This is a genomic window from Pseudomonas sp. B424, assembly GCF_055408345.1.
This window is the reverse complement of the sequence record NZ_JBUZTL010000004.1, coordinates 1-57671: the sequence shown is the minus strand read 5'-3', so window position 1 is coordinate 57671 and position 57671 is coordinate 1. Positions and strand designations below refer to the sequence as shown.

At 55.9% G+C, this 57671-nt stretch carries 51 protein-coding genes and 1 pseudogene (1 of these 52 running past the window's edge); 35 read left to right on the top strand and 17 right to left on the bottom strand.

The window, feature by feature from the left end:
• The 9 genes from ACZRMS_RS06830 to ACZRMS_RS06790 form a co-directional block, all read left to right on the top strand.
• On the top strand, window positions 1–79 hold the final stretch of the coding sequence (locus ACZRMS_RS06830) for a phage major tail tube protein (protein ID WP_095032254.1). The gene continues 425 nt to the left of window position 1, outside the view; only the last 79 of its 504 coding nucleotides appear in the window; its start codon lies beyond the left edge, outside the window; its stop codon occupies window positions 77–79.
• Window positions 80–90: 11 nt separating this feature from the next.
• On the top strand, window positions 91–399 hold the full coding sequence (locus ACZRMS_RS06825; RefSeq protein ID WP_146383607.1) for a phage tail assembly protein: 309 nt from the start codon (window positions 91–93) through the stop codon (window positions 397–399).
• A 147-nt stretch (window positions 400–546) separates the two neighbouring features.
• Window positions 547–3255 carry a phage tail tape measure protein gene (locus tag ACZRMS_RS06820; RefSeq protein ID WP_463994675.1) on the top strand — a complete coding sequence of 903 codons (2709 nt, stop codon included), beginning with the start codon at window positions 547–549 and terminating at the stop codon, window positions 3253–3255.
• A 13-nt stretch (window positions 3256–3268) separates the two neighbouring features.
• On the top strand, window positions 3269–4114 hold the full coding sequence (locus tag ACZRMS_RS06815; protein WP_463994674.1) for a phage tail protein: 846 nt from the start codon (window positions 3269–3271) through the stop codon (window positions 4112–4114).
• The gene (locus tag ACZRMS_RS06810; RefSeq protein ID WP_463994673.1) at window positions 4089–4295 is read left to right on the top strand and encodes a tail protein X; all 207 of its coding nucleotides are present in this window, start codon (window positions 4089–4091) and stop codon (window positions 4293–4295) included. The genes ACZRMS_RS06815 and ACZRMS_RS06810 overlap by 26 nt, the downstream gene beginning before the upstream one ends.
• A 71-nt stretch (window positions 4296–4366) precedes the next feature.
• A complete protein-coding gene (locus ACZRMS_RS06805) occupies window positions 4367–5029 on the top strand; it encodes a hypothetical protein (protein WP_463994672.1) in 663 nt (220 codons plus the stop codon).
• A 66-nt stretch (window positions 5030–5095) separates the two neighbouring features.
• Window positions 5096–6139, top strand: coding sequence for a phage late control D family protein (locus tag ACZRMS_RS06800; protein WP_463994671.1), 1044 nt, complete (start codon window positions 5096–5098; stop codon window positions 6137–6139).
• Window positions 6140–6197: 58 nt separating this feature from the next.
• On the top strand, window positions 6198–6731 hold the full coding sequence (locus tag ACZRMS_RS06795) for a glycoside hydrolase family 19 protein (RefSeq protein ID WP_463994670.1): 534 nt from the start codon (window positions 6198–6200) through the stop codon (window positions 6729–6731).
• The gene (locus ACZRMS_RS06790) at window positions 6728–7249 is read left to right on the top strand and encodes a lysis system spanin subunit (protein WP_463994669.1); all 522 of its coding nucleotides are present in this window, start codon (window positions 6728–6730) and stop codon (window positions 7247–7249) included. Before ACZRMS_RS06795 ends, ACZRMS_RS06790 begins: the two co-directional genes overlap by 4 nt.
• On the opposite strand, the gene ACZRMS_RS06785 is transcribed toward ACZRMS_RS06790, so the two are convergent.
• The 4 genes from ACZRMS_RS06785 to ACZRMS_RS06770 form a co-directional block, all read right to left on the bottom strand.
• Window positions 7219–7854, bottom strand: coding sequence for a hypothetical protein (locus ACZRMS_RS06785; protein WP_463994668.1), 636 nt, complete (start codon window positions 7852–7854; stop codon window positions 7219–7221). The two genes, ACZRMS_RS06790 and ACZRMS_RS06785, sit on opposite strands and share 31 nt — an antisense overlap.
• Before the next feature lie 230 nt (window positions 7855–8084).
• Window positions 8085–8777, bottom strand: a complete 693-nt coding sequence (locus ACZRMS_RS06780) for an SOS response-associated peptidase family protein (RefSeq protein ID WP_463994895.1) — start codon at window positions 8775–8777, stop codon at window positions 8085–8087.
• Between the two features lie 294 nt (window positions 8778–9071).
• Window positions 9072–13112, bottom strand: a complete 4041-nt coding sequence (locus ACZRMS_RS06775; RefSeq protein ID WP_463994667.1) for an NACHT domain-containing protein — start codon at window positions 13110–13112, stop codon at window positions 9072–9074.
• Window positions 13113–13390: 278 nt separating this feature from the next.
• Window positions 13391–14095: a DUF5677 domain-containing protein gene (locus ACZRMS_RS06770; RefSeq protein WP_463994666.1), complete on the bottom strand. Its 705-nt coding sequence runs from the start codon at window positions 14093–14095 to the stop codon at window positions 13391–13393.
• 1211 nt (window positions 14096–15306) lie between these two features.
• Here ACZRMS_RS06770 and ACZRMS_RS06765 point away from each other — a divergent pair.
• From ACZRMS_RS06765 to ACZRMS_RS06740, 6 genes are all read left to right on the top strand, one after another.
• Window positions 15307–15927 carry a tyrosine-type recombinase/integrase gene (locus tag ACZRMS_RS06765; RefSeq protein WP_463994665.1) on the top strand — a complete coding sequence of 207 codons (621 nt, stop codon included), beginning with the start codon at window positions 15307–15309 and terminating at the stop codon, window positions 15925–15927.
• A gap of 362 nt (window positions 15928–16289) precedes the next feature.
• Window positions 16290–17780: an AAA family ATPase gene (locus ACZRMS_RS06760; RefSeq protein ID WP_463994664.1), complete on the top strand. Its 1491-nt coding sequence runs from the start codon at window positions 16290–16292 to the stop codon at window positions 17778–17780.
• Window position 17781: 1 nt separating this feature from the next.
• Entirely contained in the window at window positions 17782–18708 is a 927-nt protein-coding gene (locus ACZRMS_RS06755; protein ID WP_463994663.1) for an HNH endonuclease, read from the top strand.
• 346 nt (window positions 18709–19054) lie between these two features.
• Window positions 19055–19651 (top strand): hypothetical protein, encoded by a 597-nt coding sequence (locus ACZRMS_RS06750; protein ID WP_463994662.1) that lies wholly within the window; start codon window positions 19055–19057, stop codon window positions 19649–19651.
• 350 nt (window positions 19652–20001) lie between these two features.
• On the top strand, window positions 20002–20811 hold the full coding sequence (locus ACZRMS_RS06745) for an NYN domain-containing protein (RefSeq protein WP_159259626.1): 810 nt from the start codon (window positions 20002–20004) through the stop codon (window positions 20809–20811).
• Between the two features lie 626 nt (window positions 20812–21437).
• Window positions 21438–21794 carry an MmcQ/YjbR family DNA-binding protein gene (locus ACZRMS_RS06740; protein ID WP_463994661.1) on the top strand — a complete coding sequence of 119 codons (357 nt, stop codon included), beginning with the start codon at window positions 21438–21440 and terminating at the stop codon, window positions 21792–21794.
• Between the two features lie 240 nt (window positions 21795–22034).
• Here ACZRMS_RS06740 and ACZRMS_RS06735 read toward each other — a convergent pair whose 3' ends face one another.
• The gene (locus ACZRMS_RS06735) at window positions 22035–22475 is read right to left on the bottom strand and encodes a helix-turn-helix domain-containing protein (RefSeq protein ID WP_463994660.1); all 441 of its coding nucleotides are present in this window, start codon (window positions 22473–22475) and stop codon (window positions 22035–22037) included.
• Window positions 22476–22554: 79 nt separating this feature from the next.
• On the opposite strand from ACZRMS_RS06735, the gene ACZRMS_RS06730 reads away from it, so the two are divergent.
• Entirely contained in the window at window positions 22555–23070 is a 516-nt protein-coding gene (locus ACZRMS_RS06730) for a DUF2938 domain-containing protein (protein ID WP_463994659.1), read from the top strand.
• Between the two features lie 392 nt (window positions 23071–23462).
• Window positions 23463–23528 (top strand): annotated as a pseudogene (locus ACZRMS_RS06725) (hypothetical protein); the annotation flags it as partial.
• Window positions 23529–23554: 26 nt separating this feature from the next.
• On the opposite strand, the gene ACZRMS_RS06720 reads toward ACZRMS_RS06725, so the two are convergent.
• Window positions 23555–23890 (bottom strand): hypothetical protein, encoded by a 336-nt coding sequence (locus ACZRMS_RS06720; RefSeq protein ID WP_463994658.1) that lies wholly within the window; start codon window positions 23888–23890, stop codon window positions 23555–23557.
• A 350-nt stretch (window positions 23891–24240) separates the two neighbouring features.
• On the opposite strand from ACZRMS_RS06720, the gene ACZRMS_RS06715 reads away from it, so the two are divergent.
• From ACZRMS_RS06715 to ACZRMS_RS06705, 3 genes are all read left to right on the top strand, one after another.
• Window positions 24241–24747: a sigma-70 family RNA polymerase sigma factor gene (locus ACZRMS_RS06715; protein WP_463994657.1), complete on the top strand. Its 507-nt coding sequence runs from the start codon at window positions 24241–24243 to the stop codon at window positions 24745–24747.
• The gene (locus ACZRMS_RS06710) at window positions 24744–25709 is read left to right on the top strand and encodes a FecR domain-containing protein (RefSeq protein WP_463994656.1); all 966 of its coding nucleotides are present in this window, start codon (window positions 24744–24746) and stop codon (window positions 25707–25709) included. The genes ACZRMS_RS06715 and ACZRMS_RS06710 overlap by 4 nt, the downstream gene beginning before the upstream one ends.
• 97 nt (window positions 25710–25806) lie before the next feature.
• Complete coding sequence (locus ACZRMS_RS06705) at window positions 25807–28644, top strand: TonB-dependent receptor (protein ID WP_463994655.1); 2838 nt, start codon at window positions 25807–25809, stop codon at window positions 28642–28644.
• Here the strand turns inward: ACZRMS_RS06705 and ACZRMS_RS06700 are convergent.
• Entirely contained in the window at window positions 28641–29546 is a 906-nt protein-coding gene (locus ACZRMS_RS06700) for a LysR substrate-binding domain-containing protein (RefSeq protein WP_463994654.1), read from the bottom strand. The two genes, ACZRMS_RS06705 and ACZRMS_RS06700, sit on opposite strands and share 4 nt — an antisense overlap.
• 192 nt (window positions 29547–29738) lie before the next feature.
• Between ACZRMS_RS06700 and ACZRMS_RS06695 the strand changes: the two genes are divergently transcribed.
• Together ACZRMS_RS06695 and ACZRMS_RS06690 are read left to right on the top strand one after the other, a co-directional pair.
• Window positions 29739–30584, top strand: coding sequence for an SDR family NAD(P)-dependent oxidoreductase (locus ACZRMS_RS06695; RefSeq protein ID WP_463994653.1), 846 nt, complete (start codon window positions 29739–29741; stop codon window positions 30582–30584).
• A gap of 1 nt (window position 30585) precedes the next feature.
• Window positions 30586–31470 carry an SMP-30/gluconolactonase/LRE family protein gene (locus ACZRMS_RS06690; protein WP_463994652.1) on the top strand — a complete coding sequence of 295 codons (885 nt, stop codon included), beginning with the start codon at window positions 30586–30588 and terminating at the stop codon, window positions 31468–31470.
• A gap of 120 nt (window positions 31471–31590) precedes the next feature.
• Here ACZRMS_RS06690 and ACZRMS_RS06685 read toward each other — a convergent pair whose 3' ends face one another.
• Window positions 31591–32676 carry a type I restriction endonuclease gene (locus tag ACZRMS_RS06685; protein ID WP_463994651.1) on the bottom strand — a complete coding sequence of 362 codons (1086 nt, stop codon included), beginning with the start codon at window positions 32674–32676 and terminating at the stop codon, window positions 31591–31593.
• A 232-nt stretch (window positions 32677–32908) separates the two neighbouring features.
• A complete protein-coding gene (locus ACZRMS_RS06680; protein ID WP_463994650.1) occupies window positions 32909–33811 on the bottom strand; it encodes a LysR family transcriptional regulator in 903 nt (300 codons plus the stop codon).
• A 148-nt stretch (window positions 33812–33959) separates the two neighbouring features.
• On the opposite strand from ACZRMS_RS06680, the gene ACZRMS_RS06675 reads away from it, so the two are divergent.
• The gene (locus ACZRMS_RS06675; protein ID WP_463994649.1) at window positions 33960–34733 is read left to right on the top strand and encodes an SDR family NAD(P)-dependent oxidoreductase; all 774 of its coding nucleotides are present in this window, start codon (window positions 33960–33962) and stop codon (window positions 34731–34733) included.
• Window positions 34734–34754: 21 nt separating this feature from the next.
• On the opposite strand, the gene ACZRMS_RS06670 is transcribed toward ACZRMS_RS06675, so the two are convergent.
• From ACZRMS_RS06670 to ACZRMS_RS06645, 6 genes are all read right to left on the bottom strand, one after another.
• A complete protein-coding gene (locus ACZRMS_RS06670) occupies window positions 34755–35531 on the bottom strand; it encodes a TorF family putative porin (protein ID WP_463994648.1) in 777 nt (258 codons plus the stop codon).
• Between the two features lie 77 nt (window positions 35532–35608).
• Entirely contained in the window at window positions 35609–37351 is a 1743-nt protein-coding gene (locus tag ACZRMS_RS06665) for an amidohydrolase (RefSeq protein WP_463994647.1), read from the bottom strand.
• Between the two features lie 181 nt (window positions 37352–37532).
• The gene (locus ACZRMS_RS06660) at window positions 37533–38831 is read right to left on the bottom strand and encodes an NAD(P)/FAD-dependent oxidoreductase (RefSeq protein WP_463994646.1); all 1299 of its coding nucleotides are present in this window, start codon (window positions 38829–38831) and stop codon (window positions 37533–37535) included.
• 50 nt (window positions 38832–38881) lie between these two features.
• Window positions 38882–39949, bottom strand: a complete 1068-nt coding sequence (locus ACZRMS_RS06655) for a polyamine ABC transporter substrate-binding protein (protein ID WP_463994894.1) — start codon at window positions 39947–39949, stop codon at window positions 38882–38884.
• Between the two features lie 64 nt (window positions 39950–40013).
• Window positions 40014–41372 carry a glutamine synthetase family protein gene (locus ACZRMS_RS06650; RefSeq protein ID WP_463994645.1) on the bottom strand — a complete coding sequence of 453 codons (1359 nt, stop codon included), beginning with the start codon at window positions 41370–41372 and terminating at the stop codon, window positions 40014–40016.
• A gap of 149 nt (window positions 41373–41521) precedes the next feature.
• On the bottom strand, window positions 41522–42409 hold the full coding sequence (locus ACZRMS_RS06645) for a helix-turn-helix domain-containing protein (RefSeq protein WP_463994644.1): 888 nt from the start codon (window positions 42407–42409) through the stop codon (window positions 41522–41524).
• Window positions 42410–42788: 379 nt separating this feature from the next.
• Here ACZRMS_RS06645 and ACZRMS_RS06640 point away from each other — a divergent pair, with 379 nt between their 5' ends.
• Window positions 42789–43169, top strand: coding sequence for a RidA family protein (locus tag ACZRMS_RS06640; RefSeq protein WP_463994643.1), 381 nt, complete (start codon window positions 42789–42791; stop codon window positions 43167–43169).
• A gap of 762 nt (window positions 43170–43931) precedes the next feature.
• On the opposite strand, the gene ACZRMS_RS06635 is transcribed toward ACZRMS_RS06640, so the two are convergent.
• Entirely contained in the window at window positions 43932–45641 is a 1710-nt protein-coding gene (locus tag ACZRMS_RS06635) for an amidase (RefSeq protein WP_463994642.1), read from the bottom strand.
• 419 nt (window positions 45642–46060) lie between these two features.
• Entirely contained in the window at window positions 46061–46930 is an 870-nt protein-coding gene (locus tag ACZRMS_RS06630) for a LysR family transcriptional regulator (protein ID WP_463994641.1), read from the bottom strand.
• A gap of 153 nt (window positions 46931–47083) precedes the next feature.
• Here ACZRMS_RS06630 and ACZRMS_RS06625 point away from each other — a divergent pair, with 153 nt between their 5' ends.
• From ACZRMS_RS06625 to ACZRMS_RS06575, 11 genes are all read left to right on the top strand, one after another.
• Complete coding sequence (locus tag ACZRMS_RS06625) at window positions 47084–48121, top strand: amino acid ABC transporter substrate-binding protein (RefSeq protein ID WP_463994640.1); 1038 nt, start codon at window positions 47084–47086, stop codon at window positions 48119–48121.
• A 13-nt stretch (window positions 48122–48134) separates the two neighbouring features.
• Window positions 48135–49289 carry an amino acid ABC transporter permease gene (locus ACZRMS_RS06620; protein WP_463994639.1) on the top strand — a complete coding sequence of 385 codons (1155 nt, stop codon included), beginning with the start codon at window positions 48135–48137 and terminating at the stop codon, window positions 49287–49289.
• 2 nt (window positions 49290–49291) lie between these two features.
• On the top strand, window positions 49292–50389 hold the full coding sequence (locus ACZRMS_RS06615; RefSeq protein ID WP_463994638.1) for an amino acid ABC transporter permease: 1098 nt from the start codon (window positions 49292–49294) through the stop codon (window positions 50387–50389).
• Window positions 50386–51162 (top strand): amino acid ABC transporter ATP-binding protein, encoded by a 777-nt coding sequence (locus ACZRMS_RS06610; RefSeq protein WP_463994637.1) that lies wholly within the window; start codon window positions 50386–50388, stop codon window positions 51160–51162. The genes ACZRMS_RS06615 and ACZRMS_RS06610 overlap by 4 nt, the downstream gene beginning before the upstream one ends.
• Window positions 51159–52118 carry an isoaspartyl peptidase/L-asparaginase family protein gene (locus ACZRMS_RS06605; RefSeq protein WP_463994636.1) on the top strand — a complete coding sequence of 320 codons (960 nt, stop codon included), beginning with the start codon at window positions 51159–51161 and terminating at the stop codon, window positions 52116–52118. The genes ACZRMS_RS06610 and ACZRMS_RS06605 overlap by 4 nt, the downstream gene beginning before the upstream one ends.
• 65 nt (window positions 52119–52183) lie before the next feature.
• Window positions 52184–52489, top strand: a complete 306-nt coding sequence (locus ACZRMS_RS06600) for an NIPSNAP family protein (protein WP_463994635.1) — start codon at window positions 52184–52186, stop codon at window positions 52487–52489.
• A gap of 461 nt (window positions 52490–52950) precedes the next feature.
• Window positions 52951–54405, top strand: a complete 1455-nt coding sequence (locus ACZRMS_RS06595; RefSeq protein WP_463994634.1) for a hypothetical protein — start codon at window positions 52951–52953, stop codon at window positions 54403–54405.
• A gap of 116 nt (window positions 54406–54521) precedes the next feature.
• The gene (locus tag ACZRMS_RS06590; protein WP_463994633.1) at window positions 54522–55250 is read left to right on the top strand and encodes a class II glutamine amidotransferase; all 729 of its coding nucleotides are present in this window, start codon (window positions 54522–54524) and stop codon (window positions 55248–55250) included.
• A complete protein-coding gene (locus ACZRMS_RS06585) occupies window positions 55234–56034 on the top strand; it encodes a 2OG-Fe(II)-dependent halogenase WelO5 family protein (RefSeq protein ID WP_463994632.1) in 801 nt (266 codons plus the stop codon). Before ACZRMS_RS06590 ends, ACZRMS_RS06585 begins: the two co-directional genes overlap by 17 nt.
• A 63-nt stretch (window positions 56035–56097) precedes the next feature.
• Complete coding sequence (locus ACZRMS_RS06580; RefSeq protein WP_463994631.1) at window positions 56098–57003, top strand: EamA family transporter; 906 nt, start codon at window positions 56098–56100, stop codon at window positions 57001–57003.
• Window positions 57004–57111: 108 nt separating this feature from the next.
• Window positions 57112–57671 (top strand): asparaginase domain-containing protein (locus ACZRMS_RS06575; RefSeq protein ID WP_463994630.1); only part of this gene is annotated, 560 nt, incomplete at its 3' end.

Sequence of the window (57671 nt, the reverse complement as noted above, 5' to 3'; positions counted from 1 at the left end):
AATCGACATGGTCAATTGCGTGCGCGTGATTGATGGCGTCGACCAAATGGCAGATGTACGCAGCGCCCTGGGCCTCTAAGGAAAACTCGCATGACCACCACCACTGAAAAGAAAGTACCGAGCTGGCTCAAACTGAGCGACGAAGGCGTCACCGTGACCCTGCGTTATCCGACCGAGCTGAACAATGTCAAAACCGACACCCTGGTAATGCGCGCGCCCACGGTACGCGATGTACGCGCAGCCGGTGCAGTCTCTGGCGGCGATGCCGAAAAGCGCGAATTGCAGTTGTTTTCCAGCCTGACCGAAGTCGCCCCCAACGAGCTGGAAGGGCTCAAGGTGGTGGACTACAACCGCGTGCAGGAAGGCTATTTTCGTCTGGTCGACGAAAGCGAACTGTAACCCCGTCACCCTGAAACAATTGGCCAAGCGCCTGGCGTCGGAAACGAGCTTTTCCGCCGCTGAGATCATGGCCATGCCGTTCTCGGAAATGATCTGGTGGCTCACGGATTGAGCCACCTGCCGCGCATCACAGGGTAGGGCAAACAGATGGCAAACAAACTCGCACTCGGGTTGGTGATCGGCGGGGCGGTCAGCTCCACCGTGGGCTCGGCCTTCAAAGAGGTGGAAGGGCGGATCAAGAAACTGGAGGCCGCCGGGGCCAAGGCCCGGGTCATGCAACGCCAGATCGGCGACACCATCCGGTTGCGCAACGAATGGAAAAAAGCCCACGACACCGGTGCCGCCGGCGCTTCAACACTTCTGAACAAACTCAATGCCAACCTCGACAGCTTGCGCAAGCAAGGGGTCGAGGTCGGACGGCTCGACAAGGCCTATCAGGCGCTGGGGCGCACCGCGCAGCAAGCGGACCTGAAAGCCAAGGGTCACACGCAAATCAACCAAGGCCGGGCCACGGTCAAAAGCAGCATTGGCAAGGCCGCTGTCGGCGTGGCCGCAATGGCCGTCCCGACCAAAGTCAGCGCCGATTACAACGCAATCATCCGTGACATCGCGATCAAAGCCGGCGTAGCCAATGCCCCGCAAGAACAACAGATGTCGCGCACCATCATCACCACCTCGCGTGACACCGGGTTGGCCCGCAACGAAGTGGCCAACGTGGTTAACGAACTGGTGGGTGCCGGCATGGACCTGGCCAAGGCGCTGGAATACGCACCCGTAGCGGCCAAGTTCGTGGTGGGCCAAGGCTCGGGCAGTGCTGAAACGGCGAAGATGATCAACGCCCTGGGGCAAAACGCCAAGATCACTGACGCCAAGGAAATGCAGCAGGCACTGGAAGCCATCGCCTTTCAAGGGCAGGCGGGCAGTTTTGAAGCCAGCGACATGGCGCGCTGGTTTCCTGAACTGCTGGCCAACATGGGCAAACTGGGCATCACCGGCATGGACGCCGTGACTCAACTGGGCGCCATGCTCCAGGTGCAAATGAAAACGGCGGGCGGCGCCGACGAAGCGGCCAACAACATCAAAAACTGGATGGACAAAATCGGATCGTCGCAGACCGTTGATGCCTACAGCAAAGCCGGGATCGACTATGAAGGCTCGATGCGTACCGGCCTGCAAGAAGGCATGTCCACGCTAGAGTCGAGCATGGCCCTGGCCAAGAAATACATCGAGCAGACCGATCCAAAGCGCGCCGCCAAAATGGCCGAAGCTACCGCGCAAATCAGCAAGGAAGCCAACCCTGAAAAAGCTAAGGCCATGATGGCCTCGCTGGAACAGGCATTGCGCACCGGCGACATCTTTGCCGACATGCAGGTTAAAGCCGCGCTCACCGCTTACATGCAGAACAAGGAACTGTATGGCAAGCTCAAACGCGAGTCGCGTGATGCCAGCGGCATCCTCGACAAAAACCTCAGCGAGCGCCGCGAATCGTCTTCGCAGAAATGGGCGGAGATGGCCCAGTCGATGGACGATGCCATGCGCTCGGTGGGTGACGCCATCCGGCCGATCACTGACGGCGTGGCCGAAGGGCTGACCTCGGTGGCCAAAGGCATTACCGCACTCAGCGACCGCACCCCGGGCTTGGCGATGGGGCTGACCGTGTTGGCCGGTGGTGCCCTGACCCTGCAAGGGTTGTGGGGCTCACTGAAAATCGGCAAGGGCTTGTTCAACCTGGCCCGGGGCGCGATGGGTGGCCGTGATGGGAAAGGCGTGCAAAAGGTTTTTGTCACCAACGCTGGCGACGGCGATGACAAGGAGGAGGGCAAAGGCTCCAAGGTTCTGGCCCTCGCCGAAATTGGCCTCAAAGCTTTCGCTGGCAAAAAGGACGGTGACGACAACGCCGCCGAAGGGGACGAAGCAGACAGCGAAAGCAAAGGCTTCAACCCCATCGAAACCGGCCTCAAAGTGCTGGATGTGCTCCGCGAAGCCAAAAACGACGAAGACGGCGGTGATGACTCCGGGCCGCAAAAAGTCTTTGTCGTGAACGCGGCGGCGATGGGTGGCGGGGGAGGTGGTGCCGGTGGCCAAGGGCGCCGTCGACGCGGCAGCAACCGCAACACTCGTCGACGCGGTGGTGGTCCGCCACGCCCACCTCGGCCGCCGGTACCACCCGTGCCACCTGTACCTCCGAGCCGCCTCGGCCGTGTGATGGGCTTTGCCAGCAAAGTGGGCAAGGTCGGGAAGATGATCCCGGGAGCCTCGCTGCTCGAGGGCGGTATGCGTGCGCTCGACACGTTCCAAAATGCCGATACTCAGGAGGCGAAGGCGGAAGGGTACGGTGCTGCAGCGGGTAACGTCGCTGGAGCATTGGCCGGTGCGGCGGCGGGCGCTGCGATTGGTTCCGTGGTCCCGGTCTTGGGTACGGCCATCGGCGGCGTGATCGGCGGGATACTCGGCAGCATGGGCGGTGAGTCCATCGGGGCCAAACTGGGCAAATCGTGGTTCGGCTCAGATGATGAAAAACCGGTGTCGTTACTGGCACAACCGGCGGGCCGTCAGAGCGTGATACCGGGCTTGCCCGGCGCTGTGCGCATGGGCGACGTTGCGCGATCGCTCGCCATTGCAACACCACAGGGGCCCCTGGCCATAGCGCCCACGGTGAAGTCGGTGCTCAAAGTCGAGCCGCCAAAGATCGATCAGAAAATTGATGTCAACGCAGCCCTGTCAATCACGGTGCAAGGCGACGTCAAAGACCCGGCCGCGTTGGCTCGGGAACTACAGCCGCACCTGCAACGGCAGATCGAGCAAATCAACCAGCAAATGTCGAACCGTAACCTCTACGACGAACCGCACCTCTGATTAAGGAGCCAACATGGCCTACATGGAGCAACTGCAGTCCGGGTTGAAGTACCTGGTTGCTGCCGGAGAAACTGGCCGACGTAGCCTCGACGGAATGCTCGGGCCGGTGAATGGCGCAATCAACGAAATCACCGGCGCCGCCTCTGAGCTGGAGGACTTGCCCTTTATCGGCCCGGCAGTCGGGGCCAAGGTGCAGCGGCTAATGCGCGGAGTCAGCGCCGCCCAAGCCAAAGCCGGAGCCGTGGTGGCCACCTACAACAAAGCCACCCGGGCAGCCTCAAAAATCGATGAACGCCTCGGCGTCCTCAAGGAGCAGACCGGAAAAGCCGCAACCGCCCTCAACAAAATTGCCGGCAATGTCAGCCCTTCGCTGGCCAACATCATCCCGACCGGCGCCTTTGGTGCAGATGCCACCCCGGCTGCCGAAGCGGTAAAACCGTTTCCACACCTGCTGATCATGCAATCGCTGAAACCGGGATCAACCCCGTTCTACTTCAACCTGGACACCGCCGCGTTTGACGAACTCAAACGCTCCAGCGAATACCGCTGGGCCTCGCAAGAGCGCCTCAGCCGTCGACCGGCCCAACAGGCAATCGGCATGGGTGAAGAACGCATCACCCTCAGCGGCTCGATCTTTGGAGGCTTCAAAGGCGGCATCAAACAACTCGACACCCTGCGCAGCATCGGCGCCCAGCTCCAGCCGCTGGGCCTGACCACCGGCTACGGCGAGGTGCTGGGCAACTGGTGCTTGAAAAACATCGAAGAAGAACAAAGCGCGCTGCTGCAAGGTGGCATCCCGCGTAAACAGGGCTTTACCTTGGAGTTTGTGCGCTATGGCGACGACCTGCAGAACCGCTAGCGGTGACGTGCTCGACACCCTCTGTCAGAACTACTACGGCCACCTCAACGGTACGATCGAAGCTGTGCTCGATGCCAACCAAGGGCTGGCCGATGAGGCGCAGCCGTTTCGGGCTGGGGTGGTTATTCACCTGCCGGATTTGCCGGTACCGAGTGATGAGGTATTGATGCTGTGGAATTGAGAAGACATCTATATTACTCACTTGCTAGCATATGGCCATTAGCGCTGACTCAATGAAAAGGAAGGTATTCAATGTCGCATAAAATAGCCAAGTGTTTTGCAGCCACCGTAGCCTTGTTCGTAGGCACGCAAAATGCGTTGGCCGACGATAACTTATTCAAAGGATATGCTTACAATTCACCTCTTGAGAGCTACAGCGTTGCTAAAGGCTACTACGATTGCTCGGAAGAGATAGGTGGCACGGCGAGGTGTATTGATGATGTGGACTTTATAGGCAATAAATTCACAGCAGCATTAATTTTTTCAGGAGGAAAACTGAGAATGGTTTCCTTGATGAGTGAATTTGACCAAGAGTTATATGCGAAAGCAATCACTACACTTTCTAAGACGTTTACTTTTGTCTCAATGATGGATGATAAAACGCTCCTCGATGTCATTGATTTGGCTGCGACTGCTAAAAGCAAGGATGAATACCGGTCAAAATTTACTAACTTCGAAAGTGTTGGGCTGAGCACGGGTAACTTGACGTATACGTTTCTGGAAGGCACCGAGGTTAAAACTAATCTTAGGAATGCTGCCAGCATGTTGGCAGCAGCTCCAGATAATGTACGCAGTGCTGATTTGATGCTTGCTGGCCAAGGTGCTGAGTCTGGTTTACTGATTCGCTTCAGCTTTCCAAAATTAGAAGCAAATAAAATACTGGAAGCATCAAAAGAACCTGCAGAGGCATTCTAAACCCTTACTGTTTTGGTCTACAAAGCCCCGCCGATGCGGGGCTTTGTAGTTTTTGGAGCAAGCATTTTGAGACCCACCTTTCGCATCGTCGCCGACGGTGCCGACATCACCGAACTGATTAATGACCGCCTGCTGTTACTGCGCACCACGGACAAACCCGGGATGGAGTCTGACGACTTTGAGTTGCGCATCGACGACCGCGACAGCGCCGTATCACTGCCAAGTCGCGGGGCCAGCATTGAGGTGTTTCTCGGCTACAGCGACACCGCTTTAACCCGCCTCGGGCGTTACACCGTAGACGAAGTCGAGCTCTCAGGTCCTCCGGACACACTGGTGATCCAGGGCAAGGCCAGCGACATGCGCGGTAGTGGCAAATCCACCCGCAGCGGCAGTTGGGAGAGCATCAGCCTGGCCAGCATCGTCAGCGACGTGGCCGCGCGTAACGGCTGGTCGCCAGTGTGCCCGGTGAACACCACGGTCCCCCGGGCAGACCAGCTCAGCGAGTCGGACTTTAACTTCATCACCCGGCTGGCCAAGCAATACGACTGCACCGCCAAAGTGGCGGATGGCAAGTTGCTGGTTCTGCAGCGCCAGGCGGGGCAGAGCGCAAGTGGCAAGGTACTGGGTGCAATCACCTTGACCCGTAGTGATGTCAGCCGCTGGCAATACCGCCTCGCGGATCGCAGCACCCACAAGGCGGTCAGCACCAAGCATCAAGACAAGAAAACCGGCAAGTTGGCCATCATCACCCTGAACAACGACGACGCCCCGGAAGGTCTACCGCCAGTACATACAGACCGTCATATATACCCGAACAAATCCGCTGCTGAACAAGCGGCCCAGGCCCGGCTGTCCGCTTTCAACCGCTCCACCGCTGCGGTGCGTCTGGAAATGCCCGGCCGCACCGACCTGTTTGCCGAACGCATGATCAACACCCTGGGTTTCAAACCCGGGCTTGATGGCGAGTACCTGGTGGACTCGGTCGAGCAGGTCTTCACCCAGAGCGGCTGGACCACCACCGTCGAATGCAACGGCGGGCAACAGGGCAAAGCCAAGGCCAAAGGCAAGAAAACCAAGGCAAAGGCAGCCCTGCAAGTTATTGAGCTGTAACCCCCAACACACCTTTATCCAACCTGCCTTGTGTGGGTTTATTCGTTAGGGCAAACCCATGTCGATTACACGGCAACAACTGCTGCAGATCCTCCCCAACGCCGGCCCAGTTGCTGGCGTTTTTGTGCCGGTGCTGAACACCGCTATGGTGCGTTACCAGATCGTTGGCCCGAAGCGCGTAGCCGCGTTTATCGCCCAGATCGGCCATGAGTCTGGCCAGCTCAAATACGTCAAGGAAATCTGGGGCCCAACGGCCGCCCAAGCTAAATACGAAGGCCGCAAAGACCTGGGTAATACCATCGCCGGCGACGGCTCAAAATATCGTGGGCGTGGCCTGATCCAGATCACCGGCCGGGCCAACTACATGGCGTGCGGCGAAGGGCTGAGCCTTGACCTGATCCAGCAGCCCGAGCTGCTGGAGACGCCACAGCATGCCTGCATGTCGGCGGCATGGTTCTGGGCGACCAAGGGCCTCAACACCTTGGCCGACGCGGGCCAGTTCGACAGGATCACCCGGCGTATCAACGGCGGCCAGAATGGCGCAGCGGATCGGCAGGCGCTGTACGCCCGAGCGCTCAAGGTGTTGGCGTGAAGATCGATGCGGTGAAGTGGGGCGGGGTGCTGCTGATCACCCTGGCCCTGATGGCTGGCAGTGCGTGGGCCGCATGGACGTGGCAGGCCAACGCCTACGGCCAGCAACTGGCTGCTAAGGAAGCTGCATACCAAACCGAACGCACCCATCTGGCCAATGCCAACGCCGCACAAATTCTGGCAGAGCAGGGCAAGCGCCTCGCCCTGGAGCAATGGCTGGCAGTCAGCGACCAATCCCATTACCGAGCCCTGACCGATGAGAAAACCAAACAGGCACGCCTGCGTGATCGCCTTGCTACTGCTGACCTGCGGCTGTCAGTCCAACTCGCCGCCGCAACTGGTTGTGACGCAGTGCAACCCACCACCCGCACCGGCGGCGTGGTTTATGGCGCCCATAGAGCCCGACTTGACCCCGCGCATGCTCAACGAATTATCGGAATCACCGGCGACGGCGATCAAGGACTGATCGCGCTGCAGGCCTGTCAGGCCTACGCCAATGAGGTCTCGGCACTGAAGTGAAGGCTGTCATGTGCTGGCAGGGTATCGTTTTCAAGCCACGCGATACCGCTCGATTTTTTGTATTTGAAAAGTAAGTAGTGCTCGTACTCACTAAAAATAAAGGGCGTGTTTCCAGAGGTGAAACCGGATATCGACTCGCTCCATTTTTCAGATGATTCCCAGGCTTTAAGCCCTTTGGAATTACACCAAGAAAGCGTAACGACGTACATGGGAGGTGGCGTTTCTAGATTCCAGCGCTCACGGCAGTATGACGGTATCTTGTGATCAATTAGCCGACGCATTCCTCCATTGGTGCCATGCACGCGCTCAACTTGACTGTTCAGCGATTTTATTAAATTTGTTGTATTAGAGTGGAATGTTGTCTTTCCTTCTACAAGCAAAATCCCTTCTGGTGAAATGATCAATAAATCAATTCGGCCATTGTCGATCATGATCTCATAAAATGCTGTTGCTTCACTCCAGGTTTCAGCTGCTGCGCTTGCAAACCGAGCGAGTATGTTCATTTCATGCGGGGCAGAATTTTCGTTATACCAGTCGATAACTGTGTTGTGTCTCCATGCTGTAGTTAGCTTTTCTGCAGTTTTGTCGATGATAGTACGAATCATTTTTTATCCTTTGGTCTACCTAAGCAGATGGATGGGAGTACACGATTTCAGCTAGCGAAATGAGTAAGCTCGGACTGGGAGGTAAGGGGATAAAGGTCCTGGAGTATCCGAGTATCTGTTTGAGTAGCAAAGATAAGGCAAAACGCCATCTCCGGATAGTCTCGGTAGAACCAGCATCACAGGTGTGCAGGCACACCTAATTGAAACGGACCACACTGTAAATTTCACGTTTATGACTTCAGCGGCTTGATCAACTCAGGACCTTGGTTTTTCACATTGCCCACAGCGCTTCCAACCGGGTACCACTCAAAGTCCTCTGTTGGCTGGCAACAGCTCAACGCCAACTCTTCAGCGACCTTTCGGTCGAGGTGGCTCCCCATCCACTCTCGCGCAAGCTCGGGTGAGAACACCATGGGCCGTCGATCATGAATGTCGACCATCCCATGATCACTGGCAGCAGTGACAATCACAAACCCATCCCCTTCATGAGGCTCCAGTCCTGGGTATACCTCGGCCAGTGCGGCGAAAAACATTGGCGCCTGACTTTTCAGGCGAATGAAATAGGGCTGTTTCTTCTTAGGATCATCCGGATTATTGACCCACTCATACCAACCATCAGCCATGACCAAGGCCCGGCCTTTGGGCCAGAGTTGCTTGAAGAACTTCCCGGTTGTGACTGTTTCCACTTTGGCGTTGATCGGGTCAGCGCGTTTGCCCTTGGCCCAGAACGGCGCCCAGCCCCAGTGGACGGGATCAATCCGCAGCCTCTCATCTACACCGTGAAGAATGCTGACACGCGTGCCTGGAGCGACGTTGTAGCGACCTATGGGCTGATTGTCATACCCGCTCACGACAATCCGGTCAGGCGCCAACACCTCAAGATAATCAGACATGCCCTGATACTGTGCAAATCGTCCGCACATGGCGGTGACCTCTTGCAAAGGGAACCCTCGCAAAGCGTAGCTCGAAGTGCTCTGGGTGTTCCTCTCGTCGAAAATCCCCACAGAAAAATTGACCAAAATCACACACCGCAGTTAGCTGTGCGTACATACAGTTAACTTAAGGCGTGCGTCATGAGTTTCACTTCTCTGGGTCTAATTGATTATGGTCGTCGGTAATCGGCCAAAAGTGGTCACTCCATAAGTCGAAATGTCCTGCAGCGATACAAGCCGAATACTACGAGTGAGAGGTCATCGCTTGCAGCACAGTTTACGGGTCTATGGGGTAGACTTGGGCTTCCCGGCAGTAAGGTCTAGTACTACAACGTCAATCATCGCACGCCGTGCTTCAGGTATGTTCTGGATCAATATATTGCGCATTTCATCTGCAGACGTTGGTGCATTGCCTCCAAGATGTTGTACCTGTAGCCGCCTTCCTGACGCAGATGGCATATCGCCAAACCAAAACACACAGTAAATACCTCGTTGCTCTGACCGCCAATCAATCAAATATTTAAGATCAAGCTGATCCGTGGCCGCTTGCCACACTTCCGAGTGCCACTGCCCTTTCACCTCCATCGGAAGTTGTAGATGGCCGCATGTGAAGGCGAGGTCTGCGCGCTTCGTATTTGGCATATCGGCTTCAGTGATGCGCTGAATACCATACTGTTGCAGTGTCGGCCCGATCAGAGCGGCTAAACGATCACGACAGCGATTTTCATTATGGGGTACACCTGACTCATTCCAGAAATCACGAACTTGATCTAGGTCGTCACCATTCAGGATCTTCTGCGCGACCACCAGCTCCTCCAGCACAAATGATTTTAGGTCATCCGCATTAGACGGAGGCCCCTCAGTCAATAACGCGCTCAAATATTTTGGTGGAATCGGAGCAAAATCTTCCTCTGCGCGCTTCTGACGCTGCTCAGCCGCCTTGTGTCGAATGAGTTCGCTATACGTATCAACTGGCCCAGCGATTAGTGTCGACATTGCTTCGATACATTCGACGCTGGCATCATTGGAAATACGATTAATCATTGCAATAAGGAAATCGGTCGCGTTGTAGTCGTTCGTGTTGCCTGAACTGGTGCCTCGGAGAGAGGATTTCGGCCACTGAGCCCGAAACTCCGAAACGATCCACTTAGCTTGTTCCAGGCTGACACGGTTTACTACGTTGTATTCGTTCAACATAAAAATATCACGCAGGTGCCAAATGAATTCCGGGTCGTGAGCGCCTACTCCTAAGACGTCAGGTCGTACCTCCTCAAAACGAACCAGAATGTCTATCGCAAGCCAAGTGAACAGACGATCAATATCTAGAAACGTCATAGCGTGGCGTGCAGTGGCAATCGACGTTAATGATGCATGCGCCCCTGAGTAATTTAGGCAGTTGATCAGTTCATCTTCCACATTAGGGGGGAGATTGGGAAACCTAATGAGCCACTCTGATGCGAGTACAGCCCCAGCCTGCTGCCAGCTTTCGTTACGTGCCAGGATGTGGAGTCCAGGCGCATGAGTACACCGGGCAACCAACGATGGCTCAATCCAAAGCCGTGCGAAATTCTCTCTATCTTGATCGGTCGGAGTTACAACCTGCTCAAGGGCATCGCGAAGCGAATTCAGATCGTCGAGGTCGGCGCACATAGAAGCATTATCATGACAGATGAGCAGCCCGGCAGTTTGAACATCCATCGAGAGGTCTGCGATCCCCAATCCTGAACGCTGCCGAGCGATCAGCCCCGCCAAGATTGCATAAGAGTAGTTCCAACGTTTGCTTTCGGAATAACTTTGAGCAATTTTTGTTGGGGACGGAGTGTCGCAACGATGAAGGACAGCTTCGAAGCCAGACATCGCGTCGCTCTCGAGTTCCGGACCGAACAAGGCGATTAGCCGCTCTGAATGAGTACATTCGTGGTAACACCCTAACCCGAGATATATTTGTGAAGGTTCAAAAATCTCGGAAAAGTCTCCTGCGCGTAATGCATCCCTTTTCAGGCTGTAATTACGGCGGGTCCATTCGTATGCAATACGTTTTTTTCTTTCTTGCTTTGCCTTTAAGTGCTCTTGTTTGCGCTTCCGTCCAGGGCTTAGAGGGTTTAGAAGCTTTTGTACATACGCCTCAAGCTGCGAATCGCCAGATTGAAACTGATAACTAGCCTCGAGCAGACCCGACTCGAAGCCATCACTACCCAAGGCAAGGCGCATGAGGTCTTTCCAGTCTTCTCGCAATGCTGGATCTTTGTTTTGAGAGCCGGAGAGCCTGCGCAGAAACCAAATGATGTCATTTGAACTTCCAGACAGTCCGACAAGGCGCCCCTCGAGGTCTATCTGCGTCATCCAAATGCTCGGCCGAGGCCGCGTTACGTACAATGCATATTCTTGAATTGCGCGACGCAACGCGTCATGCGATGCAAGCCTCGTCTGAAGCATCTTCTGCGCTGTGAGAGTGATGCTCCGAGAGCGCTTAAAGACCCCCAGCCAGCACCAAAGCGCTCCAGCGTCGCTGGGTGTAACTGTCTCCTCATCAATCGCGCGAACCATCAGGGACGCTGTAAGTTCGGCAAGATCGTTAATACTCTGCCAATCGGAGTGTTCCACCAGTGAAGCATGATCCACCAGCAGACTGATTACATTAGCCAGCCGTGCTGATGGCAGAAGTTCAGTAATGCGTCCGTAACTCCGATAAATGTGAGTCCTTTCAATTCCAGTCGATGGCAAGGGGCAGATCGTGATCCCCATTTCAGCCAATAGCGTTTCAACTAGAACCTCATCAGTTACGTCGCAATTGATCGCTTGAATTAAGCCGCGTGCTAGGCGAGTAGAGTCCTCAGTACCTTGTGCACGCAGTTTAGCAATTGCCTCTTGCCACCAGACTCGGTCGCGATGTGGCATCAATGCTTCAGCCGCGTCTTCACGTTCACGGTAGAAACGCTCTGTTGAAAGGGTTACAGCTTCTAGAGCATTTGCAAGATCACGCGCTAGTTGCGTTTGCTTACAACCAGCTATCAGGACAGCGCGCAGATTGGAATTGGTTTCGGTTGAGCTAATCGCTGCTTCGATCTTGGCGCGCAGATGGGGAATTATTAAGCCTCTCGCTGTATAGCTATCCCAATCTTGGGCTCCGAAATAGGGATCTATTTCAGCGAGAGCGTTGAGAGACTCAAGCATGCAGTCGGCTTGTTCACTGGTCAGATTGGCAGTCTCTCCGTAACGCAGCACGCCAATCGGATCGGCACCGATAACAGCTTGAGCCATAGCCGTGCTATGAAAGGCAAGCCAAGCATGCAAGCCCCGCAAGCTGGCTGGAATAGCTCCAGTACCGTGCAGCTGGGCAAGCAAGCGGCGTTGTGCACGCGGTGTCTTTGCCTCGCTCGCCAGCCAGCGAGCGCCCAGGTACTCAGCGATCACACGGTGAATAGGTTTTGCCCTACCGACACCGGCACTTTGGAACAGTTTCGACACGATTATGTCTTGTGCTGCTCCCGCGGCAGGGAGCAGTTCGAGGTCAACTAATCGAACATCGTTATCTTGAAGTTGTACAGGACCCGCAAAGTTTACAGCCTCTGAGCCGGCAAGTAGCGCCCCGGCCATGATTGCTCCAGCAGCAGACAATGCCTGGTCAGCGGCAATTTTTCCGAGACCAAGATCGTAACGGTCACTATCGTGCTCCGGCCATGTTAAGGCGCAAACTTTCTCAAAAAGAGCGGCGCGCGTTGCTGGTAACTTTGCCTCGTACTCAGCGACTTTGCCCATCAGATTGAGAGTAAGCGGATTGCCATATAAGTCGGCAACGTTATGCATTTCGAGATGTGAGATGACTTGTTCTGCATCCACCGTTGCATGTCGCTGATTCAAGAACAGCACCGCCTCGCTTCGGCTAAGAGCTTCTAGTGTAAATATGGTTGGCTGAATCGCGTAAATATGTCTCAGGTTATTAACGCTGCGCTCCTGCCATTCTCGGGCACGGCAGGTCAAAACAAATTCCGGTGCACCCGCGTCCTCCAGTTGCGCAAGAATTAGGTCAACGGCGTCCCCCTCACGGCGCGCCACGGCCTCGTCTAAGGCGTCGATTAATAACGGCTTACCCGGAATTACAAACCGTGATGGGTCTTTACTAAGCATGAAGCGAACCGCAGATATCGGTTGAATATCTAGCCTGCGTCCAATTTCTCGGATGAGCTCGCTTTTGCCCATTCCGGGTTCACCAAGTATTATTCTCGGCCCACTTATCGTCAGAATTTCAGAATCCTCTACGATTCGCACCTGTCCTTGATCGTCCGTTGTGCGAAGACAGCGAGAAAAATAGTTTATTGGTTTCATCTTGAGGACGCCTCCATGCTTGCGGCAGATCTAAGGGACAGTTTTGAATGACGACTACCGAGTAGTCCCAGCGAGAGGCATATTTGCGCTCTCAAACAGATATAGCGTATCGCAATATGCTGGATCGTCTCTAGGTTTGTAGGCGCATCACATTGGCTATTTTTAACCAGCGTCGGCTACTCCGTTGACCGCCCGCTTTTTTGGCCGATTACTGCCTGTCCCGAAGGTCAGTAATCGGCCAAAAGCAGCCATTAGCTGCGTCTATTAAAGCTCCTTGGCTATTGCATACTATTATTAATAGTCTCAGGAACTTTTAGGTAGCTGGAGATCTTTGAAATGGTGTCGTGAATGTAAATTTGTCCTTGAACCTGAAGTATCATTATAGTCTCAGGGGATGCCGAATTTTTATAGTTATTCACTAGATATGAACTTGGGTGAACCAGCTTTGAGAATAGCTTGTAAACGCTTTTGTGCTCGTCGCTAGAATCTAGCTTTTTTGCTATTTGACCTGCTGAGGCCGGGGTGTTTATTTCTGGTAATCCATATTTTGCTCTGACTTTTTTTAGTCGGTTAATTTCTTCATTTAATATTGATCTCTGGTCGGCCAAATCAGATGCTGTGTTAATGCTAAGTATCCCCTCTAGAACTTGAATATTGTCAGTAATGGCCTCTGAGTTCCATTCGTCGAGATTGTCTTTGCTCCCAATTACTGAGCGAGTTATTAGGTTGAGTTCGTAAAGATTGCGGGTTGCAAGAGCCAGAATTGAAATATGATTACCAATTGCTGTTTGAAATATATTAACACACTGTGAGTTGGCGGCTAATAGGTTCAGTAATGCTATGTTTTCATCGTTTCTGGTGCAGGTGGCATCCACCCAGTCCATTATGGAGAGAATCTTATCTTCCAAGTTTTCAAGTGCAAGCTTCAGTTCATCCTCGGTGCCAGAGGTTACATAGTCACTGATTGGTGCGGTATTATACATGCCTAGCATCCTGCTGTTAATATTTGGCGTTAACTATGTGGGATCATGCCATACACTCAGCAAACAAGTAATAGCCAGTCGCTGGATTGAGGCAGGACCTCAATCATGGTCACGCAGCGTTCAGCAGGCAACTGGGTGGCAACCTCAACAAACTGCGTTGCTACTGTTTGAGCGTCATCCGTGCCTCGACACCAACACACATAATAATATGCAGGCTCAGGGATTTTTTGAATTTGGTGCGAATAGGATCGACTAGAACCGGACTGAAACTATCGCAACGGTTGACGTTCAGGAGCTTTTCCTGCAGCAGATCAGCAATTTTCGATACGTACTGACCAAGTACATAATGCTCTCGCGCCTCATCGAGATAGTATCCAGTCCACTGGAAGGCAGTAACGATACGCTGCGAATCGTCGATCGACGAAGGTAAAGCTATGATTGGCAGATGACATTTCGTCAAGGGAGCGCAACGGTAATAAATTTCGGTTAGATGTGAATGGCCCTTGATTTCCTGAGCGCTTTTGACTGGTTGCTTTTGGCTGTTTTCTGGCCGTCACGACTGACCAGGAAGACTGCAAAAAACCCACATCAGGAGTTGTCGCTTTCCATCAAACGCAATAACTCTGACCTGATTTGATCTAGTTGTGGTTGCGCTCTGGTCATTGACACAGATCAAGGCGGCGCAGCTAGAGGGATTTGCTGCGCTTGTTAATATTTTATAATTGGCGCTTTCAGTTCTACTGATAAATCTACCCGCATGCGTGAATCAGGTAGGTACAGCGACTGGGCGGGGGACCGGCTTTTGCTCAATCTGCGCATACTGTCAGCTTTTGGCCTAGGCTGTGTATAAACATCTTGAGCGCGTCAGGTACTCAAAACCTGACTGGAAATCGCGTTTCTACGCGAAATTCACATCTGCAAAATTTCAGATTTAACGTACACGCGCGCAGTTCAATTTTTGGCGAAGCGCTTTTACACACTCTGGGCCGAAAGCGGTCGGTCGTGAGCGGCTGCTTCCGGCCATTGGGAGGCCCAGGCTGTACCGCATATGACCATAGCCGTCAGGCCAGCAAAAAAGAATCTGACGCTTAGGCTCACTGGCGGAGACGGATTAGTCATCTCTGGTACGAACGTCTTCTATGGGTCGGATAGCGCCCCCCACGCTGTGTGACTGATCCATCCTTGTCCTCCCTCAACGTGGAGGACAAACCATGAACACTATTGCTACATGCAGCCATCAGCCTTGGAACAAGGGAAAGCTTGTCGGGCAGAAAACCCCGCTCCGAGTCAGAGATATTTGGGCCATCCGGGTCAGGCTCCAGCTTGCGGAGAAGACACGGGATCTGGCTCTCTTCAACCTAGCCATCGACAGCAAACTGCGTGCCTGCGACTTAACCAAGCTGCGAGTACGAGACATAGCCCATGGGGAACATGTGTCGTCACGGGCCATGGTGATGCAGCAGAAAACTCAGCACTCAGTGCAATTTGAAATCACTGAGCAAACCCGAACGGTTCTGGAGGCTTGGATGCATCAGGCCCAACTCCGCAGTGAGGACTTCTTGTTTCCGACCCGGTTGCACGACTCAGATCATCTCTCCACCAGGCAATACGCTCGAATAGTCAAAGCCTGGGTGACAGCCATTGGCCTTGACCCAACTATGTACGGTACCCACACGCTACGGCGAACCAAGGCATCACTGATCTATCGCAGGACGAAGAACCTGAGAGCTGTCCAACTCCTGCTCGGTCATACGAAGCTTGAAAGCACCGTCAGATACCTGGGAATCGAGGTCGATGACGCCCTGGAATTGGCGGAACATACCGAAGTCTGACCACCCACTGCGACGGTCGATGCCAGACCGTCGCTGTCCGACCCAATGCAGTCGGTGGCGAGAAGGCAGGAGTTAGCCGAGCTTTGCCGGTCGAGACCACCCCAATGTAAAGATCCATATCCATTGCAAACGCCTAGTCAGCTCGAATGCGAATTGGTGATCAAGTGCATCTAGTTAGGCAGTGGTCGTAGACGGGCCTTGCGTAACACTGCATACGAGGGATGACCACGGTAATAGCCAGCTATCTACCAATAGGCAATGAGCCATCACTCAGTTACCCTTCTGGCGTACGAAACAGCTGCCCAGCTTTTGGGGCGAAGGAGCCACTCGGGCAGCGAAAACCATAGAGTAAGGGAAGCGCCTTGATATCATCTTTCCAAAAAGACGGCATTACGATACCACTGACAAGATCTCCTGCCCTGGGGGCTGAGAGCGCGCCGCTTTATGCCGCTGACTCAATGACTCTACTGGTCGGCCCTAATGGCAGCGGTAAAACCCGCATCATGATGGGCTTAGCATCAAGCCTCGTGCGCAAAACGCAGACTAGCGAAAAGTCTATGAGAATCAATTGGGAGAGCGAATACGATCAGGACTCAACATGCGTAGTTTATTACACTCCAGTCCCGTACCATTTGTCCACACCACGCCACAGTAAACAATGTCGCTTTATAAAAACAAGCTTAGCGTCAACTGCCAGGCCATTGAGTGACGAGCACAAGCACATCATTGAACTATTGAAGAATGAATTCGGATTAGATGCCAAGATAGTCTTAACGCTACCCAAGCTAACAGAGTCAGATATTGATCAGGTGATGACCCAAGTATTTAGTCAATACAGAGGCGTTACCGACGAATGGATAATTCCGCTCGTGGCTCGACACCAAGAGCTCAACCAGCGGAGAGTGCGTGCTGACGGAACGCGAGACTGGAGCGGGGAGGAATCTCTAAGGAAATATCGAAGTTTGTTAGCCAATGATTTCGCCAAGGAATTACAACGTCAACTAGGCACTGCTTTCCCCCTGAAAATCAGGGCATTTTCGCACATTCAGTCGGGTCGTTCGCAATCGATCAGCGCGCAAAACCAGATCCTTGCGGCCTTGGGGTTTTCATTCAAACGCCCTATCTCTAAAAACCCCACAGTTCCAAAGAGAAAATTTGAGGAGACCCTAGTCAAGCTTCAAAAACTTGCGAACATCTTGAATGACCCGAAAATAACGCGATCCTTATATTATGTGAATGACGAGCAGAGTGAACGAATTAAAGCCTTACAGCTTGGCAAGCTTGGGCAGTTAAGCCTAACCGAACTTAGCTCTGGAGCAGCCGCGTTAATACACCAGTTTTCAAGCATTGAAATGGCATGCGCAGATCTCCTGAGTGAGAACCTATATGAAAACTTGGTACTATTGATTGACGAAGGTGACGCCTTCCTGCATTTAGGATGGCAGCAAAAGTACGTAGATTACTTGGACAAAACGGCAGCACTATTGAAGCGAAAATTCAGAAGTGTTCAGGTCGTACTGGCAACTCACTCGCCCGTGCTCATGTCCGACTTCCCCCGTGAATGCATCTCTATCCTTGATAGCAAAAACTGGTTTGAAGATCTGGTGGAAAGCACCCCTCCTTTGACACCTAGCGAGTCGTTTGGAGCCCCGTTAGACGCAGTGGTTCGTCAAGTCGGACAGACCGGCACCATGGGTGCTTTCGCAGCCCAGGCGATCAAAAGCGTTGTGGAAGAGATATCTCAAGGGAAACAGGTGTCACCCGAACGAATCTCCATGATTGGAGACCCTGTGATTCGCAGGCAGGTCACAAAAACGGTTTTTGAACAAAAGCTTCAGAAACCAGAGGTTTGATATGCAAATCAACATTTCAGATATCTGGTCAGACGCTGTAAAACAAAAGCACCAATCGTTTGTCGAAGGAAAGATCAATAACGCCCTGCCTCCTCGGAATGCCCTGATAGCCGAGCTGCTAACAGTGCACGGCGCTTATTTGGCTATTGCTCGTCCAGAAACGTTGAGAACAATCATTAAAGTAACTGAGCAAAAGCTAAAAACTGTACCAAAGGACGAGCGCATCGCCTTTCAAGAGGAATGCACTAGAATTTTCGACTACGGTCGATTCGCCGCAAAAAGCACCAAGAGCTGGAATGCTTACAGCTTGTGCATGACTTCCAACTACCGCCTGTGCCCCTACTGCCAGCAGAGCTTAGCCGTAACCATATATCGAGATAGCAAAAGCGGCGCGTTGCGACCTACCCTTGATCACTTTTACCCCAAACACAAGTACCCCTATCTCGCATTGTCGCTCTACAACCTGATACCGAGCTGCCACCCTTGCAACAGCTCTCTCAAAGGGCAAAAAGACTTCTACAAAAATGAGCACTTACACCCTTATGAGGATGACGAGGCTATTTGCTATGACTTTGACATAGCATCTTACATCCAACATCGCGAGTTAGCGCTCACCACCCCAATACCACAGGTCAGTATCCGAAACCTTCCTAGCCCTCATAGACTTTACGGCAAGCTTCAACGGTCCATTACGACGTTTCTTGCTCAAGAACGCCTTGCCATCTCAGAGCCGGAAATTAGTCGTTTTATAGAAACTCTGCTTATCTATAGCCCAGAAAGGCTAGAGGAAATCAACCACACTATATTTTCAAATTCCAGCTGGGCCCTTACTCCTGAAGTCGCTATAAACTTTTCACGAGCCGACTACAAAAACGAATGGCTCGGCGCAATAAAGCGCGACCTGTACGATGCTGGTTGGGAACTCTAAGATTGTGCGCTGGCAGCATTGACCATTGAGGGGGCTGAGCAGGCCCCACTGCCCCAACGCCCGCTCGCCTGAAGTGGTCAACTGATCCTGGGCATTGCGTTAAGTTGTTCCTCGGCGAGGCTAGCGCAGCCGGCGGCTACGGCTTGTGGCTGAGCCATAGCCGCTGGGGTGGAAGGGCAGCTTCTGGCCGATAGCAGTCGTTGCATGAGCGCTGCCGGGTTAGCGTTTGGGCGGGCCTGTGGGTTGCCATCTACAGGTTTCAGCTGGTCTGTGAGCCCCGTTCTAGGCAGGTACAAGGCATTTTGCTATCATTCTCCTTTTACCTATGCCTACAAGGATTTTCGTTGTGCCTAAGTTCTTTTCTTCGGACTGTGTGATTTCTAACTTGAGCCGGATTCATGCTGGTCAGAATGTGTTCAAGGCATCGATTGATGGGCGTCAGACCGAGCGTCTCGCGATGGAACCAGAGGTTTATCAGTATCTGTCTGGGATCGGTAAAGGTACTAAAAATCGCGTGTGGTTTTTTGCGCCGGGCTTCAAAAAAGCACTGGTCATTAGCGGCATAGAAAATGCCGTCGGTGAGCGTCAAGTCATGAAAAGTAAGCTCTCGCACAAATTATATAACCTGACAATTCGCCCAGCCTGTGCGGGTTTTCTGTTCTGGCTTTTGAGCTGGGTGGTTTTAATTATTCCGGTTGCACTTTATGCGCACAAGGTTGCTGAAAGGTCTTGGAAGGGGCCGGGAGAGACCATCTACAACATCATTAATCCGATTGGGATCTATGGCGGTATCGCTGCGGCCATCGGGCTTAGTTTTTCAGCCTGGCATCTGTATAAAAAACTGGCCAACCTGGACGCCTGGCAGTCCGGTGAAACCACCCCTTATACCAAGGCCGTTAAACCAGCCTTTGGCTCGGGGTTGGCTGCAAAAGCCAAGGGCTAAATCATCGGCTGATAGCAAGCTCCTGATAAAAAACCCGCCAATGGCGGGTTTTTTTGTGCAGGAAATTTAACAATAAATGCGTTATGTGCAACCTTTCGCTCGCTTACCCTGGCTCGGTTTAACGACCGCGTTGGGTCGCTAGTGGTCATAGCCCAAGGGCAGCTATCGACCCTAAGCAGCCTCTGACCATCGGCTGCTATCGGTCGATTGAATTGGCTAATCGGTTCCGCTTTGCACATCACCGCAAACCCGGAGCCGTTGGCAAAACACGCTCTCCAGCGCGAAGCGGTGATCCCTTTGTTCATCCATGATTTAACGGTATGTTGAAGTCCTCAACTCAAGGACGACCCATGGCCATCCACGCACCCACCCCCACGCAAAAACACTTGGCAGTGTTAATCGATGCCGACAATGCCCCCGCAGCAATTGTCGAAGGTTTATTCGAAGAAATCGCCAAGTACGGTGTCGCCAACGTCAAGCGGATCTATGGCGACTGGACTGGCCCTCAGTTGGGTGGATGGAAAAAGGTGCTACTCGACCATTCGATTCAGCCTATCCAGCAGTTCGCGTACACCAAAGGTAAGAACGCAACAGACAGTGCCTTGATCATCGACGCAATGGACCTGCTGTACACCCGACGCTTCGACGGTTTCTGCCTGGTTTCGAGCGACAGTGACTTCACCCGCCTCGCTTCGCGGTTACGAGAAGAAGGTTTGACGGTCTACGGGTTTGGTGAAGAAAAAACCCCGAGACCGTTCGTGTCGGCCTGCGACAAGTTCATCTATACAGAATTGCTGCGCGGTGAAGTGCTTGTTGTTGCAAGCAATGGACATGATCGACCCGAACCCGAGCCACCCGCCGAAATCGAGGTCGTCAAAGTCGCCAGTACGCCCGAGGTAAAAAAGCTACCCAAGGCACCAGTAAGTTTCATCGCAAAGATCTTGGATGACATTGCCGACGAGGACGGCTGGGCTCACTTGGGTGCACTGGGCACCAACATCAGCAAATTGAGGCCTGAGTTCGACCCTCGCACCCATGGTTATAAAAAGCTCAGTGAGTTGATCAAGGGGTACCCGGATACGTTTGAACTGCAAACTAGAGGAACGTCGGGAGTGGGCGGTTCAATACTCTATGCCCGGCACCGACAGCCGAGCTCATAGCCCCCTATCACCAACGACCGCTCTTGGCCGAAAGCAGTCAGCTCAGCGTTAATTGACTGGGAACGGCTGTAATCAAAAGCGGGTGGGTGATGCGGTACCGAAACTGCGCAAAACCTACCCTGCAGGCCACGGTTTACCGTTTGCCTACGCACGAATCGCAGTACATTTTGCCATCATTCATAATTATCTTTTTCTTTTAATTACAATGAGTTACGAGATTTTAAGAGGGAGCATGGGGTGCTAGGGGTCGAGTGTTCGAATCACTCCGTCCCGACCATATTATTCAATGACTTAGCCCAATCTGAAAAGGTTGGGCTTTTTCATGTCTAAAATTTACCCCCACATTTACCCCCACGGATTTTTTTAAGCGGTGTGAGCTTTATGCTGGTTTTAAGCATGCAGAGAGATTTTCCTCCTCGGGGAAAACGCTCAAATGCTTTGCCATTTTTTAATGATTGGCTGAGTGGCTGCCAGGGTTCGGCAGTACCCACCCGCATGAGCTACACCTTGGGTATTACTCTGCGCATATGTAGGTGCAGGGTGGCGACGCATAGCTGAGCATTGCCACAATGCGATTGCCAGATGGCTCCTCAGCTACCAAATAATCAATGCCCAAGGACAGTCCCATGCCATCTAGAAAAGCAGTGTTGAGCTATGTTGTGAAAGAGTTCGATATCCAGCCTGATTACCCTTGGAGTAAATTCCCAAAATACGCCGTCCTAAGGCACGCGGGATCTGAGAAATGGTTTGGAATAGTGATGAACGTACCCAAGGAAAAGCTAGGTCTTGCAGGCGAGGGAGAGGTTGATATTTTGGATGTGAAATGCCATCCGGACAAAGCGGGTTCACTTCGTCAAATGGAGGGTATTCTTCCGGGTTACCACATGAACAAAGAGCACTGGATCAGTGTGGTTTTGGACGGCTCGGTAGCAACCGAACACATACACGAACTCATTCAAGATAGTTATGAGTTAACTAAGTAGCGGTTCGAACTGACGAATCATAGTTATTCGGTTCCACAGATTTTATCTGCGCTCCCCCATCGGGTGGTGTTTGGCTATTTTGACCGATTGCAACCTTGCCTTGCAGGCCACGGTTTACCGTTGGCAATCATCAATAAATTTAGTTTTCATTTATTTACAATGGCTTAGACATATTTTCGCGCACGGGGGGCATGTGCGTGAGTGTCGCGGGCCCCTCCAAGCTTCACACCAGCCTCAGTTTCACAACCCATGACCACTCAGGCCACACTTGCCGGTTTTACGCTTGGCGCCCCCTGTCCCGACATATTTCAGTATTTTCTGAAATTTCGAGCATTCGATATGACGTGGAGCAGGGCAGGCCGCAGCACGCCGCAGTTCGTCACGCACAGTGCTGAGGCGTTCGATGGTGCGGTCCAGTTCGTCTGCCTTGTCTGTGAGACGCTGGTGATCGATGGCGGGCTGGCCGTCCGCGTCCAGCATGGCTGCTATCTCGTCCAATGAAAACGCCGCAGATTGCCCAAGGGCAATCAATGACAACCGCTGAAGTACGTCCGCCCGAAATACGCGGGTGAGCCCGCGACGACCTATTGAGCAGATCAGGCCTTTTTCTTCGTAGTAGCGCAGGGTTGAAGCCGGCAGGCCGGAACGTCTTGCGACTTCACCGATATCCATCTCTTTCATGCTTGACCTCAAGTCGACTTGAACTTGCAGACTGCCGGGATCAAACCGCCAAATCAGGCTCAAGACTATGGGAAATATCATGGAAGCAGGTGAGACGCTACTGCGCATTCTGTTTGTTGGAATGGCTGCCACACTGATCATGGACGTATCAGCGTTGATTCGAACGCGGGTATTTGGTGCGGCGTCGATCGACTATGGGCTCGTCGGTCGCTGGTTGGGGCACATGCTGCATGGGCAGTTTCGACACGTCTCTATTGTGACGGCGCCCCGTGTCAGGCACGAACGCCTGGTTGGGTGGGTGTTTCATTACATCACTGGCTGCGTCTTTGCCATGGCGCTTTTCGGTGTCCAAGGGCCTGCCTGGCTATGCAGTCCGTCCCTGATGCCCGCTTTGTTGACTGGCTTGATCAGTGTCATTGCCCCCTTTTTCATCATGCAGCCCGCGTTCGGTCTCGGCATCGCAGCGTCGAAAACCGCGGTACCGAGCGCGGCAAGGCGCAGAAGCCTCATTGCGCATCTGACGTTCGGACTCGGGCTCTATGCAGCCGGCTGGCTGCTGATGCTGCTCTTTGCTGGGCCGCAATGCCTGGGGTGAGCCTCTCCAGAGGGGCAGCACAGGACGTGATGGGCGATGGGTCAGCGCCGGATGCGGTTTTTTTGCCAACTGATATCGCTGTGAAACGTGCCCGTATCACCTCGCATCACGTACAGCGTCGCCCTGTAAGCCGCAGTCATTCGGGAGCATTGCAAGCCGCGAATCTTGCGGTAAGCCCAGACCCAGCCGTGGTTTGTCCTGGTACTCATCCTTCTTCCTGCTTATTCATGATCTACACCCCGGGCTCTGTACATGAACCATATGAGCTTGATTGGACAGGCTCTAGCACGGTAGTTCCCTGCCGGATGCAGGTTGTATTTTTCCGGAGGTCCCGGGGGCTACGCAACGCCACTCAACGAGTCATATCGTTATGTATTAACGGTATTCAAGCTGAAGTTCTTATCGTCTCCAACATCGTCGAGAACGGCCAGTCCATTGGCCTGGGTGATGCTGGCAAGCCCCGCGAGGCCCGCATCAACTGCTTCTAAAGCAACTGATCAATCAATACCGCATTGGTAAAGATCAAGCTCGCATCGCTCGCCAGATGCCCGACCAAATGGAACTGACCGCGATCGTGGTGCAGGTAGACGCGCATTTTGCAGTCGGACAAGGGGCCGCACCCCTGCGGCATGATCAAATCCATTGTGGCCATGTCGACGTCGACCATGGCTTCAGGCTCCTGGGTCTTCTGCAGGCGTTCTTCCGCTTGCTCCAGACGCAGGTGGAGAGGGCCGTCCACGTAAAAATGGATGTCACCCACGGAGGTGGGTTTTTGATCGCCATTGTTGTCGCACCAACCTTGGATAGTCAGGGTACTCATAGCCAGTCTCCGTTGTGGGTCGCTGTGCGTTGTAACGCTCGGTTCGTTCCAGCGCTGTATTTTTTCTGACAAATGCTGACGGGCAGAGTTCGTCATTTCAGACAGACGAGCGTTGCCATTTTTTCAGGGTACAAACGCAAGCCCGCTGGCGGGTGAACCCCATCCGGCCTGTGGCCGTGCAGGCCAGCGCTATCGCACCACCCTTCAAGGCGCTGCTCCTCATTGACAGCCCCCCCCAGGAACCCCGGCATACCTGTTTCTAAACCCGCGAATCAGAGCAGACGCTGTACAACAGTCAGTTACAAATAATAAGATGAGAAGAATTATCATTAACATCAAGCGAATTTCACATGTCTCACGACAGGATAGTCTCGCCCGTCGAACAGCTGTATGCGAATCATCATGGCTGGCTGCGGGGCTGGCTGCATCGGCGACTGGGGCACCGGGCCGATGCCGAGGACCTGGCTCACGACACCTTTATCCGCGTGTTGCGCTCAAAGCACGATGCCCAGGAGCTGCGTCAGCCCATGGCGTTTCTCGCGACGATTGCCAATGGCCTGTTGATCAACCGCTGGCGTCGCCAGGCAATCGAGCGGGCTTATCTTGAGGTGCTGGCTGCGCGTCCTGAGGCCGAGGAGCCTTCGCCCGAAGACCGCTGCTTGACGATCGAAACCCTGTTGCAACTCGACTCGCTGCTGATCGGCCTATCAACCAAAGTGCGGCAGATTTTCTTTTTGTCCCAGCTTGATGGTCTGACCTACCCGCAAATTGCCGCGCAATTGAGTCTGAGCGTGGCCCAGGTGCAGCGGGCCATGGGCAAGGCGTTCAGTGTTTGCTACGCGAGCCGTTTTGAATGAGCGGCGGTTCTGTTAACCCCCGTGTACGGGATATGGCCATCGACTGGATGGTTCGGATGCAGTCCGGGTTCGTGAGTGCGGCTGACCACCAGGCCCTGCAGCAATGGCGCCAGGCGTGCGCAGAGCATGAATACGCCTGGCAGCGTGTCAGCAGCCTGTCGTTGCTGCTGCAGCCCGGCGCCCATCTTTTATCCGATGCGACGGCGCGCAGAGCGCTGGAGTCTGCCGGGGCGGACCCTCAACGCCGCAGGCAGGTGCTCAAGTGCTTGTTGGCAATCAGTCTGCTGGGCGGGGGTTCCTGGCAAGGCGCGCAATCCACCCTTGTGCGCTCGGCCCTGGCCAGTTACCGCACCGCCACCGGCGAGCGTCGTCAGTGGCGGCTGGCCGACGGCACTTCGTTATGGTTGAACACTGCCAGCGCGGCCAATGTGGATTGGCGCACAGACCAGAGCCATGTGCAGTTGGTCGAAGGCGAAGTGGCGCTGGATGCGGGAGCCGAATCAGGTTCATTGCAACTGGTCACGCCCGATGCCGTGTTGCATGCCCGTGGCGCCAACCTGCTGGTGCGCCATGATCGGCAGGGTACTCAGGTGACGGTGTTGCGCGGGCTGGTGCAGGTGAACTCGCGCCATAACCGGGTGCCATTGTTGCTGGAGGCCGGCTGGCGAGCGCGAGTGGATGCTCAGGGCATCCACCCTGCAAGTCTCACCGACGGGTTTCTGGCCCAGGCCTGGCTGCGTGGCATTTTACCGGCTGAACGCATGCGTCTGGATACTCTGCTGGCCGAGCTTTCACGTTACCGCCCAGGTATTTTGCGCTGCAGCCATCAGGTCGCAGACCTGCGAGTGACGGGCAGTTTTGAGCTGGATGACACCGATGCTGCCCTGGCGCTGGTCGCCCATGCGCTGCCCGTGCGCATTGAGCGACGAACCCGTTATTGGGTCACCGTGGTGCCGGCCTGAAATTATTTTTTGTTTCGCGCGACAGTTTTTTGAATCTGGCGGGGCCTTCAGGAATAACCCACCGAAACAGGTGGGTCTTCACCTTCAGGAGCCCTGCATGATTTCCCCCGCAAGTGTTTTATGCGCCCGCACCTTTGGCCTGATTTTTCTGGGCCTGCAACCGCTTTACAGCGCAGTTGCTTTCGCTGCTGATGAGCGTCAGCACTTCAACATCGATGCCGGCCCGCTGGATCAGGCGCTTTCGCGTTTTGGCGTGCAGGCGCGAATCAGCATGGCAGGCAGTTCGACGCTGACGGCGGGCAAAAGCAGCAACGGGCTGCAGGGCGACTTCAGCACTGAGGCGGGGCTGACGCGGTTGTTGTCGGGCACCGGCCTGAGCTATCAGCGCCGGGTGGACGGCAGCGTCGAACTGTTTCAGGGGGGAGGGGCCGTTGTGCTGCCCGCGCAGAAAGTCACGGGCGAAAATCCTGCCGTCGAAGAGGTCTACACGGCGCCTCGGTCGATCGTGTATATCTCCAGCGAAGACATGCAACGCTTTGGCGTGGTTTCGGTGGGCGACGTGCTTAAGGGCCAGCCGGGCGTGCAGGTGGGAGACAGCCGCAATGGCGGTGGCCTGGATGTGAACATCCGCGGCATTCAAGGGCAAAGCCGGGTGGCGGTCACGGTCGACGGTTCGCAGCAGGCACTGGATGTCTATCGGGGTTATGCCGGTACCCAGCAGCGCAGTTACATTGACCCTGACCTGATCAGCGATATCACCATCGACAAGGGGCCGAGCCTCACGTCGAGCGCCATCGGCGGCACGGTCAAAATGCGCACCATCGGCGTTGACGACATCTTGCGCGATGGCAAAACGTTTGGTCTGCGCCTCAAGGGGGATGTGTGGAACAACGGTGTGGCTCCTGCCTCTCGCGACGGCCACTCTGCAACTGAAAAACTGTACTCGGAGCCGCACCGGGACCGTGGTGGCCTGTTCGGCTCCGAGGCGCAGGCCGGCAGTGCCGCGTTCGCTTTTACCCATGACTACTTCGATGTGGTGGCCGCGTATGCTCATCGCAATCAGGGCAACTATTTCGCTGGCAAAAAGGGCCAGGATCGCTACCGCACGTTTGACCGCTATGGCCGCGAAGACATGACGGTAGCCACCACCTACAACCCCGGTGAAGAAGTGCTCAACTCATCGGCAGAGACCGATTCGTACCTGATCAAAACCACCATACGCCCGGCAGACGACCATACGCTGGACCTGGGCTACCGCCGCTACGACGGCCATATTGGCGAAATCATGCCATCGGATATTTTCCGCTTCGGCACCGGGGGCATTTACCAGTACCCGCTGGGCCACACCAAAATCGATACCTACACCGCCCGCTACAACTACCTGCCAAGCGCCAACCCGTTGGTGGACCTGACGGCCAGCCTGTGGATGACGGATGCACAAACCAGCAACTTGACCTCGGTGCTGGCGCCGGCTTCGCAGGCCTATCGCTCTGATCGCAACTGGACCCGTCAGGCCGACCGGCGCATTGGCGGTGACCTGGCCAACACCTCACGGTTCGAGACCCGCCACGGCGACCTGAAGCTGGATGTGGGCGGATCGTTCCAGGTCGAGGAGTTGCGCCCGCAAAAAAGTGTGGTCACCAACCAGGATGACATCAACGCCAACCGCAGCCTGCGCGATGGCTCCAGGCAGGAATTCAGCCTGCACGGCAAGCTGGAGTTCCAGCCGGTCGACCGCCTCACGCTGTGGGGTGGCGGTCGCTACACCTGGTACCGCACCAAGGATCATGTCGCCCACTCGACGGCGCTGCGTGAGGAGCGCGAGCTGAGATATCTGAGGGTCTTCAGCCCGCAAAGCTACGGCAACATGATGTGGTTCCCGGATCAGAACGGTCAGTACACCGACGCCACGGACCCGCGGTTGAATAACGGTATTGTTTTCGGTAACACCAATTTCCCTTTCGAGGGCACGCGCTACAACGACTTTGGTGCCACCGAGTCGACGGTCTATCCGTCCCAGACAGGCGAGGTGGTCAGCGGTTATGAGTATTCCGGCAAACAGAGCGACAGAGGCGGGGCGTTTGCTCCTGCCATCGGTTTCAATGTCGAACTGGCACCCGACACGTTCTTCTATGGGTCTTATACCCAGGGCTTGCGCATGCCCTCACTGTTCGAAACCAGCCAGGGCGTGTTGCAGACCATGCCCGGCAAAGGTCTGAAACCCGAGCGCTCAAGCAATTGGGAGATCGGTGCCAGCACCCTGCAAAAAAACCTGCTGGTGGACGACGACTCGGCGGCCCTCAAGGTTGCCTACTTCAACACCAGCATCAAGAACTACATCACCCGCTATTACGATCCCAGCCCGGGGCTGATGGGCCTGATGCAGTTCAGCAATACCGACAGCTTCAAAACCAGCGGCCTGGAATTGCAGTCGCGCTATGACGCGGGCCGCGTGTTCGCTGATTTTTCGTCCACGTACTACCTGAAAACCGAAACCTGCGACTCGACCTTCGCGGCGCGTTTGCGGGCCAGCTCCAACCCCTACCAGGACTTGAGCAAAACCCCGAACTGTACGCCGGGCAGCTTTATGGGCTCTTATTCCAACACCCAGAACCCGCCACGCTTCGCGGCGAACCTGACCACGGGCCTGCGCTTTTTTGACCGGGCACTGACAGTCGGCGGGCGTGCCACCTATACCTCTGGCCCAACCGTCAAAGCCGACAATGAATGGCAAACCGGCGCCACTACGCCGCAATTGGTCTATCACCAGGTAGCGCTTTTTGATGTGTTCTTTAACTACAAGTTGAAGGATCACACCACCCTGAACGTGTCCTTGCAGAACCTGACCGACCGTTATTACCTGGACCCGCTGGCACAGAGCTTTATGCCCGCTCCGGGGCGCACGCTGCGCATGGGGCTGCAGACCAGGTTCTAGTGCTCGCTGGCAGTGTCGAACATGGCAATAAAGCTGTTTATCAGCGGTGACGGGTTGTCCGCATGCCAGCTCATGTACAGCCCGATGGCAGGGTTTGCAGCTTCTGCCACCGGGCGTATGGGGCGAAATACAACCTTGTCGCGCATGTTCGAGCCGCAGATGGATTCAGGCACCAGGGCCACGCCAAAACCGCAACTCACCAGTCCGATCAGGGTGTGGATCTGCGCGGCTTCCTGTACCACCTTAGGGTAAAAACCAGCGGCCTCGCACAGGGCAATCAGTTGGCTGTGATAGCCGCTGCCCAGGGCCTGGGGGGTGAAAACGAAGTCTTCGCCGGCGAAATCCCTTAGCTCGATCAACGCTGTCTGCGCTTTTGGATGATCAAGGGGCAGCGCCATGACGATAGCTTCGTCGAGCAACAAGCGTGATTCGATGTTTTGCGCCGTAAAAGGCAGTTTTCGCATAAAAGCGATATCGGCCTCTGCGGCCAGCAGCGCTTTGGCCTGGCTGGAGGACGGCATTTCCTTAATGACCAGCTGGACCTTGGGAAAGGTCTGGCGAAACCGTCTCAAGGTGTTGAGCAACGGCGGGTAGTACGCGATGGACACTGCAGTCACAGTGAGCCTTCCAGCGATGCCTTCAGATACCTGGCGTGCGTGCTCAACCCCCTGTTCCAGTTCCTTGAGTGTGCGATAGGCAGCCTGCAGAAAGGCGTTGCCTGCTGGCGTCAGGTTTACCTCGCGTTTGCTACGGGTGAACAGGCTGAAACCCAGTTTGTCTTCCAGGCGGTTAATGGCCTGACTCAGGGGTGGCTGCGCCATGTGCAGGCGAATCGCGGCTTTGTGAAAATGCAGCTCTTCAGCCACCGCGATGAACTGCCTGAGCAGTCGGGTTTCGATCATTTTTCGCGTTCCTTCATTTGAACTGATCAATGTTGCCCGGGCAGGGAAGAGCAAATTTTATATTCACTCAAAAGTCAGCAGGTTTTAAACAGTCGTGTGATACGCACAGAGTATCAATGGGGCGCTTGATCAGTATTAAACAACTTTCCTTTTGATTGTTAGGGTGAAGTGACAATCAAAAGGAGCCGATTAATGAACTTTGCCGGAAAAACCGCAGTTGTAACGGGCGCTGGACGGGGCCTGGGTTTGAGCTATGCACGGGAACTGGCAAGGCTGGGGGCAAATGTCGTGATCAGTGATGCGGGTTCGGACAAGACAGGCGCTGGCGAGGATGTGTCCGTCGCGCTGGATGCCGCACAAGCGCTTGCGGGCGAGGGGTACAGCGTGGTTGGCCATCACGGCGACCTGGCCGGCGAGCAGGGTTGTCAGCAATTGATCGAGACGGCCATCAAAGCGTTTGGGCAACTTGATATTGTGATTCATAACGCGGGCTGGGTCGGTTATCAGTCGATTGAAGACGCGCAACAGGCATTTATTGAGCGGGCGCTGGGTATCACCGTCTATAGCCCTGTCTGGCTTTGCAAACATGCCTGGAAATACCTCAGGCAATCGACGGCTGCGCGGGTCGTGCTGACTTCTTCGGACCGGGCGATGTACCAGCAATATGCGCAGCCGGGTCTGACGGCCTATGCCGCAGGCAAGATGGCGCAACTGGGCATCATGAATGCACTGAGCATGGAAGGCGCGGCACACGGCATTTTGGTCAATGCCGTATCGCCGGTGGCCAAAACCAGAATGTGGGGCGTGAGTGGCGAGCCGCAGGACCTGAAACCGCAATGGGTGGCCCCCGGCGTGATTTTTCTGGCTTCGCAGTTGTGCCAGGACACCGGCTACATTCTGCGAGCCAGCAATGGTCAGTTCACCGCGACACGGTTTGTCGAGAATCAGGGTGTCGACTATCCCCTCGACCTGGCTAGGGTCAAGGCTGGCAGCGCCGGGGAAATTGCCCGGATGTGGGATCAAATCAAGGAGTGTTGAAATGCCTGCACAAGAATCGTTGCGTCTTTTTTCGGCGTGCCAGGCTGACCTCGGGGAAAGCCCGGTCTGGGACGAAATCAGTAATGCCCTGTTGTTCGTGGATATTTCCCGAGGGCAGATAAACGCCCTGGATGAACAGGCCAACCTTACCCGGCTTCACCAGTCATCCTCACGGGTCGGTGCCTTGGCACTGACCAATGCCGGTAACCTGATTTTTACCCGAGAGGCCGGCGTCGCCATTCTTGATCGCGCCAGCCTGCAGGTGAGCCGCCACTCGCCACCGGCCAGCACGCTCCCTTCCTACCGCTTCAATGATGGCGCCTGCGACCCTCAGGGGCGTTTTATCACCGGTTTGATGGACGAGGCACACAGCAAAAACAGCGGGAAATTATATCGCTACGACGCGGGGCTGAACGCCTCGGTGGTACTGGAGAATATTGGGCTGCCCAACGGGCTGGTGTGGTCGGCCGACGGCGGGGAGCTGTTTTTTGTCGACTCGGTGGCCCGCACCCTGTTTCGCGCCCGATATCCGGCCACCGGCACCGCCCTGGAAAATATCGAGGTGTTTGCCCATACACCGCCGGACCTCGGTCGCCCGGATGGCCTGGCCATGGACATTGAAGGGGGCATCTGGGTGTGCCAGTTCAATGGCGGCTGCCTGCTCAGGTACGATCGCCACGGCGAGTTGACCCGAATCCTTGAAATGCCGGTCCCGCGCCCCACCAGTTGCTGTTTTGGCGGGGCAGACATGCGCACATTGTTTATCACCAGCGCCAGGTTCGGCATGACACCGGCCGAGCAGGCTGACTTCCCGGCCGCCGGGAATATCTACAGTATCCGCCTGCCAGTCGCGGGTGTTCCCCGGTGTCGGTTCAAGGATATTTGAGTTGTTAGGGGGCCCCGGGTAAGAGGGATCTTGTGCGTGGACGTCAGCGACGAAATGCATGGGAGCTGCAACCCCCCCGCTTGGGAGCGTTAAAACGATCCTAAGCGGGTAGGTCACGTACTAGCCGTAAAGCTTTGCAGTGGCCTTCAGACAATCAGCGTGTAAGAAAATGTCATCGAGTGACTCAATCGGATGTCGGACTTCTTTTTTGTCAGCATCAAAAAGACCGATGTATTTTTGAGCCCGATTGAAGTGAAGCCGAGCCAGTGGCTTGCGGTTATTGTCATCCAGCAAAATACCGAAGTAACTCTGCGTGTCACGAGCGACTATTCGCTTTGCATCCACTTCGGTACGGATTATGGCTTTAACGATGTTGTAGCCTTCCGTCTCTTCCTCGGTCGTGACAATCAGATCTTTCTCGCCACCGTCCTCCTCAGGAGCGCCTTGGGGTGGAGCAACCGCCAGAGGTGTAACAGCCACAGGCTGGTTTCCCCCGTTGATTGCGGACTTAAGGCGGTCATTTACCTGGTCACCGAGAAATTGTGCGGTCGCCTTCCGGGTAAGGTGCCCAAATTGCTCGCGCACTTTCTGAGTAATAACCCCCTCATAGACACGCGAGGCAAAAAACTTAATAAAGTCGTCGTCGGGCTCGCTGAACTGTGCAGCCAGTACACGTTTAATCTGGCCAACATATTTTAACTCGCCTGCCGCACTGATAATTGAGTCGACATCAAAAGCGGACTTCGTGAGCTTTTGCAGCTCAGGTATGGCGTGGTCATCAATATTCAGAAGGTCCAGTTCCAGAAAGGGTTTTTCGTCCATCTTGTTGGGCGCATCAAGGTCGGTGAAGAACTTGTACACCTGACCGTTTGTAAGAATCGAAATTCTTGCACTCGTGACATGGAAGTAGCGAAAAAGCTGGCTGGCATGCTTGATATTGAGCGGCTCGCCGATTTTCTTACTCTCAATTAAAATCTGAATCGCCCCGTCTTTCAGGATGGCATAGTCGACTTTTTCGCCTTTCTTTGTCCCAACGTCCGATGTGAACTCAGGAACAACTTCCAAAGGGTTGAAAACGTCATACCCCAGGATCGATTGAATAAATGGCATTATAAATGCGTTTTTCGTGGCTTCTTCTGTTTGGATGGCTGCTGCTTGTTGTCGTATTTTTGCCGCTAACCCTGCGAGCTTTTCTTCGAATTCCATAATTTCCCCTCCCCAGGGAAAAAACACTTACAGCTTGTGAGAACTCCAAGCCATAACGACCCTAGCCTAGATATGAGCAGGTAGATAGGGAGTTTGTTGGGATGAACTGAAGTTGTTTTATCAACGAATCTCTTTTCAGCACGACAATGCATGTTCTCCAGCAACTTTGGTATCCAGCACCATGGGATCACCGCTCACCGCTCGATTGCCAGCGATGCAGTCACCCGGTCGATCAGGTCGCAGGCTCCTGCACGGGTTCCAGCAGCAACTCACTCATCAAATTGAACACGGTGGTTTTCACCGCGGTGTTCAGGTCCGTCCATGCCAGGCCTGTGGTTGCGCGGTAATCCCCCAGTTCCAGCGGTCTGGAGATGACGTTGGCGGGCAGGGCGCGCCCCGCATTGGCCGGTAGCAGGCCCACGCCCAGCCCGGCTGAAACCAGTGCCAGCATGGTGGTGAATTCGCCCAGTTCCGAGGCGATTTCCAGCTGCACGCCCTGGCGCGTTAGCGCTTGCATCAGTTCATCGTAAAAGCCGGGGGCATAACGCCTGGCCAGGATGAATACCGGCAAGTGGGCGAGCGCTGTCGGGTGCAGGGTGTCGCACGCCAGCAGCGGGTGGTCGCCGGGCAGGGCAACAATGAAGCTTTCTTGCAGCACTTCCCGGGTCTGGATGCCCGCAATGCTGGCCGGCAAGCGCATCAGCCCGAAGTCGAGCTGGCCGCTTTTCAGGGCCGCAGCCTGGTCCGGCCCCGGCATGTCCTTGAGTTCCAGTTCGATACGCGGGAAGCGTGCATGCAGCGTGCGCACCAGCGAGGGCAGCAGTTCGGGCAATACCGATGACACAAACCCCAGCCGCACGCGGCCGATTTCCCCGCGCCCGCAAGCCCTGGCCACGTCCGCCGCATGGGCCGCCTGATACAGGGTTGCGCGTGCCTGCGGCAAGAAGAGGGTGCCTACTTCGCTCAAGGTGACCGAGTGCCGGTTACGCTCGAACAGGCGCACCCCCAGTTCTTCTTCAAGCATCTTTATTTGCATGCTCAGGGCCGGTTGCACGATGGACAACCGTTGCGCCGCACGACCGAAGTGCAGCTCCTCGGCCAGGGTCACAAATGAGCGCAGGTGTTTGATTTCCATTGGGTACTCCCGATACGCAACGACGGCATTGCGACGATCACGGTAAATGATCACAAGATCATGAATGACGATTGGACGCTGTCCATCACCTGGGGTGAAGTGGCAGCAAGGCCTGAAAAATAATAAATGGCCGTTTGTGGAGAGCAGCATGTCATTCAATATCAACAGCTTCCAGCTTAATGGCCGCAGGGCCCTGATCACAGGTTCAGGCAAGGGCATCGGGCTCGAACTGGCCCGCGGGTTGGGAGCCGCTGGCGCCACCGTGGTGATCAATGATCGCAATAGGGATAAAGCCCGGGCCATTGCCGCGCAATTGCATGGCGAGGGTCTCCGCGCTGAAACCGCGGTCTTTGACGTCACCGACCGCGCACAGCTGTTTGCGGCGATCAACACCTTTGAGGCCGACATCGGGCCCATCGAGATCCTGGTCAATAACGCCGGTATCCAGCGGCGCGCGCCCCTTGAGGATTACGACGCCAACGACTGGCACGAGCTGATGCGGGTCAATCTGGACGGTGTGTTCCATGTGTCCCAGGCCGTGGCGCGGCACATGATTGGCCGTGGTCGCGGCAAGATCATCAATATCTGCTCGGTGCAGAGCGAGCTGGCCCGCCCGTCGATCGCCCCGTATGCGGCATCCAAGGGCGCGGTGAAGATGCTCACCAAGGGCATGTGCGCCGAATGGGCGTGCCACGGGATCCAGGCCAATGGCCTGGCCCCGGGCTATTTTGCAACCGAGATGAATCGCGCCCTGGTCGACGATCAGGAATTTTCCCAATGGCTGTGCAAGCGCACGCCCGCAGGGCGCTGGGGCAAGGTAGAAGAGTTGTGTGGCGCGGCCGTGTTTCTCGCCTCGCCGGCGTCGGACTTTATCAACGGGCAAACAATCTTTGTAGACGGCGGTTTGACCAGCGTTGTTTGATGCCTGCCGCTGGCAAGTTCGTCAGAACGTCTTGCTGGCGCTGGCCATCAGGGTTGCACCGCACAGGTCGTCGTAACCGGTAAAGCTCGTGCATTCGTCCTTCGACAGGTCGGTATCGATATAGCTCAGCGCCCACTTGATACCGATCAGTTCACGGCTGAGCTTGATCTCCCAGTCGTAGTAGTCGGCGCGGCCCTTGCCGCTCTCGGTGAAGAATACGTCGTCCTTGTAATCAACATATTCATAGCGCATCTCCAGCCCGAACTCGGCGGGCAGCACGGTGTGGTAGCCAATAAATACCGAGGACAGGTCCTCGTCTTTTTTACCGTCGTGGAACTCGCCGTTTTCATCCTCGTAGTCCGGGCCTTTCATGTTGCTGACGTATTTGGCCCCGAGCAAAACACCGTATGCATCCAGGGTGGACTGGATGTCGCTCTGGTTGTACCCGCTTTCACGGGGGAATTCGTAGCGGGTGTAGAAGCTGTCCAGGCTGATGTTGTCGTTGATTTGCCAGAAGTAGCCGGCGAAGTACTCGATCTCCTGGCGTGTTTTGGAACCGTGGCCAAAGTCGACATTCGAAGTCCAGAGCCCGGCATACAGGCCGCTGGCGTGGTTGAGGGTGAGGGTCAATTGCGCGGCGGGGTCGCCCAGGGTTTGCGAGATGCCGCTGGCCCGGTAGTCACTGACCAGAGTGGGGGTGATCACCAGTTCGAATTCGTCGTTGAGCGGCAGCGCCTGGGCGCTGAGCAGGGGTGTCAGGGCAAGGCCGGTGAGCATGAAAACAGACAATGCGTTCATATCAAGTCTCTTGTTTTTATAAGGCGCTATGAGCAATGCGTTTTGACCGCCCCCTGCGGGTGAGGGGGCGGTTGGAATCAGGCGTCGGGGGCGTAGACCTGCTTGCCGGCGAAGAAGGTCTTCAGGACTTTGGTTTCCGATAATGCCTCGTCATCCACGTTGAATACGTCACGGTCGAGGACGATCAGGTCGGCCTGTTTGCCCGGTGCCAGGGAGCCGATTTGTGCATCCAGCCCCAGGGTTTTGGCAGCATTGAGGGTGTAGGCGTAGAACATGGCCTGGCGATCCAGGCTTTCCTTGGCGTTGAGCACGCCCAGCGGACCTTTGCGGGTAATGGCCTGGGCGATGGCGTACCACGGGTTGGGGCTCGATACCGGCCAGTCGCTGGCGCCTGCGATCACGGCGCCGGCGTCTTGCAGCGATTTGGCCGGGTACTGGTAGCCATAGGCAAATGCGCTGATATACGGCTTCACCAGGTCGACGGTGTAGCTTTCTTCCGTGGCCCACAACAGTTGCATGGAGGCGATGACCCCCAGTTGTGCAAAGCGCGGGAACTCCTTGGGGTTGACCAGTTGCAGGTGGCTGATGCTGTGGGCCACTGGCGCGGGGCTGAGCTTGCGTGCGTATTCAAAGCCGTTGAGGGACTCGCGTACCGCACGGTCGCCGACTGCATGCATGTGCACGATCCAGCCGCGTTTTTCGGCTGCGGCCACCAGCTCGCCAAAGTGCGCAGGATCGATCAGCAGTTCGCCGTTTTTATTGTTGTTCTTGTACGGCACGATGACCGCCGCCGTTTGCCCCGGGTATTCCAGAATACCGTCGGCAAACACCTTGATCCCGGGGAAGGTCAGGTTGGGCACGCCCTCGAACTGTTTCATCACCTTGGCCAGGACTTCGAGGTCGGCAGGCTTGCTTTTGGAATTGGTGAGCATCAGTGCTGCGACGTGGGCCGACAGCTCGCCATTTTCTGCCAGCTGGCGATACAGCGGCAGCACGCCAACGCTTTGCTCGGTGGCCGTGAAGTCAAACAGCGAGTCGCCGCCGCCCGCGTTCGAGGCGGCGTCCATCCATGCGGTCACACCGTACTGGTTGTTGACCCTGACGGCTTCACGGGCGGCCTTGAGCATCACCTGCGGGCTGGGTGCCGGGACCTGGCCGCGTACCTGGTCCCAGCGAGATTCAGCAAAAAAACCGTTAGGGGTGAAGTCAGCCTCGTGGCCTACATAACTCAACTCATTGGCCGGCAGGCTTTTGACCAGGGCGGCATCAACCTTGGCGCGCTTGAGCATCGCGTTGTTAGCCCAGCCGGTATGCCCGTCGATCCCGCTCAACACCAGGGGCTGATCGGCCCAGCGGCCCTGATTGAAGATTTTGCCCAGCTCCCGGGCCTGCTCCCAGTAGGCCGAGCTGACGCCTGTAATATTGATCACGTCGCCGGCCCGTGCCTTGCCCGCTTTGTCCTGTTCGATAATCCACTGCTCAAGCTCGGGCAAGGGTTTTTCTTCATCGAGCAGATTCGCGCCCAGGCTGTCCAGCCCGGCGCTCACGGGATGGCTGTGAGTGTCGATCATGCCGGGCATCAGCACCTTGCCCGCCAGATCAATGCGTTGGGTTTTGGCATCGGCCAGTGCATTGACCTCGGCATCGCTGCCGACCTTGATGATCTTGCCGTTTTCCACCGCCACGGCTTTTGCCAGCGCCTGGCCGGGCACGCCGGTAAACACTTTGCCGTTGGTCAGCACCAGATCGGCAGCAGCCATGGCCTGCAACGAGGGCAGGGCAAACAATGCCGCCAGGACACAGGGGGTAAAGCGCTTCATGTGAACGTCCTTTTTGAGTTTTTGTTGTTGGCTTGTTTCAAAGTGTTGGAACTAACGGATAAACCGTGGCGCCTGCATCGCGAGCAAGCCCGCTCCCACAGCCCCAATTCCAGTGGGAGCGGGCTTGCTCGCGATACTCGCGGCGCGGTGTATCTGAATGACTGCGGTGCTGCATCTCGTATTAGCGGGCAGCGATTTCCTTGAGTCGATACCAGAGCATGCCCAGCGCCAACAAAGGCGAGCGCAAGTGTTTGCCACCCGGGAATGTCAGGTGCGGCACACGGGAGAACAGGTCAAAGCCCTGGCTCTGTTCAAGGCTGATGGCTTGCGCGACCAGCCTTGCCGCCATGTGCGTCGTGTTGATGCCATGCCCGGCGTAGGCCTGGGCATAAAACACGTTGGGGTGGGCCGGCAGGCGGCCGATTTGTGGCAGCCGGTTGGCGCCGATGCCGATCATGCCGCTCCACTGAAAGTCGATGCGCTTGCCCGCAAGCTGCGGGAATACATCGAGCATTTTGGGACGCATATAGCCGGCGATATCCCTGGGCGTGCGCCCGGAGTAGTGACACGCGCCGCCAAACAGCAAGCGCCGGTCGGCTGACAAACGATAGTAATCAAGGCCGACACGTTGATCGCACAGCGCCCGGTTGCCGGGGATCAGGCTGTGTGCCAGGTCCTCGCTCAAGGGTTCGGTGGCAATCACGTAGCTACCGGCGGCCAGTACCTTGCCGCTGAGGGCCGGCTCCAGATCGCCTAGGTGGGCGTTACCGGCGAGCACCAGGGTTTTGGCATGCACCACGCCGTTGGCGGTGTGTACGCGAACCTGACTGCCATAGTCGATCCGCAGCGCCGCGCTGTTCTCGTAAATCCGCACCCCCAGTTGTTGAGCGACACTGGCTTCGCCCAGGGCCAGGTTGAGCGGGTGCAAATGCCCCGATCCCTCATCGATCAGCCCGCCGAGGTAGCGATCCGAAGCCACAACGCGATGCATGTCCGCGCGTTCCACCAGTTCGACTTTGTGCCGATACCCCAGCTGTTGCAGAGACGCCTGCTCGGCCACAAGGTTTTCAACGTGGCGCGGGGTGTTGGCCAGTTCGCAGAAACCCCAGCGCAAATCGCAGGCAATGCCGTGCTTTTCTACGCGCTGGCGCACCAGGTCCACCGCATCCAGGCCCAACCGCTCGAGGACCTTGACGCCTTCGCGGCCGATGGTTTTTTCGTGGGCGTCCAGGTCGTGACCAATCCCGCGAATCAGTTGGCCGCCGTTGCGGCCCGTGGCGCCCCAGGCGATTTGCTGCGCTTCAAGCACAACCACCGAATGCCCGCGTTCAGCCAGCTCGATGGCCGTGTTCAAACCGGTAAAACCAGCGCCGACAATGCAGACGTCCGCCTGCACCTGGCCTTCAAGGGGCGGGCAGTGGAGCTGACGGTTGCGGGTTGCGCTGTAATAGGTGTGCGGTAAAGACATCATGGACGTCATAAAAAACTGCCTACTGAGTTGCCGGGCACCCATTCATGCCCGGCACAGGATTAACGACCGGACTTGAACTTGTTCCACGAGCGAGTCATCCAGCGCATCAGGTCAGGCGGCAACTCCGATGACACATAGAGCTTGGCCTGTACCGATTCGGGCGGATAAATCGACGGGTTTTGGGTGATGTCGTCCTTCATCAAGGCCGTGGCCGGGGTGTTGGCGTTGGCGTAGCCCACGTGCTCGCTGATGTCGGCTATCACGTCAGGCTTGAGCAGGTAGTTGATAAAGGCATGGGCCTGTTCCGGGTTCTTGGCGTCGGCCGGGATGGTCAGCATGTCGAACCACAGGTTGCCGCCTTCCTTGGGCACCACGTAGGCAACGTTGACGCCGTTGCCGGCCTCTTGCGCACGGTGAATTGCCTGGTACACGTCGCCGGAGTAGCCGAAGGCGATGCAGATGTCGCCGTTGGCCAGGTCGGTCACGTACTTGGAGGAGTGGAAGTAGCTGATGTAAGGGCGCAGCGGTTCCAGTTTTTTCTCGGCGACCTTGTAGTCCTTGAGCTCCAGGCTGCGGGGGTTGAGCCCGAGATAGTTGAGCATCGAGGGCATGATTTCGTCTGCCGAGTCCATAAAGGCCACGCCGCAGCTTTTCAGCTTCTTGAGGTTTTCAGGCTCGAACAGCACGCTCCAGGAATCGATCTTGTCGATGCCCAGCACCTGCTTGACCTTGTCGACGTTGTAGCCGATGCCATTGGTGCCCCACAGATACGGCACCGCGTACTCATTGCCCGGGTCGTTGGCTTGCAGCCGGGCCAGCAAGACCGGGTCCAGGTTCTTCCAGTTGGGGAGCTGGGACTTGTCGAGTTTCTGAAACACCCCGGCCTTGATCTGGCGCCCCAGGAAGTGGTTGCTGGGCACCACCACGTCATAGCCGGTGCGCCCGGCAAGCAGTTTGCCTTCCAGGGTTTCATTGGAGTCGAACACGTCATAAACCGGTTTGATGCCGGTGTCGCGCTGGAAGTTTACGAGGGTGTCGTCAGCGATGTAGTCCGTCCAGTTATAGATGTTGACGGCCTCTTGCGCCGAGGCCTGACCGGCCAGGGCGACGAGGGTGGTGAGCATCATTTTCTGCGCAATACGTTTCATCCACATGTCCTTTCTGTGAGTCCATTTTGGAGAGTGTCCAGGCCTAAACGCTGAACAGCAGGAACTCGCGCTCCCAGGAGCTGATCACCTGCTTGTAGTTTTCGTGTTCGACCCGTTTGACTGCCACAAAGCCTTTGGTAAAGCGCTCACCCAGGTATTTTTTGGCCATGTCCGACTGCTCCATGCATTCCAGCGCAGCCTCCAGGGTCAGCGGCAAGCGCAGGTTGCGGCGTTCGTAGCCACGGCCAACCACCGCCGCGCTCGGCTCAATGCCTTCGACCATGCCGGCGTAACCGCACAGCAGGCTGGCGGCCAGGGCCAGATACGGGTTGGCGTCGGCCCCGGCCAGACGGTTCTCGACCCGGCGGTTTTGTGGGTCCGAGTCCGGTACGCGCAGGCCAACGGTGCGGTTCTCTTCGCCCCATTCAACGTTTACCGGAGCGGAGGTGTCGGGCAGGAAGCGGCGAAACGAGTTCACGTTGGGGGCGAACAGCGGCAGGGTCTCGGGGATGTACTTTTGCAGGCCGCCGATGTGGTGCATGAACAGTTCGCTCATGCTGCCATCGGGGTTGGAAAACACCGAGACGCCGGTTTCCAGGTCCACCACGCTCTGGTGCACGTGCATCGCGCTGCCCGGTTCACCGGTCATGGGCTTGGCCATGAAGGTCGCGCTGACGTCATGCTTGAGTGCCGCTTCGCGCATCGTGCGCTTGAAAATAATGATCTGGTCGGCCAGGGACAGCGCCGCGCCGTGACGGAAATTGATCTCCATCTGCGCCGTGCCTTCTTCGTGGATCAAGGTGTCCAGGTCCAGCCCCTGGGCTTCGCTCCAGTCGTACATGTCTTCAAACAGCGGGTCGAATTCGTTGGTGGCTTCTATGGAGTAAGACTGGCGCCCGGTCTCCTGGCGGCCGGAGCGGCCCACCGGCGGTTTCAACGGGTAGTCAGGGTCAGGGCTGCGCTGGGTCAGGTAGAACTCCATCTCCGGGGCGACGATCGGCTTCCAGCCGCGTGCGGTGTACAGGCTCAAGACCTTCTTGAGCAGGTTGCGCGGCGACAGCTCAATGGCGTTGCCCTGTTTGTCGTAAGTGTCGTGAATCACTTGCGCGGTCGGTTCCGTGGCCCAGGGCACGATAAACACGGCGTCCTGATCCGGACGGCAGTGCATGTCGATATCCGCCGCATCCAGCAGCTCGTAGTAGATATCGTCTTCTACGTAGTCACCGGTGACCGTCTGCAACAAGACGCTCTCGGGCAGGCGCATGCCTTGCTCGTTGAGAAATTTGTTGGTGGGGGAGATTTTGCCCCGGGCGATGCCGCTCAGATCAGAGATCAGGCACTCGACTTCAGTGATTTTGTTTTCTTTGAGCCATTGGCTCAGTCGATCCAGATTGCCTTTCATAACGCCTCTTGCAGGGAAATGCCCGAGCGCCCCCTGGCGGCCCGGTTCCGTGTTTCAAGGTCATAGTGCAATCCTGGGGTGGCGGGCTTCTATCCGCTTTGCGTCTTTCTTTGCGCCCTGTTTTGGTGCGCCAATGCAGGGGGAGCGGGTTACTCGCGAGGTCGCAGCAAGGTGCTGCTGGGCAGTTCGCCGAACAAACTGTAATAGGCGTGGGAGAACCGGCCCAGGTGCCAGAAGGACCAGCGCATGGCGACTTCCGCCACACTGGTGTCCCCGGACCTGGCGCGCATCAAGTCGCGGCGGGCAAAATTCAGCCGCCGCAAGCGCTGCCATTGACTGGGCGAAACCCCGGTAAAGGTGGTGAAGCTGTGTTGTAACTGGCGCACGGATAGCCCGACCCCGTTGGCCAGTTGCAGCACATTGAAATGCTCTTGCGGTGCAGCCATGACCAGGTCAAACACCTGCTGAATAATCCGCCGATCCTGAGCCAGGTGCTTCTGCTGTGCCCGATCGGGTGCCTGGCTGGGGCAGTCGAGGATAAACAGACAATCGTCGACCAGTTGTTGCGCCAGCCCTTCATCGGCCTGCGGCGACTGATCCGAGGCCAGCTGCTGCAAGGTACGGCTCAGCCAGCCGCCAAAGAGCTGGCTTTGTTGAGACACGAGCGGCGTCAGAAGCAGGCCATCGAGCTTGCTCAGGTTAAGGGCACTGAATTGCTGCAAATACTGAGGGCCGATCACCACTGCGACTTCCTTGTAGTTTTCCGGGGTGATCCAGGTGTTTTGCGTGTCCTCGTTGAGCAGATACAGGGAGCCGTCACGGGTATCGAAGCTGAACACCAGCGAATCGGCGGGGGCATGAAAGTGCTGTTCAATGCGCGTATTCATGCGCTCTTCGTACACCTGGATGCCATTCAACTCCATGTGCACCACGGCTCCCTGAAAGGAGCCCGGCGACATCTGCTGATAGTGTTCCTGCCAGCCGGCGATCACCAGTTGTTGATCTACGTCCGCAGTATCGTGGGATTGAATCTGCATGGCATGACGTCCTCGTGTTCCTGCTCGGGCATGCCGGGCAAGTTCAGTGCTTGTTATTGTCAGCGCACCCTAGGGGCTGTTGATGTTTGGTTGTGAGCCGCGTCGCTGGGTCAAATTTAGCCAGGCAATGCGCAGGGCGGCGTTGCTCGCAGCTTATTTGGAACAACCCAACCACGCTGCTCGCGTCTTGCCCTGCACCACATGGGCTATCGGCGCGGCCACAACCAAACATCAGCAGACCCTAGCAGTGGCCAAAAAGCTGCGCAAGGCGCGGGTGCGGGTTGCGCTTGTGGCATTATTGCGCGGTGCGCTCCAAGGGCCGCCATTGCTGGGCACTCATGCCCCGAACCCCTTTTTACCCTTTAAACAAGAGACTCCCATGAGCAATCAAGACATCACTTTTACCCCTGATCCTGATGCTGAATCCATTTCGTCGGATGTTGCCGGTTTCGGCGGCATATTGGTTTCGACCCAAATCCCGACCCGTGCTGACGGCAGCCTGGAACTGGGCGGGATTGTCGAGCAGAGCGAGTGCACCCTGCAGGCGCTAAAGCTGGCACTGGAGAAAGCGGGCAGCTCGATGGACCGGGTGCTTCACCTGACCATCTACCTGACCGACATGGCAGACCGTGCTGCTTTTAATGAGGTGTACAAGCGCTTCTTCGCCAAGCCGTGGCCAGTGCGTGCTGCGGTGGGTGTGGCTTCGTTGGCGGTTGAGGGGATGCGGGTTGAAGTGACTGCGATGGCTGCCAGGGGCTGACTAGCCAGGATGCCGGATATGTACCCGGTGGTTCTGTTGTAGCTGCCTGTACAGCGTACATATCCATTCGATGCGCCACGGCTATCTACGGGTTTCGCCCTTGCTCCGGTCTTGCTCCGTGGGCACGTCGAAGGGCCGGGCAGATCAAAAGCGTCCGAGGCGGCCGGCCTGTTTGGCGGCGAGGTCTGCGAGACTCGCACATCTCATCTGTGGGAGCGGGCTTGCTCGCGATGGCATCGGCGCGATTCAACTCAAATACCGCGCCGCTTGCATCGCGAGCAAGCCCGCTCCCACAAGAGGTTGTGCAGTTTCAAGCCTTAACCTTTGCTTTTGCTGTAGCCACGGGATTAATCAAGCGACGCGATCGCCCCTCACAGAAGGCCGAGCGCAGGTGCTGTTATGGGGCTGGCGCGGCAGGACGCCGCGCCAGCCGCGATGGGCCATGGATGGCCCGTCGCGGAGTGCCCCCATAACAGTGCCGGAGTGAGGGCGCCGGGGGAGCCTAGGCGACCTCGGCCGTATGGCAGGGCAAGGACTTTTTGGTTCTTTTTGTGTCCTTACAAAAGGGACTCGCTGTAAGAGCGAAACCAATATTTCAGTTAAACGCGAATGCCGGATATGTACTCGGTGGTTCTGTTGTAGCTGCCTGTACAGGGTTCCGCCCTTACAGCGAGGCGGCCGACCAACCGGCCTGTTTGGTACGCGTGTACTGCGCAATCTCCTGCAGCAGCTGCCGAAGGATCGCCGCCAAGCCTCTGCCAGTTAACAACCCGACAGCGGCGGCGTACGCGGCGGAATAACGCGTTTCGAACCGGTCGATTCAAACGCCGAAGCAAAGCGCAGCAACGCCGAATCATCATAGGCGCGCCCGGCAAATGTCAGCCCCACCGGCATGCCGATGTCCGCCATCAGGCCCATCGGTACGGTGACCGTCGGCACCCCCAGGTGCCGAATGGCCAGGTTGCCGTTGGCCACCCACACACCGTTGCTCCAGGCGATGTCCGCAGACACCGGGTTGACATCCGCATCCGCCGGCCCTACATCGGCCACGGTCGGGAACAGCACGGCATCGAGCCCCAGGCGGTCCATCCAGTCTTCAAGGTCGATCCGGCGTGTCTGTTCAAGCCCGCGCAAGCCGTCTTGCAGGGTAGGGATCTGGTCCCACGGGGTAATGCCGCGCTTGGCCATGCGCACATATTCGTCCATGCCGGCGCCAAGATCATCCTCGCGGTTTGGCAGGGTGCCCGGGTCGTGCGGGAAGATCAGATCGCCATTGACGTCGGCCAGGCGGTTGAGCCTGGGGTCACCGTTGGCCTGCAGGAAGTCATCGAACGCCCAGGCCGACAGGTCCCACAACTCGTGATGCATGAACTCCCTGGACACCAGGCCACGGGTAAACACCGTTGGCGCCCCCGGCCGGTCACCCTCGCAATTGGACACCAGCGGGAAATCCACCTCGATCACCTGCGCGCCAGCTGCTTCAAGGGCCTTGCGTGCCTGCTCCCACAGGTCGATCACCGAGGCCCGGGTGATGATGCGCTGGCCTGTCGGCCCGCCGATACCCGGTGATTCAGAGGTGCCCGCATCCGGGTCTGCATTGATGTACATACGAGGTACACCCAGGCGCTTGCCCACCAGGCTGTCGGCGTTGGCAATCAGTGCCAGATAAGACTCGGGGCGAACCGCGCAGGCGTCGGGTATCGGCACCCAGGGTTGCATCCGCCACAGGTCGCCGCGGGTGTCAGGGTCGTCCGCCACCACCACATCAAGGACTTCAAACAGGTCGGCCATGGTTCTGGCAAACGGCACCACCACGTCCATGGTCGGCGTCAGCGGCCAGTTGCCGCGCACCGAAATTACCCCGCGTGAGGGGGTATAGGCACACAGACCGTTGTTGGACGCAGGGCCGCGTCCGCTCGACCAGGTTTCTTCCGCCAGGCCGAATGCCGAGAAACTGGCGGCTGTGGCCGTGCCTGCGCCATTGGATGAGCCCGATGCGAAGGGAGCCGTCAGGTAATCGGGGTTGTACGGGCTCTCGGCACGGCCGTAGACGCCGCGCTGCATGCCGCCGTTGGCCATGGGCGGCATATTGGTTTTGCCCAGGCAGATCGCACCGCCCCCGCGCAGCCGCTCGATGGTAAACGCATCACGATACGCCACCAGATCCTTGAAGGCCGGGCTGCCCGACGCTGCGGTCAGGCCCTTGACCAGATAACTGTCCTTGGCGGTATAGGGGATGCCATCCAGCGGGCCAAGGGTCTGGCCTTTGGCCCGGCGGGCATCGGATGCTCGAGCCTCGATCAGCACCTGCGGGTTGCGCACCACCACCGCATTGAGCGCGGTGGGAGTGTCCGGGGTGTCGTAGGCATCGATCCGTGCGAGATAGGCCTGCACCAGCTCGACCGCCGTGGTTTGGCCAGACTCGAGCGCGGCGCGCAGTTGGGCTATGGAAACCTCGGTGACTTCAATCATGCGCTTACCGCTGGTTGTTGATGGGGGTGGCAGAGCTTATCTAAAGTCCTGCCTGCTCAGCCAGCCCATGTCGCATTTGTTGTCGTAAATCGTCACCAGAGCTTCCAGGTGTAATCGATATTGACCCGCAGTTCGTTGTCATCCCGATGGCTGGCCTGTGCGGTGAAATTGTAGTCGTAGCGCACCTGCCAGCTGCGCGCCTTTCGACGCACAGGTTGTCAGTCCGGCGCTGCTGCGTTGCGCCGCACCGACAGGCGCCTCGCCCTGAACGTTGCGAAACTGCGGGCCATTTGCAGATTGAGTGAAGTCATGGGCTGTGCCCGTTTTATTGTTGTTATGGATGAAGCAGCGATAACCCCCTGTTTTTTGTGGGCGCGGGCAAGTCCGCCCCCACAAGGGATTTGCACATCAGGCTAAATTTACAACCGCTGCCACAACGCCTCGGCCTGGGGGTTACGGTTGTCCCGCCAGCGCACCAGAATCACTTCCAGATGGTCGGACTCCATATCCGGATACAAGCGCACCAGCTCCCCGCGCTCAATCAGCGGCGCGACCATGCTGTGGGGCATGCACGCCACGCCCTGGCCGCTGGCGACCATCGGCTTGAGGGCTTCGGACACGGTGGCTTCAAACACTTGAAGCAGGCGATGGGGCTGCGGGTGGCGGTTGATCTGGGTACGTGACAGCTCATGCAGTTGGGCACTGCGTGAGTAGCTGAGCAGCGGGATCGGTTCGTCGGTCTGTGCGCAATGCGCGGCCAGGGCCGGGGTGGCGACCCAGTACAGCTCGTCGTGGCCCAGGGATTTGACCTCGAACTCACTTTGCCGGGAGTAGGGAGCGGTCTTGGTGTCGCGATAGAACAGGATGAAATCGCAACGCCCGGACATCAGCGCCATGTAGTAGTCCTCGGTGCTGCGATAACCCGTGTCGATGCGGGTAAACAGGGGCGCTTGCGGGCTGTTCAACTGGCTGATCCAGCCCGGGAAAAAGTTGCAGGCCAGGGTGTGCAGCGAGGCAAAGGTCAGCGGCCGGTTGAGCACTTTTACGCTTTGTTCGCAGTCGCGGGCCATGCGCACCAATTCCACGGCATTGGGCAGCAAGGCCTCGCCGGCAGCCGTCAGGCGCACGGGGTTGCGTTCGCGGTCGATCAGCGTTGCCCCCAGATGGGCTTCGAGCAATTGAATGCGCCGGCTCAGCGCCGATTGCGAAGAGCCGCGCATGCTGGCCGCCGCCGTGAATTTGCCGGTATCGGCCAGGGCGAGGAAGTCTTCATACCAGTCGATATTCATAGGGTTATTCCAATATTCGATAGCGCGTCCAGCATAGTGGATCAATAGCCGCTATCCGGCCCATGCCTCTGTCTTTATTGTGCACCTAACCGCCACCTGCCGTTGGACTGTGGTTGACAGGCATAACAAGAAGAATTTTGAAGGGGCAATGATATGCACAAATTGAATAGGGTGAAGCTTTTACTTGGGGCGCCACTGCTGGCACTGCTCGTGACCGGCGCCCAGGTCTCCCAGGCAGGTGTGCTGGAAAAGGTCAAAGCCCATGGCAGCGTGCGCTGCGGTGTGGCCGGTGACAAACCGGGCTTTTCCCTGATCGACGATAAAGGCCGCTGGACCGGCATGGACGTGGATTTGTGCCGCGCCGTTGCGGCCGCGGTGCTGGGCGATGCGGACAAGGTCGAGTACTTGACCACCACCGCCAAAAATCGCTTCACCGCCCTGGCTTCCGGTGAAATCGACATTCTTTCCCGTGCGGCTTCCTGGACTGCCGAGCGGGTGGCCAACCTCGGGGTGGACTTCACCACGGTCTGGTTCTATGACGGCCAGGGCTTTATGACCCACGCCGCTGACGGCATCAAAAAACTCACGGACCTGGACGGTGCAACCTTTTGCCTGTCCCCGGGTACTACTTCCGAGCAGAACCTCGAAGACTATTTCGGCCGACGCGGCCTGACCTACAAAACCGTGGTCATCGAAAAGAGCCCCGAACTCTACGCCGCCTTCCAGCGCGGGCGTTGCAATGCAATCTCCAACGACTCTTCGGGCCTGGCGGCCCGGCTGGCGCTGATGAACAACCCCCAGGACTACGTGATGCTGCCGGAAGTGATTTCCAAGGAGCCACTGGGTGCCTTCGTCGCTCAGGGCGACACCACCTGGCGCAATATCGTGACCTGGACTGCCTACGCGCTGATGACAGGCGAAGAGCTGGGTGTGACCTCGGATAACGTCGACGAACTGCGCGCCAGTAAAACCGCGTCCACCGATGTCGCCCGCTTGCTGGGCGCGGAAGGCAAGATCGGCCAGTCCTTTGGACTGGACAATGACTGGGCGTATCGCGCCCTCAAGCAAGTCGGCAACTACGCGCAAATCTACGACCGTAACCTCGGCCAGCAGACGGCATTGAATATCCCGCGCGGGCTGAACCGCGGCTGGAAAGACAGTGGCTTGATGTACGCACCGCCGATTCGTTAAGGGGATTACTGTCATGTCGACCCATCGTTCGCACAATCTGCGGCTGTCGAGTGTCTTGCAGCAAGGGCTGGTACTGGCCCTGGTTGCGGCAGTCTTCTACCTGCTTTCCAGCAACGCCGCGCTGAACCTCAAGCACCTGAATATTGCCTCGGGTTTCGGTTTTTTATCCCAGCGTGCCGGCTACGACATCAGCTTTTCGCTGATTGATTACACCCCGGACGCGACCTATGCCCGGGCGTACCTGGTGGGCTTGCTCAACACTTTGCTGGTGTCGGTACTGAGCATCGTGCTGGCGACGCTCCTGGGTGGCGCGCTGGGCATGGCCCGCGTCTCGGACAACTGGCTGATCAAGCGCCTTAGCGGTACGTGCATCGAGTTCCTGCGCAACGTGCCATTGGTGGTGCACCTGGTCTGGTGGTACGGCCTGGTGCTGGCATTGCCCGGGGTCAAGCACTCGGCCTCGTTGTTTGGCGTGGTGTTTTTGAACAACAACGGTCTGAACCTGCCTTGGCTGGAGCAGGGCGGTCTGGTCGGCTGGGGCCTGGCCCTGATGGCTTTGGGCACGTTGCTGGGCTATCTGATTTGTCGCTACAAGGAAGCCCGTGCGCCATGGCGCGGCTTTGCCTCCAGACGCTGGCCCGCGCTTCTGGCCGGGGCCGTATTGCTGCCATTGCTGGTGTACGCCATGAGCGACGCCCATGTGCAATGGGAGGTGCCGGTGCCCCACGGTTTCGGATTCAAGGGCGGGATTACTCTGGTCCCGGAAATGCTCGCACTGGTCCTGGCCCTGTCGTTCTACAGCGCCAGTTACATCGCAGAAATCGTGCGGGGTGCCATTGAGTCGGTTCATCGCGGTCAGTACGAAGCGGCCCGGGCCCTGGGCTTCAAATCCGGCCCCACCATGCGCCAGTTGATCGTGCCGCAGGCGATCTACCCGATGATTCCGCAGATCACCAACACTTACTTGAACATCGTCAAAAACTCCTCGCTGGGTGTGGTGATCGGCTTTATGGAGCTGGTGTCGTCCACCGGCGGCACCACCCTTAATCAGACCGGCCAGGCCATTGAGTGCATCGCACTGGTCATGGGCACGTACTGTGCGATCAGCCTGGTGATCTCCCTGGGGATGAACATCTACAACCACCGTATCGGCCAGAGGGGGCACTGAACATGACCGCGATGAATCAAGCACTGCCTGTGCCGCTGGCGCCGCCGCGCTTGCCCTGGGGCCAGCGGGCCCTGGCCTGGAGCCGCAGCCAATTGTTCCCCAGCGTGGGCCATAGCCTGCTGACCCTCAGCGTTATCGCGCTGTTGTGCTGGTGCATTCCGGCCGCACTCAACTGGCTGGTGTTCGACGCGACTTTCGTCGGCGACAGCGCCAAGGACTGCAACCCCGCCGGGGCGTGCTGGCTGCCGATTACCCAGCGCTGGAACCTGTTTGTGTATGGCTTTTACCCGCAGGCCGAGCAGTGGCGGGTGACCCTGTCGATGGTGCTGGCGGGCACGGCGTTTGTCCTGCTGTTTTTCAAGCGTCTGGACCGCCGCGTGCTGCTGGCCTATCTGGCATTGCTGCCGATCGTGATGTGGTGGTTGCTCAAGGGCGGCGCCGGGTTGCCGGAGGTGTCTTCGACCAAGTTCGCGGGGATGCTGGTGACGGTGTTTCTGGGCACTGCGGGGATGATCTTCGCCTTGCCGCTGGGGATTTTGCTGGCCCTGGGCCGACGCTCGAAACTGCCGGTGGTGCGCATGCTGTGCGTGCTCTACATCGAGCTGGTGCGTTCGGTGCCGGTGATCTCGCTGCTGTTTATGGCTTCGTTGATGATCCAGCTGTTCCTGCCGCCGGGCTCGGTGTTCGACATCCTGCTGCGGGTGCAACTGGTGCTGATCCTGTTCACGGCCGCCTACATGGCCGAGACCCTGCGCGGCGGCTTGCAGAACCTGCCCAAGGGCCAATACGAAGCCGCGATGGCGCTGGGTTTTGGTTACTGGAAAACCATGGGCCAGATCATCCTGCCGCAAGTGCTCAAGCAATCCATTGCGCCTTTGCTGACGCAGTTTATCGGCCTGTTCAAGGAAACCACGCTGGTGATGATTGTCGGCGTGCTGGACATCGTCGGTATCGCGATGAGCACCGCCGTTGCGCCTGAATGGGTTGAGTACGGCCACGAAATCTACGTCTTCCTGGCGATCTATTTCTTCGTCATCTGTTTTGCACTGTCGCGCTATGCCCGACACCTTGAACACCGTATGGAGCAAAGCCGCTCATGATCATCCAACCCAAGGCAGATGCCGACCTGATGGTGCGCATCGAACAATTGAACAAGTGGTTCGGTAATGCCCACGTGCTGAAAAACATCTCGCTGAATGTCAAAGCCGGCGAGAAAGTGGTGATTTGCGGGCCTTCCGGCTCTGGCAAGTCGACCCTGATCCGTTGCATCAATCAGCTGGAGCAACACCAGCAGGGTATGGTTCAGGTGCTGGGCGAGGAGCTCAATGGCAACCTCAAGGGTCTGGAGCGCATCCGCCGGCAAGTGGGGATGTGCTTCCAGCACTTCAACCTGTTCCCCCACCTCACGGTGTTGAAGAACTGCACGTTGCCGCAGACCTCCAACCTGGGCGTGCCCGAAGCCGAAGCCATCGAGCGTGCGCTGGGCTTGCTGGACAAGGTCAAGATGCGCGATCACGCCAACAAGTTTCCTTCGCAGTTGTCCGGTGGTCAGCAGCAACGCATCGCGATTGCCCGGGCCCTGTGCATGCAGCCCAAGGTCATGCTGTTTGACGAACCGACCTCGGCCCTGGCCCCGGAAATGATTGCCGAAGTGCTGGACGTGATGACCAGCCTGGCCCAGGAAGGCATGACCATGATCTGCGTGACCCATGAAATGGGTTTTGCCCGCAAGGTCGCGGACCGTATCGTGTTTATGGACCAGGGCGAGATTGTTGAGGAAGCTCCGCCCGAGCGGTTTTTCTCGGCCCCGGAATCACCGCGAACCCAACGTTTTTTGAGCCAGATAATCAACCACGGAGTGCATGCACAATGACCCCTTCAATCGCGATGGCCTTGCATGGCGGAGCCGGTGTCTTGATGCCGGGCATGCTCACCCAGGCCGACGAACAGGCTATCCACGAGGCATTGCTGCAGGCGCTCAAGGCCGGAGTCGAGGTGCTTGAGCAGGGCGGCAGCAGCCTGGATGCGGTGCAGGCCAGTGTGGTCGAGCTGGAAGAGTGCCCCTGGTTCAACGCCGGTAAAGGCGCGGTATTTACCCATACCGGTGATCACGAACTGGACGCGGCGATCATGAGCGGCGCCAACCTCGAAGCCGGAGCCGTGGCCGGCGTGCATCACGTGCGTAACCCGATCTGCGGCGCGCGGGCGGTGCTGGAGCACAGCGAACATGTGCTGCTGGCAGGCGCGGGGGCGGATCTGTTCCTGTCCGAGCAACCCGGCCTTGAGCACGTCAGTAACGACTGGTACGACACCCCCTTGCGTCGCCGCCAGTGGGCGGCCCAGCAACAGCAACCGGAAACGGTCCTGCTGGAACCGGGAGGCGTGGAGAAGAAGTTCGGCACCGTGGGCGCCGTGGCACTGGACCGGCAGGGGCATGTCGCGGCGGCCACCTCCACCGGCGGCATTACCAACAAGCGCTATGGCCGTGTGGGCGACACGCCGCTGATTGGCTCCGGCACCTGGGCCGATGACCGCAGCGCGGCCATCTCGGCGACCGGCCACGGCGAATTCTTCATGCGCACCGTGGTGGCACACAATATTGCGTCGCGTATCCGGCTGGCGGGATCGAGCCTGGAAGACGCCTGCGAGCAAGTGGTGCAGGGCGAGCTCAAGGACCTGGGCGGCAACGGTGGCGTGGTGGCAGTGTCACCGTCCGGCGAGACGGTACTGAGCTTCAACACCCCGGGCATGTACCGCGCCTGGCGGGATGCCGAGGGCGGCCTGCACACCGCGATCTACGCCGAGGATGATCGCCTGCACCCGGTTTGAGTCTGTTGACCCGCGGGGCGGCTGGAGACTAGTCTCGGTCTCTTTTCGCCCCATGGAACGAACCAATGATCACGTGCTACCTGCGTTATGTGATTGACCCGTATCAACTGGCCGAATTCGAAGCCTATGCGAAAGTGTGGATACCGCTGGTAGCGAAGTTCGGCGGCCAGCACCACGGCTACTTCCTGCCTTCAGAAGGCGCCAACAACATCGCCCTGGCGATGTTTACCTTCCCCAGCCTTGCGGCCTATGAAGACTACCGCGAGCGCTCCAAAACCGATGCCGAGTGCATTGCCGCCTTCAAGCTGGCAGAAGACAACCGCTGCATTTTGAGCTACGAGCGAAGCTTCTTTCGGCCCGTGTTCGAGTAACTGGGTGCGGCGAAATTTTGTGTGGAGGCTGTGTAATACAGCTTCCCCATGCCCTCTTGAAGAACTCAGAATCTGTCGCCTGCAGTTATGAGAGTTAGAGGAATATCCTTTCTTTTGACTTCACGACGGTTTCGTTCCCGAGCGCTGTTTTGTGTCTCGGGTATAGCCATGTTGGCGGCTTGAATGACTATGCAGTTGCTTCGTTGCAAGTTATAAAAAGTGATATTTTTTTTGATGGTTTGTAGGAAAGTTCTAAGTTGAATTTAGATGTTTCCGATCTGTTAATCTGAATTTCCGTTCGCTGCTTGTAAGTTATGTCGGAAATTCAGGTATTTAATTTGCGAAAAAACCACCTCGGCGCTAGCGTCTCAAGTAGTAGCAGTCAATTGAGTGATTTAAATGCCGGGCGGGTGTAATGCGAGATTCTGGCAGGAATATTTTCTCGGTCAGGAGGGACGATCATGATCAAGACTATTGAGTCGTATTTTTCTGATGCAGTTATCGAGTCAGCAAAAAAATGTGCCCATAGATTAATGAAGTACTTGCCCAATCCAGAAGAGCTTAAAAAGAATCGTGTTCTTCTTGCTTATGGTGGTGGTAAAGACAGTAGTTATATGGTTGCTTGGGTTAGATATATTCAAGGTATTGTCTTGGCAGAAAAAGGTGATACGTTCAAACTTCGAATAATTACCAATCGTCATTCTGGAATGAACGAAAAGGTGATGGAAAATATAGACGCAGCTTACCGGTCGTTAGGTGTATATGAAGATGACTCGGTCGAGTGCTTGATAAGTGATGGTTTGCTAATTAGACCGTTTGAACGCTTCTTGGTGATGCCTGATGCGGTAAGACTTCAAAACCGGAATGATGTTCTCATGGGTGGCCATCGGTTTCAGGCGGATGCTCGCTCTACATTCTGCAATGCCTGTAATTTAAGTATGATGAATGCATTGGGTATGGCGGCTCATCGAGAGGGCGGTGTCGATGTAATTGTGACGGGTGACTCTTCCAGGGAACAAGCTGCCTATTATGCTTGGGTACGTCATCTTTCACGAATATTTGATGTGCCAGAGGTTGCTAAAGGGCGAGGTTTTTCCACGTTTCTGCAAACTCTGGATGGTGTATCAAAAGGATATTTTGAGAGTATTTATGGGGTGGGTAACACCGTCCCGGGACATCGGGTTGCACATGAGTTAGTGCGCGACCCTGTCTTCTTCAATATTTATCAAGACACGGCTTATGAATCGGGGGATCACTGGCCGCTTTTGACGGAATACATGGGGTTTAAATTTGATGAGCTGATGTTCAGTTTTTCAGAGTCGGACTGCGGCAATCCAACACTTATGGCGCATATCCGGGGTTTACGGGCAGAGACGTTGTTGGGCCGCAGCTACGCGGAAGGTATTCGTGAATACGTGGAATTTGCGATAGGCCTTATGAGGCAAAAGAATTTCCCTCCTTGTTTGATCTCGGAGATGGCAGCACGTTACCGGGATGACTCCGCTATTGATCTGCAGCGTGCGCGAGCTACGAAATTTGCGATAGATGCTTTTGGTTTGTCGTCTGAGCAGTTGATATGCATGATTTATTCACCGTTTACAGAGCATGGGAAAAACCTTGATACTTACCTTGCTCAACAAAATGTAGCACTGTCATCTGCTGAAATTCATAAGCTACTTGATAATAATATGATCGATTATTTTTCTCTGGGGGATCAGCTGGAGATAGTGTCCGGGTTGACTTTGGAGCAACTTCGCCAGTGTTATGGTAATCGTTTGGTTGTCTCCTTGCTTGAGCCAGTGAGTGATGATCCGCTGTCAAAAATATTACGGCGTGACCCTCATAAAGCTATTATTCAAGTCAGGAGTAACAGCGCTTCTTGTGGGTCTGTTGCTGAAGTTATCTCTGGGCGGTAAACGTCTGGGGAAGTGTGTTGTGTCTGAAAGTTTGGTTTCCTCGGGGTGGAGCGAGTTGTAGGCGGATGCACAAAATTATTCCAGAGTTATTAAGTTGATGGGTGGAGGATATTTCAGTGTGTCGAATGATTGTTGCTTGCGGGGTGTTTTCTGTCGTTGAAGTGATGAACGCTGCTCGTGCAATGGCTGAGGGCAAGACAGTTGAACATGATGGTTCGATTAAACAACACACCCATGGGTGGGGTTGTTTATGGATCAATGAGGGGCAGATTAGAACGCTGCGTGGTGGCGGTAGTTTTATCGAAGCACTGTCGACAATTAATCTTTCAGACATCGATACTGACTTTTTAGCCGTGCATGTGCGTCATGCTACGTTAAGCAAGAATCGGGGTGTCGAATTCGCGCACCCTTTGCGGTGGGAGAGCGGGACGGCTACGTGGTACATGATGCACAATGGATTTCTGCCAACGGTTTATCGTTGTCTCGGACTGCCGGCTTCAAATTTTGACTCTGCTGAATACCTGGAATATATAGTGGGTTCTCTCGATTCTGGCTGTATAAGCCAAGAATATTTGATGTCAAAACTGACATCGCTATCACCAGGAGGCAGCTCGGGTAATTTCTTTTTGGTGACTCAGGGGAAGGCGTGGGCATGGCAATGGTTTTCGGAAAATACATCCTGCCCTGCATATTTTACAATGCGACATTTCAAAAACAAAAAAGTTGAATATGTAGCTTCAGAAGTTATCCCGTTCTTGGCGGATGAGTCCGAGTGGCGCTCGATGCAGAATGGTGAGTTATATGAATTCAAACGAATAGAGGTGAGGGATGGACGAGCCCCGTGAAATTAAAATAATTACGCCCGCTATGTCAGTAGAGTCTACGTGGTTAGAGGATGTTTTTTCGGCAAAAATCCCCGTGCTGGTGTTCCGTGGTTTTTTATCCCCCGGAATGGGGCGGGCCGTGATTAGTGATTTGGAGTGCTGTGCTGGATCGATTCGTGTTTCGAGTTATTTAAATGCGACGCTCACTACCCTTGGGCCATATCTGGCGAGGCATGCGTCATCACCAGGTGAATATTTCAGGCAAGTGCGCGACGTTCAGCCAGAATTGCCTAAGTCTTTGGTAAATTTGGAAAACTGCATTTACCAATTGGTGGCGCAATTGCTTCAGTTCGATAGTTTGAGGACTGCTATGGAACCGGGATCAGGTGAGTACTCAGGTTCGGTAGTGCGTTTTCACGCTAATGGCATAGCGAATCCTTTGCATAGCGATAATATCTCACGTGACAGTAGGGGGGCTGGGTGGGTCGTCACAAACGTGGCCAAGCAATTTAGTTGTGTTGTCTGCCTGCAAGAGTGTACCTCAGGTGGTATTTTGCGGCTCTTTGAAAGGAAGTGGGCTGTTGAGGATGAACAGTTTAAAGCTAAGTGTGAGCTGGGTTATTCTGATGCAGTTGTTAACGGTTATGGGTTCTGTGAGTTTAGTCCGGAATGTGGGGATGTTTATATATTCAACCCCAACTATTATCACGAAATCGATCGTGTGTTCGGTGTGACCCGCATCACACTAGGTTTTTTCTTTGGTCTGGTGGATGAGCATATAAAGCATGCTATTGCCTGGAGCTGAGTGTGCGCTTTCAGACCCAGGCTGATTGGGGTTTTTGCTACAGGCTTTTAAAGGAGTTTATTGATGTCAGTAAAAGACATGCTGCTGGCCCTGGGTATAGTCATCATTTGGGGGGTGAATTTTGTAGTTATAAAGATCGGGCTTCATCAGATGTCTCCTTTTCTCTTGGCTGGCTTAAGGTTTACACTGGTTGCATTTCCGGCGATTTTTTTTATCGGTGTGCCTAAAATTCCTGTGCGGTGGTTGTTTGCGTATGGTTTAACTATAAGTTTCGGTCAGTTTTCTTTTTTATTTCTCGCTATCAAACTAGGCATGCCAGCGGGTATTGCATCTCTGGTTATTCAGACGCAAGCTTTTTTTACGATTGCTTTAGGTGTGCTGCTGTTTTCAGAAAAGTGCAAGTGGAACCATATTGCTGGGGGGGTGATTGGGTGTGCCGGTATATATATGCTGGCCAGTGCTGGCATGAATATTCAGGGGCAAAGCTCAATTGCTCCGGGGACTTTGCTATTGACGTTAGGCGCGGCTGTATCGTGGGCGTTGGGCAATGTTGCGAATAAAATCATTGTGCAAAACAATCAGGTGTCAGGTATTTCTTTAGTCGTTTGGGGCTCTCTCGTAGCGATTGTTCCATTCTTTGCTTGTTCATGGCTATTTGAGGGGGCGGATGAAGTACGAGAGAGTTTGTCGGCATTGTCGATCCGGACTGTTTGGTCGTTAGTTTACCTTTCATTTTTCGCTACCCTATTGTGTTATTCCGCGTGGGGGTATTTGTTAGGACGCTACGAAACCTGGCGAATAGCGCCGTTATCTCTTCTGGTTCCTGTCGTGGGTATCCTGAGCGCGGAAGTGTTTTTAGGGGAGGCCCTTTCCGTCGAACAAATTATTGGCGCTTGTATTGTTATTTCTGGTTTGCTTATAAATACATTTGGTGCTTCTGTTTTTTCAGGGCGATGGAGACGGGATTGAGCCTGCTTGTCATTTGCAGAGCATGAGCGAAAAGTGTGAGAGCTTAAGGGGCTAGGCGTTTGCATAGAATTAAATGGGTGTGACGAATAACTACAGGTAATCCCGGCAATGACAATCACTCGTTATCAGTTGCCCAAAAAAATAATGATCCTGTGTGCTTGGGGTGAGAAAAGAATGAACCTGGGTATTTCTGGTCTCAGGCAATCGTCATTTTTTACGAGCCAAGTCGAATGGCTCGTAAATGGGCGATCAAACGCTCTTGTGCTGGCGTGGAAGTATCAAGACTTAACGCAATTAAATGGCGACTCTGCAGCGTCATCTGAATGTTTGCTTGTCTTGCGCAAGGCCATTGTCAGGGCAGTGGAACTTGAAGGGTTCAGCGGTGTTTTAGTTTTACATGATGCGGATACGTTAGCTTACAGCGCGGCGGCGATGAGTTTTCTATTATCTGGTCTTCCTGCTGCGATAGTGTTTACGGGTGGGTTACTGCCGGTTGATGCCGACGAAAGTGATGTTTGGGAAAATATCACTGGCGCGCTGATGTTGCTTATAGAAGGGGTCGCTGACGGAGGGCGGCCGCGAAAACTGAGTGCAACACCTGACCTTTCCGGTACGGTGCTGCCCCTATGTCCTATTCCGAACTCAGCGTTGAAGAGCGCGCGATCATT

Excerpts from the sequence above, each read along its gene's own strand:
- ACZRMS_RS06825 (WP_146383607.1), top strand. The coding sequence starts at position 91 with ATGACCACCACCACTGAAAAGAAAGTACCGAGCTGGCTCAAACTGAGC.
- ACZRMS_RS06820 (WP_463994675.1), top strand. The coding sequence starts at position 547 with ATGGCAAACAAACTCGCACTCGGGTTGGTGATCGGCGGGGCGGTCAGC.
- ACZRMS_RS06815 (WP_463994674.1), top strand. The coding sequence starts at position 3,269 with ATGGCCTACATGGAGCAACTGCAGTCCGGGTTGAAGTACCTGGTTGCT.
- ACZRMS_RS06810 (WP_463994673.1), top strand. The coding sequence starts at position 4,089 with ATGGCGACGACCTGCAGAACCGCTAGCGGTGACGTGCTCGACACCCTC.
- ACZRMS_RS06805 (WP_463994672.1), top strand. The coding sequence starts at position 4,367 with ATGTCGCATAAAATAGCCAAGTGTTTTGCAGCCACCGTAGCCTTGTTC.
- ACZRMS_RS06795 (WP_463994670.1), top strand. The coding sequence starts at position 6,198 with ATGTCGATTACACGGCAACAACTGCTGCAGATCCTCCCCAACGCCGGC.
- ACZRMS_RS06785 (WP_463994668.1), bottom strand. The coding sequence starts at position 7,854 with ATGATTCGTACTATCATCGACAAAACTGCAGAAAAGCTAACTACAGCA.
- ACZRMS_RS06780 (WP_463994895.1), bottom strand. The coding sequence starts at position 8,777 with ATGTGCGGACGATTTGCACAGTATCAGGGCATGTCTGATTATCTTGAG.
- ACZRMS_RS06775 (WP_463994667.1), bottom strand. The coding sequence starts at position 13,112 with ATGAAACCAATAAACTATTTTTCTCGCTGTCTTCGCACAACGGACGAT.
- ACZRMS_RS06770 (WP_463994666.1), bottom strand. The coding sequence starts at position 14,095 with ATGTATAATACCGCACCAATCAGTGACTATGTAACCTCTGGCACCGAG.
- ACZRMS_RS06765 (WP_463994665.1), top strand. The coding sequence starts at position 15,307 with ATGAACACTATTGCTACATGCAGCCATCAGCCTTGGAACAAGGGAAAG.
- ACZRMS_RS06755 (WP_463994663.1), top strand. The coding sequence starts at position 17,782 with ATGCAAATCAACATTTCAGATATCTGGTCAGACGCTGTAAAACAAAAG.
- ACZRMS_RS06745 (WP_159259626.1), top strand. The coding sequence starts at position 20,002 with ATGGCCATCCACGCACCCACCCCCACGCAAAAACACTTGGCAGTGTTA.
- ACZRMS_RS06740 (WP_463994661.1), top strand. The coding sequence starts at position 21,438 with ATGCCATCTAGAAAAGCAGTGTTGAGCTATGTTGTGAAAGAGTTCGAT.
- ACZRMS_RS06735 (WP_463994660.1), bottom strand. The coding sequence starts at position 22,475 with ATGAAAGAGATGGATATCGGTGAAGTCGCAAGACGTTCCGGCCTGCCG.
- ACZRMS_RS06730 (WP_463994659.1), top strand. The coding sequence starts at position 22,555 with ATGGAAGCAGGTGAGACGCTACTGCGCATTCTGTTTGTTGGAATGGCT.
- ACZRMS_RS06720 (WP_463994658.1), bottom strand. The coding sequence starts at position 23,890 with ATGAGTACCCTGACTATCCAAGGTTGGTGCGACAACAATGGCGATCAA.
- ACZRMS_RS06715 (WP_463994657.1), top strand. The coding sequence starts at position 24,241 with ATGTCTCACGACAGGATAGTCTCGCCCGTCGAACAGCTGTATGCGAAT.
- ACZRMS_RS06710 (WP_463994656.1), top strand. The coding sequence starts at position 24,744 with ATGAGCGGCGGTTCTGTTAACCCCCGTGTACGGGATATGGCCATCGAC.
- ACZRMS_RS06705 (WP_463994655.1), top strand. The coding sequence starts at position 25,807 with ATGATTTCCCCCGCAAGTGTTTTATGCGCCCGCACCTTTGGCCTGATT.
- ACZRMS_RS06700 (WP_463994654.1), bottom strand. The coding sequence starts at position 29,546 with ATGATCGAAACCCGACTGCTCAGGCAGTTCATCGCGGTGGCTGAAGAG.
- ACZRMS_RS06695 (WP_463994653.1), top strand. The coding sequence starts at position 29,739 with ATGAACTTTGCCGGAAAAACCGCAGTTGTAACGGGCGCTGGACGGGGC.
- ACZRMS_RS06690 (WP_463994652.1), top strand. The coding sequence starts at position 30,586 with ATGCCTGCACAAGAATCGTTGCGTCTTTTTTCGGCGTGCCAGGCTGAC.
- ACZRMS_RS06685 (WP_463994651.1), bottom strand. The coding sequence starts at position 32,676 with ATGGAATTCGAAGAAAAGCTCGCAGGGTTAGCGGCAAAAATACGACAA.
- ACZRMS_RS06680 (WP_463994650.1), bottom strand. The coding sequence starts at position 33,811 with ATGGAAATCAAACACCTGCGCTCATTTGTGACCCTGGCCGAGGAGCTG.
- ACZRMS_RS06675 (WP_463994649.1), top strand. The coding sequence starts at position 33,960 with ATGTCATTCAATATCAACAGCTTCCAGCTTAATGGCCGCAGGGCCCTG.
- ACZRMS_RS06670 (WP_463994648.1), bottom strand. The coding sequence starts at position 35,531 with ATGAACGCATTGTCTGTTTTCATGCTCACCGGCCTTGCCCTGACACCC.
- ACZRMS_RS06665 (WP_463994647.1), bottom strand. The coding sequence starts at position 37,351 with ATGAAGCGCTTTACCCCCTGTGTCCTGGCGGCATTGTTTGCCCTGCCC.
- ACZRMS_RS06660 (WP_463994646.1), bottom strand. The coding sequence starts at position 38,831 with ATGACGTCCATGATGTCTTTACCGCACACCTATTACAGCGCAACCCGC.
- ACZRMS_RS06655 (WP_463994894.1), bottom strand. The coding sequence starts at position 39,949 with ATGATGCTCACCACCCTCGTCGCCCTGGCCGGTCAGGCCTCGGCGCAA.
- ACZRMS_RS06650 (WP_463994645.1), bottom strand. The coding sequence starts at position 41,372 with ATGAAAGGCAATCTGGATCGACTGAGCCAATGGCTCAAAGAAAACAAA.
- ACZRMS_RS06645 (WP_463994644.1), bottom strand. The coding sequence starts at position 42,409 with ATGCAGATTCAATCCCACGATACTGCGGACGTAGATCAACAACTGGTG.
- ACZRMS_RS06640 (WP_463994643.1), top strand. The coding sequence starts at position 42,789 with ATGAGCAATCAAGACATCACTTTTACCCCTGATCCTGATGCTGAATCC.
- ACZRMS_RS06635 (WP_463994642.1), bottom strand. The coding sequence starts at position 45,641 with ATGATTGAAGTCACCGAGGTTTCCATAGCCCAACTGCGCGCCGCGCTC.
- ACZRMS_RS06630 (WP_463994641.1), bottom strand. The coding sequence starts at position 46,930 with ATGAATATCGACTGGTATGAAGACTTCCTCGCCCTGGCCGATACCGGC.
- ACZRMS_RS06625 (WP_463994640.1), top strand. The coding sequence starts at position 47,084 with ATGCACAAATTGAATAGGGTGAAGCTTTTACTTGGGGCGCCACTGCTG.
- ACZRMS_RS06620 (WP_463994639.1), top strand. The coding sequence starts at position 48,135 with ATGTCGACCCATCGTTCGCACAATCTGCGGCTGTCGAGTGTCTTGCAG.
- ACZRMS_RS06615 (WP_463994638.1), top strand. The coding sequence starts at position 49,292 with ATGACCGCGATGAATCAAGCACTGCCTGTGCCGCTGGCGCCGCCGCGC.
- ACZRMS_RS06610 (WP_463994637.1), top strand. The coding sequence starts at position 50,386 with ATGATCATCCAACCCAAGGCAGATGCCGACCTGATGGTGCGCATCGAA.
- ACZRMS_RS06605 (WP_463994636.1), top strand. The coding sequence starts at position 51,159 with ATGACCCCTTCAATCGCGATGGCCTTGCATGGCGGAGCCGGTGTCTTG.
- ACZRMS_RS06600 (WP_463994635.1), top strand. The coding sequence starts at position 52,184 with ATGATCACGTGCTACCTGCGTTATGTGATTGACCCGTATCAACTGGCC.
- ACZRMS_RS06595 (WP_463994634.1), top strand. The coding sequence starts at position 52,951 with ATGATCAAGACTATTGAGTCGTATTTTTCTGATGCAGTTATCGAGTCA.
- ACZRMS_RS06585 (WP_463994632.1), top strand. The coding sequence starts at position 55,234 with ATGGACGAGCCCCGTGAAATTAAAATAATTACGCCCGCTATGTCAGTA.
- ACZRMS_RS06580 (WP_463994631.1), top strand. The coding sequence starts at position 56,098 with ATGTCAGTAAAAGACATGCTGCTGGCCCTGGGTATAGTCATCATTTGG.